The 47,793-nt window shown below is 47.8% G+C and carries 42 protein-coding genes and 1 pseudogene (1 of these 43 cut by a window edge); 9 read left to right on the plus strand and 34 right to left on the minus strand.

The window, feature by feature from the left end:
* Both H7T88_RS02515 and H7T88_RS02520 read right to left on the minus strand, forming a co-directional pair.
* A protein-coding gene (locus H7T88_RS02515; protein ID WP_154890074.1) for a glycosyltransferase crosses the window boundary here: on the minus strand, positions 1-357 show its start. It extends 642 nt beyond the left edge of the window; 357 of the gene's 999 nt are visible here — the first part of the coding sequence; the start codon lies at positions 355-357; its stop codon lies off the left edge, out of view.
* 46 nt (positions 358-403) lie between these two features.
* Positions 404-1,477, minus strand: a complete 1,074-nt coding sequence (locus tag H7T88_RS02520; protein WP_154890072.1) for a phosphotransferase — start codon at positions 1,475-1,477, stop codon at positions 404-406.
* Between the two features lie 247 nt (positions 1,478-1,724).
* Here H7T88_RS02520 and H7T88_RS02525 point away from each other — a divergent pair, with 247 nt between their 5' ends.
* Positions 1,725-2,168, plus strand: coding sequence for a hypothetical protein (locus tag H7T88_RS02525; RefSeq protein WP_260510670.1), 444 nt, complete (start codon positions 1,725-1,727; stop codon positions 2,166-2,168).
* A gap of 120 nt (positions 2,169-2,288) precedes the next feature.
* On the opposite strand, the gene nikE is transcribed toward H7T88_RS02525, so the two are convergent.
* The 9 genes from nikE to H7T88_RS02570 form a co-directional block, all read right to left on the minus strand.
* Complete coding sequence (gene nikE / locus H7T88_RS02530) at positions 2,289-3,089, minus strand: nickel import ATP-binding protein NikE (RefSeq protein ID WP_221786702.1); 801 nt, start codon at positions 3,087-3,089, stop codon at positions 2,289-2,291.
* Between the two features lie 77 nt (positions 3,090-3,166).
* Positions 3,167-3,973, minus strand: coding sequence for a nickel import ATP-binding protein NikD (gene nikD / locus H7T88_RS02535; protein WP_221786704.1), 807 nt, complete (start codon positions 3,971-3,973; stop codon positions 3,167-3,169).
* A 36-nt stretch (positions 3,974-4,009) separates the two neighbouring features.
* Complete coding sequence (gene nikC, locus H7T88_RS02540) at positions 4,010-4,837, minus strand: nickel ABC transporter permease subunit NikC (protein ID WP_373323237.1); 828 nt, start codon at positions 4,835-4,837, stop codon at positions 4,010-4,012.
* On the minus strand, positions 4,837-5,781 hold the full coding sequence (nikB, locus tag H7T88_RS02545; RefSeq protein WP_090921753.1) for a nickel ABC transporter permease subunit NikB: 945 nt from the start codon (positions 5,779-5,781) through the stop codon (positions 4,837-4,839). The genes nikC and nikB overlap by 1 nt, the downstream gene beginning before the upstream one ends.
* 94 nt (positions 5,782-5,875) lie before the next feature.
* Positions 5,876-7,516, minus strand: a complete 1,641-nt coding sequence (gene nikA / locus H7T88_RS02550; RefSeq protein ID WP_221786707.1) for a nickel ABC transporter substrate-binding protein — start codon at positions 7,514-7,516, stop codon at positions 5,876-5,878.
* Positions 7,517-7,793: 277 nt separating this feature from the next.
* Positions 7,794-8,831 (minus strand): glycoside hydrolase family 130 protein, encoded by a 1,038-nt coding sequence (locus tag H7T88_RS02555; protein WP_090921591.1) that lies wholly within the window; start codon positions 8,829-8,831, stop codon positions 7,794-7,796.
* Positions 8,832-8,881: 50 nt separating this feature from the next.
* Positions 8,882-9,721 carry a carbohydrate ABC transporter permease gene (locus tag H7T88_RS02560; protein WP_090921587.1) on the minus strand — a complete coding sequence of 280 codons (840 nt, stop codon included), beginning with the start codon at positions 9,719-9,721 and terminating at the stop codon, positions 8,882-8,884.
* Positions 9,718-10,605, minus strand: a complete 888-nt coding sequence (locus H7T88_RS02565; RefSeq protein WP_221786709.1) for a carbohydrate ABC transporter permease — start codon at positions 10,603-10,605, stop codon at positions 9,718-9,720. The genes H7T88_RS02560 and H7T88_RS02565 overlap by 4 nt, the downstream gene beginning before the upstream one ends.
* A 239-nt stretch (positions 10,606-10,844) precedes the next feature.
* Positions 10,845-12,155: an ABC transporter substrate-binding protein gene (locus H7T88_RS02570; RefSeq protein WP_221786711.1), complete on the minus strand. Its 1,311-nt coding sequence runs from the start codon at positions 12,153-12,155 to the stop codon at positions 10,845-10,847.
* 233 nt (positions 12,156-12,388) lie between these two features.
* On the opposite strand from H7T88_RS02570, the gene H7T88_RS02575 reads away from it, so the two are divergent.
* From H7T88_RS02575 to H7T88_RS02585, 3 genes are all read left to right on the plus strand, one after another.
* Complete coding sequence (locus H7T88_RS02575) at positions 12,389-13,561, plus strand: AGE family epimerase/isomerase (protein ID WP_221786765.1); 1,173 nt, start codon at positions 12,389-12,391, stop codon at positions 13,559-13,561.
* Between the two features lie 2 nt (positions 13,562-13,563).
* Positions 13,564-14,742: a glycoside hydrolase family 130 protein gene (locus tag H7T88_RS02580; RefSeq protein ID WP_221786713.1), complete on the plus strand. Its 1,179-nt coding sequence runs from the start codon at positions 13,564-13,566 to the stop codon at positions 14,740-14,742.
* 209 nt (positions 14,743-14,951) lie between these two features.
* Positions 14,952-15,974, plus strand: coding sequence for a LacI family DNA-binding transcriptional regulator (locus tag H7T88_RS02585; RefSeq protein WP_221786715.1), 1,023 nt, complete (start codon positions 14,952-14,954; stop codon positions 15,972-15,974).
* A 182-nt stretch (positions 15,975-16,156) separates the two neighbouring features.
* On the opposite strand, the gene H7T88_RS02590 is transcribed toward H7T88_RS02585, so the two are convergent.
* Entirely contained in the window at positions 16,157-17,584 is a 1,428-nt protein-coding gene (locus H7T88_RS02590) for a pectate lyase family protein (RefSeq protein WP_221786717.1), read from the minus strand.
* A 314-nt stretch (positions 17,585-17,898) separates the two neighbouring features.
* Positions 17,899-18,414 (minus strand): DUF2179 domain-containing protein, encoded by a 516-nt coding sequence (locus tag H7T88_RS02595; RefSeq protein ID WP_090921575.1) that lies wholly within the window; start codon positions 18,412-18,414, stop codon positions 17,899-17,901.
* A 446-nt stretch (positions 18,415-18,860) separates the two neighbouring features.
* Here H7T88_RS02595 and H7T88_RS28595 point away from each other — a divergent pair.
* Positions 18,861-19,109, plus strand: a pseudogene (locus H7T88_RS28595) (Glu/Leu/Phe/Val dehydrogenase dimerization domain-containing protein); the annotation flags it as partial.
* Positions 19,110-19,337: 228 nt separating this feature from the next.
* Complete coding sequence (locus tag H7T88_RS29110) at positions 19,338-20,306, plus strand: Glu/Leu/Phe/Val dehydrogenase family protein (protein WP_337250457.1); 969 nt, start codon at positions 19,338-19,340, stop codon at positions 20,304-20,306.
* An 894-nt stretch (positions 20,307-21,200) separates the two neighbouring features.
* On the opposite strand, the gene H7T88_RS02605 is transcribed toward H7T88_RS29110, so the two are convergent.
* The 9 genes from H7T88_RS02605 to H7T88_RS02645 form a co-directional block, all read right to left on the minus strand.
* Complete coding sequence (locus H7T88_RS02605) at positions 21,201-22,868, minus strand: hypothetical protein (protein ID WP_221786721.1); 1,668 nt, start codon at positions 22,866-22,868, stop codon at positions 21,201-21,203.
* 1 nt (position 22,869) lies between these two features.
* Positions 22,870-23,667: an ABC transporter ATP-binding protein gene (locus tag H7T88_RS02610; RefSeq protein ID WP_154890342.1), complete on the minus strand. Its 798-nt coding sequence runs from the start codon at positions 23,665-23,667 to the stop codon at positions 22,870-22,872.
* 234 nt (positions 23,668-23,901) lie between these two features.
* Complete coding sequence (locus H7T88_RS02615) at positions 23,902-24,555, minus strand: PepSY domain-containing protein (RefSeq protein WP_221786723.1); 654 nt, start codon at positions 24,553-24,555, stop codon at positions 23,902-23,904.
* A gap of 156 nt (positions 24,556-24,711) precedes the next feature.
* Positions 24,712-25,548, minus strand: a complete 837-nt coding sequence (locus H7T88_RS02620; RefSeq protein ID WP_221786725.1) for a PepSY domain-containing protein — start codon at positions 25,546-25,548, stop codon at positions 24,712-24,714.
* A gap of 104 nt (positions 25,549-25,652) precedes the next feature.
* Positions 25,653-27,038, minus strand: a complete 1,386-nt coding sequence (locus H7T88_RS02625; protein WP_221786727.1) for a sensor histidine kinase — start codon at positions 27,036-27,038, stop codon at positions 25,653-25,655.
* Positions 27,035-27,787, minus strand: a complete 753-nt coding sequence (locus H7T88_RS02630) for a response regulator transcription factor (protein ID WP_221786729.1) — start codon at positions 27,785-27,787, stop codon at positions 27,035-27,037. Before H7T88_RS02630 ends, H7T88_RS02625 begins: the two co-directional genes overlap by 4 nt.
* A 46-nt stretch (positions 27,788-27,833) precedes the next feature.
* Positions 27,834-28,478 (minus strand): SDR family oxidoreductase, encoded by a 645-nt coding sequence (locus H7T88_RS02635; protein WP_221786731.1) that lies wholly within the window; start codon positions 28,476-28,478, stop codon positions 27,834-27,836.
* A 478-nt stretch (positions 28,479-28,956) separates the two neighbouring features.
* Complete coding sequence (locus H7T88_RS02640; RefSeq protein WP_090921560.1) at positions 28,957-30,138, minus strand: NAD(P)/FAD-dependent oxidoreductase; 1,182 nt, start codon at positions 30,136-30,138, stop codon at positions 28,957-28,959.
* Between the two features lie 25 nt (positions 30,139-30,163).
* On the minus strand, positions 30,164-30,601 hold the full coding sequence (locus H7T88_RS02645; RefSeq protein WP_090921558.1) for a DUF1641 domain-containing protein: 438 nt from the start codon (positions 30,599-30,601) through the stop codon (positions 30,164-30,166).
* A gap of 736 nt (positions 30,602-31,337) precedes the next feature.
* On the opposite strand from H7T88_RS02645, the gene H7T88_RS02650 reads away from it, so the two are divergent.
* Positions 31,338-31,514 (plus strand): CsbD family protein, encoded by a 177-nt coding sequence (locus H7T88_RS02650; protein WP_090921556.1) that lies wholly within the window; start codon positions 31,338-31,340, stop codon positions 31,512-31,514.
* A gap of 198 nt (positions 31,515-31,712) precedes the next feature.
* Here H7T88_RS02650 and H7T88_RS02655 read toward each other — a convergent pair whose 3' ends face one another.
* Positions 31,713-32,714, minus strand: a complete 1,002-nt coding sequence (locus H7T88_RS02655) for an NAD-dependent epimerase/dehydratase family protein (RefSeq protein ID WP_221786732.1) — start codon at positions 32,712-32,714, stop codon at positions 31,713-31,715.
* 155 nt (positions 32,715-32,869) lie between these two features.
* Here H7T88_RS02655 and H7T88_RS02660 point away from each other — a divergent pair, with 155 nt between their 5' ends.
* Positions 32,870-33,397 (plus strand): cupin domain-containing protein, encoded by a 528-nt coding sequence (locus H7T88_RS02660; RefSeq protein ID WP_221786733.1) that lies wholly within the window; start codon positions 32,870-32,872, stop codon positions 33,395-33,397.
* A gap of 176 nt (positions 33,398-33,573) precedes the next feature.
* Here the strand turns inward: H7T88_RS02660 and H7T88_RS02665 are convergent, their stop codons facing one another.
* From H7T88_RS02665 to H7T88_RS02705, 9 genes are all read right to left on the minus strand, one after another.
* Positions 33,574-34,233, minus strand: coding sequence for a TVP38/TMEM64 family protein (locus H7T88_RS02665; protein ID WP_154890033.1), 660 nt, complete (start codon positions 34,231-34,233; stop codon positions 33,574-33,576).
* Between the two features lie 223 nt (positions 34,234-34,456).
* Positions 34,457-35,947 carry an HNH endonuclease gene (locus H7T88_RS29125; RefSeq protein WP_423246117.1) on the minus strand — a complete coding sequence of 497 codons (1,491 nt, stop codon included), beginning with the start codon at positions 35,945-35,947 and terminating at the stop codon, positions 34,457-34,459.
* A 45-nt stretch (positions 35,948-35,992) separates the two neighbouring features.
* Positions 35,993-36,142 carry a hypothetical protein gene (locus tag H7T88_RS02675; RefSeq protein ID WP_186809694.1) on the minus strand — a complete coding sequence of 50 codons (150 nt, stop codon included), beginning with the start codon at positions 36,140-36,142 and terminating at the stop codon, positions 35,993-35,995.
* Positions 36,143-36,484: 342 nt separating this feature from the next.
* Positions 36,485-37,657: an acyltransferase gene (locus H7T88_RS02680; RefSeq protein ID WP_221786734.1), complete on the minus strand. Its 1,173-nt coding sequence runs from the start codon at positions 37,655-37,657 to the stop codon at positions 36,485-36,487.
* A 211-nt stretch (positions 37,658-37,868) separates the two neighbouring features.
* Positions 37,869-38,357, minus strand: a complete 489-nt coding sequence (locus H7T88_RS02685; protein WP_221786738.1) for a GyrI-like domain-containing protein — start codon at positions 38,355-38,357, stop codon at positions 37,869-37,871.
* Between the two features lie 186 nt (positions 38,358-38,543).
* The gene (locus H7T88_RS02690; protein ID WP_221786740.1) at positions 38,544-39,899 is read right to left on the minus strand and encodes a cryptochrome/photolyase family protein; all 1,356 of its coding nucleotides are present in this window, start codon (positions 39,897-39,899) and stop codon (positions 38,544-38,546) included.
* Between the two features lie 194 nt (positions 39,900-40,093).
* Positions 40,094-41,263, minus strand: coding sequence for a response regulator (locus H7T88_RS02695; RefSeq protein WP_221786742.1), 1,170 nt, complete (start codon positions 41,261-41,263; stop codon positions 40,094-40,096).
* 104 nt (positions 41,264-41,367) lie between these two features.
* Positions 41,368-44,481, minus strand: a complete 3,114-nt coding sequence (locus H7T88_RS02700) for a hybrid sensor histidine kinase/response regulator (protein ID WP_221786744.1) — start codon at positions 44,479-44,481, stop codon at positions 41,368-41,370.
* Between the two features lie 314 nt (positions 44,482-44,795).
* Complete coding sequence (locus H7T88_RS02705) at positions 44,796-45,215, minus strand: SRPBCC family protein (protein ID WP_221786746.1); 420 nt, start codon at positions 45,213-45,215, stop codon at positions 44,796-44,798.
* A 196-nt stretch (positions 45,216-45,411) separates the two neighbouring features.
* Here H7T88_RS02705 and H7T88_RS02710 point away from each other — a divergent pair, with 196 nt between their 5' ends.
* Positions 45,412-46,179, plus strand: coding sequence for a class I SAM-dependent methyltransferase (locus tag H7T88_RS02710; protein ID WP_221786750.1), 768 nt, complete (start codon positions 45,412-45,414; stop codon positions 46,177-46,179).
* Positions 46,180-46,330: 151 nt separating this feature from the next.
* Here the strand turns inward: H7T88_RS02710 and H7T88_RS02715 are convergent, their stop codons facing one another.
* Together H7T88_RS02715 and H7T88_RS02720 are read right to left on the minus strand one after the other, a co-directional pair.
* Entirely contained in the window at positions 46,331-46,621 is a 291-nt protein-coding gene (locus H7T88_RS02715; RefSeq protein WP_221786752.1) for a hypothetical protein, read from the minus strand.
* Positions 46,593-47,627 (minus strand): NADH:flavin oxidoreductase/NADH oxidase, encoded by a 1,035-nt coding sequence (locus tag H7T88_RS02720; RefSeq protein WP_221786755.1) that lies wholly within the window; start codon positions 47,625-47,627, stop codon positions 46,593-46,595. Before H7T88_RS02720 ends, H7T88_RS02715 begins: the two co-directional genes overlap by 29 nt.
* Positions 47,628-47,793: the final 166 nt, after the last annotated feature.

Below are 47,793 nucleotides of genomic sequence, written 5' to 3' on the forward strand. Positions count from 1 at the left end.
ATAGAATGGCTTCATCATCTCATACCCGGTTAGTGCCGGGTCAGGGAAACTGTGCGGAAACAGAACACTTTTCGGCAAAAACATTTTCAGAAATGTAAATCCCGATACCGTATAGATCACATGCTCAATATTTTGGCTATGAATCTGATCCAGCACGATATCATAGTTCACCAGGTCACCCTTCTCATGCTCGTACCCCGGTAGCCAGTCGTATCCGCTCACATGGCGCTCCGGCGAGATGAACACAACGTCCACGCCCAGCTCCAGCCCGATCTGCTTCAGTCGATCCGCGAACACCCGCGGCCCCTGAGCCTCCGTGAATTGAATTTTACGCATAACCAGTCCGACTTTACGCAAACTTTTCACCCCTTATTTCCATATTGCACTTCAACCGTCTAATCTTTTATCTTACCTCGTTCAGATGATTCATGCATTGCTCCAGCGTGGTAGCCGTCTCATGCCATTGATTGCGCAGCTGTTCCTGCGGCCACACACAGTCCGGATTCCGTAAATCGCCGTCGATCAGACGTAACATCCAGAGCGAGAATACAATCGCATAAGCATCGTACCACTTAGCAAAAGAAACCGGTTCAACCTGCACGCCAAGGCTCTTCAGCTTGTCCAGATACATCTTCATCACACGCGCCCGAAGCCCCGGCGTCATCGTACGTGGAAAGAGCGGATGCGACAAGTCCAGCAGATGATATACGTCCCACAATGGCGTATTCAGGTGAGCATGCTCCCAGTCGAGAATGACCAATCTACCCTCCACCTCGGCTACGTTGCCGGGGTGCAGATCACCATGGCACAGCACCAGCGGTAGCTCGTCCTCTGCCGTGAGGATCAACATGGTGAGTCTGTCCCAGTCCGCTGCAGACAACGTCAGATGCAGTTCGCGTAGCAGTTTATCCGTTGCTGACGGGTACTGCAGCAGTTCATGCAGCATATCCCAAATGGGCGGCTTATGCCCGACTCGCGGCAGGTCTTGCCACGTTGCAACGGGAAGTGCATGCCAAGCCGCCATATGTGCGGCAGCATTCAATATCGTCGATTCGCACAAGTGATGCTCCAGCTGTCCCATGTCCTCGTAGATCATCCAGCTCTGCTCCGGAGCCGCCGCCTGGTCCGAAGCCGCAATGAGCTGCGGATATACGGGTGGCAATTGTGCCATCACATGCTCGTACATCCAGCGTTCCCGTCCATGCTGTGCAGGATTCGTCAGCGGTTTGAAAATATAAGTCTGGCCAGATTGAACAGTAAATCGTTCCACACACCTGCCGTTCATCCCCTTATAGAGAATCTGCCGTGCTTTAACCTGCTTTTCATCCACTGTTCCTTCGGATGTCACCCAGCGCTCTGGAAACATGTCATTCGCTAAATTCTCCATATGATTCATCTTCCGCATGTCCCGAGTGCTCTCCAGCCTCCTCATGTCCTGGAAGTTCTCTGCGTCCTCTGTTTTTTCCATGCTCTTCATAAACTCACCCTCCCTTCTGTCTGGCCGTTCCGTACAGGATTTCTATTCATCATACGTTGCAGATGAACGGCCTGCAAGGGGGGGCTTACTGAGGCAGAGACGTATCACAAGTGCATTCATCCCACGGTTGCAATATAACTGCGATTCCCCCCGTACCATTCGTTCCTTTCCGATCCCTCTGTAGACAATGATATAATGGAACGACAGATTGTGAGGGTACTTGAACATTTACATAGGAGGAACGACCATGAGCATTGTACTGATACCTGAAAAAGTAGATTTTCGCATCTCCACAACCGATCTGAAGGCCATCTATACCGAATCCGGAGGTGTCACTTTACGTGTAGATGTGCAAACGCGTGGGGATGTGCCTCTAGATCATTATCGAGAAATCGAACTCACTTTCGACACCGTTGCTGAACTGCGCTGCATCACGGTTAATTTCTTCGAGCTACATGCAGGTCAGGTTGAAGGGATTAGCCAGCAAGACGATGTGCTCGCCTTCTGGGAGACGAGCAGGTATCATCCCGATCCCGGCTTTTATCAGGTCGTAGATTCACCCATTCTAGAGGAGAAAAGAACACTATTTGATCCCCGAAACCGGCTTGATCTGAAGCATTATCTTGTCGCCGGATATGACAGTTATGTTGAGGTTATTGCCTCATCTTATCAGTTTGCGGTGAAGGGTTAGAACGGTTTCCAGAGAATAAAATACTGAGCGCCAGCCGAATCCAATGCATACAAAAAAGAACCAGGCCGATCATTCGACTTGGTTCTTTTGGTAACTCAAATTGGTTTTGGTTTCTCACACCTATTCAAACACAATTCTCCCTGACGGATGCTCAGGCAAAATCGACGACACCAACTGCCGGACAGCAGGCTGATCCGACTCCAAGATGGAATCCGTGGCATCCCCGGTATAGACCAGCCTTCCCTGATCCATCACGGCGATGCTGTCGCAGATCGTCAATGCGGCGCGAATGTCATGCGTGATAAACAGATAGGACAGCCCATACGTTGCTCGCAGATCTGCCAGTAAAGACAGAATTTGTGTCTGATGCACCATATCCAGACTGCTGATCGATTCATCCAGCACGATTAACTTCGGCTTAAGGGCAATGGCTCTGGCGATATTGACCCGTTGCAATTGCCCTCCGCTGAACTGATGCGGAAGCTTGCCCGCATCCTGCGGTGTAAGTCCGACCTGCACGAGCAGCTGTTCAATCGTGCGCTGTTGTTCCTTGGCAGACAGGCGCTCGTAATTGTCCAGCGGCTCTCCAATAATCTGCGCGGCCGTCATCATCGGATTCACGGCGGAGTAACAGTCTTGGAAAACGACTTGCAAGTCACGACGTAGCCCTTTGAGCACCGTTTTATCCGCTCGATAGATATCCTGGCCTTGAAATAACACCTGACCTTGGCTGGGTCTCTCCAGCCCAAGAATAACTTTGCCCAAGGTGCTTTTACCTGCACCACTCGTTCCGAGCAATCCAAGGCAAACCCCTTCTTCAATCGTGAGTGAAACATCTTCTAGAACAGAAGGGCGTGATTCCGAACGATCCAGCCAGCTCCGTTTGCCATAGCGATGACTTACTTCATGTACTTGTAACATCCGGTTCTCCGCCCCCCTTCCTTCGTTTCAATAGTACGTATCCAGACAGTTCCGCACTACTCCACATCTTCTCACCTTTAGCGACCGATGGACAGTTTCGGCCGAGCACTCAATAACATCCGCGTATACTCATGCTGTGGATGATCGAACAATTGGTATACATCTGCCTGTTCGATAATCCGCCCCTTCTGCATGACTGCTACTTCGTCTGCCATCTGTGAGATGACACCCAGATCATGTGAGATGAGCAAAATGGATGTACCGTGCTCCTTGCGAAGCCGATCCAATTCACGTAGCACATTCAACTGATTCACGACATCCAGCGCAGTTGTAGGCTCATCGGCAATCACCAGAGCTGGCCGCAGACACATGGAAACGGCAATCATCACTCGCTGCAACATACCTCCGCTGAGTTGGAACGGATATCGTTTCATCAACTTTGCCGGGTCTGGAAGTTTCATATCAGCCAGCGCGGCAATGGCCTGTTCCCGCGCCTCTGCTTTGGACATCTTCGTATGGGTTCGTAATGTTTCAATGAATTGAGAGCCGATCGTATATACGGGGGTAAAAGCATTCATCGGATTCTGCATAATAAATCCGATATCCCTCCCTCGTATGCGCCGCATCTCTTCTTCAGATAAGTTGCTAAGCTCCCGTCCGTTCAGACGAACACTGCCTGACGATTCCATTCTGCGGGGATGAAGCAAGCGCAGTAGCGCATTACAAGTCACCGTTTTGCCGCAACCACTCTCACCGACAAGGCCGAAGACCTGACCCTTTTTCAAATTCAACTGAACAGGTTCCAGTAACGGGACGGCTCCCTTCGCTGTCTTGAGCTTAACCTCTAGATCACGCACTTCAAGTACATTCTCTGCCTTGTCCATCGTCACATTCCCCCCTTGTTCAGTTTATTTTCACCATTACTTTTTGGAAATGCCGTAACGATCAGATAAAGCTTCTCCCAAAATATTAAACGTCATTACCACTAGCAGAATAGCCACACCCGGATAGATCATCAGCTCCGGATGACTGCGAATATACCCTGTGCCTTCATGAATCATGGCTCCCCACTCCGCATTAGGCGGCTGAATGCCAAGTCCGAGGAAGGACAGTGCCGAGATATCCATAATCGCCCAGCCCATCTCCAGTGTGCCCATGACCACGATGGGACGTTGCACATTCGGAATGATATGTTTACGGATGATCGTCCAGGTAGAGGAACCACTAATTCGAGCGGCTGCGATAAAGTTCCGTTCCTTCAAGCTAACCACCATGTTTCGGCATATCCGCGCATAATGCACCCACTGTACCATCATGAGCGCCAGCAGAATCTGCATCAGACCTGGACCGAAGATCCCGACGATGCCCAGCACCAGTACCAGCTGTGGAAATGCCAATATGCCTTCACATAAACGCATCAGCACATTGTCAACCCAGCCACCGAGATAACCGGAGATCGATCCAACAATAAGCCCGATAATCAAAGACGACAGGAAGATCATCGTTGCAAATCCAATCGAAACCCGCGCTCCATAGAGAAGTCTGGAGAGATTGTCCCTTCCCAGATGATCTGTGCCGAGCCAGTGTTCGGCAGAAGGGTCCTTTAACTTCTGTAACAGATTCACTTTGACCGGATCATGCGGTGCGATCCATGGAGCCAATAATGCCAGGATGAAGAAAAGCAGCATGATCGTAGCGCAAATCCAAATTATTTTTTTTCCTCGAAATATCGTTCGCCATCGGTTCATCAATGCTCTGCCCGTCCTTTCGCCGAAATCCGCGGGTCCATATACAGCTGCACCAGATCAACGATTAGATTACACACGATGAACAGACACGCCGAAATAAAGACATAACATTGGATCACGGGAATATCTCGGTTGAAGATGGCTTCGACAAAGTAACGCCCGAAACCCGGCCATGAGAAGACCTGCTCTACAATAATTGTTCCTGTTAACAGCCTGCCCATGGTCATGCCCATTCCTGTAATAAACGGGGTAATGGCAATTTTGAGCACATGTTTCAGCATGATAACACGTTCACGTATGCCGCGGGTTCTGGCGTATTGCACATATGCTTCCTGTAATTGTTCGAGTACACTGGTACGCAACATACGGGTGTATAACGCAATCATCACCATAGAGAGCGTAAGCGTAGGCAGCACCAGGTTCTCCCAAGAGCCGCGCCCTTCAACCGGAAGCCAGTCTAGTTTCACGGCAAAAAAGAAAATAAGCAAGTAACCAAGCCAGAACTGCGGAATGGAAGCACCAAAATAAGAGATCGCCCGGCTCACCATATCAATCCAGCTATTTTTGTATACCGCCGCCAAAATTCCGAGAGGTATACTCACCAGTGCAGAGAATAGAATGCTCCACAAGGCCAGTTCTGCTGTAGCTGGGAACTTGTCCTTGACCTCATCGATCACCGGTTTGTTCGTGAGATACGAGGTACCAAAATCCAGCTGGGCCATCCTCTTCAACGTATCCACATACTGAGTGAGCAAAGGCCGATCCAGACCGAATTCATGTCGCTTCTCCGCCAACAGTTCTGGTGTTGGATAAATATGTGCTGCTGTCAGATACGCTTCGGCTGGATCGACCGGTGAAATATGGATTAGCCCAAAAGTGACAAGTGTAGCGATAAAAACGATAGGAATGATCGCGATCATTCGTTTACCTATATAGCCGATCACCAAACTTTCCTCCCCTTTTACCATGCCACACATGCTCTTGTTGCCTGATGTGTTACGTGTTCATTGCTACGTTTTTGACGTTCATCAACTATGATTATGGATTGCTTAACTGCATCCCCACAAACGGACTTTCATCCCGATTGGCCGGGAAGACAAATTTAGCAATTTTCTTCTGATATACGGCTGTTTTCTTCACATAAGAGATCGGCACAATCGCCGATTGGTCCTGTAAAGTCGTCAGGATGGATGTATACAGTTCCTGACGTTTCTTCTCATCTGTAGAAGACAGTGCTGCATGCACCTGCTCGTCCAGTTCCTTTTTCATCGGCAAAGCAGTAAGTGTCTCGGAGATTCCGAATCCCGGGCTTGCTACGACGTTAATGAAGGAATGCGGATCGTATGGTGCCCCGTAATTGTACCAGAAGTATAGATCGAAATCATTGGCTTTCAGACGTTTAATCTGTACCGTCAGTTCAAGTCCGGTAAGGTTTACTTTAACCCCCAGCTCGCTCCATTCGGCCTGAATGGTTTCACCCATCGCTTTCTGAATCGGATCGGTTTTATCAAAAATCAATTCGAATTCCAGCTTCTGTCCATCCTTCTCACGCACGGTTCCGCCTGCCGGCAACTTCCAGCCTGCTTCATCCAGCAATGCTTTGGATTGCTCTACGTTATATTCAATCGGTTTCAGATCCACATTGGTATATGGATAGTTTTTGGACAATGCGGTATCAGCCGGTTCTTCCAGACCCGATGTGACACCTTCCACCATCGCTTTTTTGTTAAAGCCCTGTTGAAGTGCCTTCCGCACTCTCACATCAGACAACTTCGGATTCGAAGAGTTAAGCAACAGGTCACGAGTACCTACAGGGTCAGACAGTTCGCTTACATACTTATCGTTCTCACGCAGCTGCTGGAATGCATCCAGACTAATCACGCCTTCACCGTAAATCAGATCCAGATCGCCCTTTTCAAAAGCAAGCACACGGGTCTCTGCATCAGGAATGATTTTGACCGTAATCTGATCGAACGCCGGTGCAGTACCCCAGTAATTCGGGTTACGTTTGAAGACCGCATACTCATCCTGCTTATATTCAGCCAGCATCCATGGGCCTGTACCTACCGGCTCTTTGATGCCTTTGGATGTATCCCCATCATCCGGGAATCCAGCCGCACCCAGGAAGCGGAACGGACGAACAACGGACAGATCCTGAAGTACAGGATAATACGGCTCGGTCAGAGTCATACGGAACGTATGGTCATCCACGACCTCTGTCTTGTCCAGCACACTGACGATGCCAAGCCAGCTATGTGTTTTTTTATTTTTCATGATGGAGTCAAAATTCTTCTTCACAATTTCAGCATTAAAAGGCGTGCCATCGGAGAAATTCACCCCTTGGCGCAACTTGAAAGTATATACTTTGCCATCATCAGAGATGGTCCATGACTCAGCAAGTGCCGGTTCCAGTTTACCATCCTTCTGGTAACTCACCAGTGATTCATAGATCATGGATTGGGCAAACAATTGGGACGGATTGTACGTATGTGGATTCATTGTACCGATATCCCGTGGCCAAGACATCGTAATCGACTTCGCCGAAGACGCCTGATCTCCCGAAGCAGAAGAAGACGCCGAACTGCTCTCTTTATTACTGCAACCCACGATAAATAACAGCAACAACAGTGTTGTCACCATCATAAGGGTAGTAGAACGTTTGTGTTGTTGTCCTAACATAGATACAAACCCCTTTTCTCTCTTCTCTCATTCTTCACCTGATCATTATCGTGATAATGATTCTCATATTCATTAAGAATATGAAGTAGCCTCCCTTTTGTCAACAAAAATCGACATAATATGTATGCCCATTAAATAGCCAAAAAAGCCCTTCCTATAGGATGAGGGGCTTTTTTGGTGAATAGCAGCAAATTTACTGCATATTCTCTGCATATTTCCTTTTCATTTCATATCTATACTCAATTTATTTAGTCATTTCTGGATGCGCAAAACCCCATTATAGTTTGCCTTCCTCGCGGTCGCCAGCGATCACTTCATCCGTTTCTTTGACATAGTCCACGATCTCTTGGACCGTTGTGTAGGCCACACCGACATAGGTATCGGCTGCGCCGTAATAGATGGCAATTCGTCCAGTATCGGCATCATGCAGGGTTGCACATGGGAAGACAACGTTATCAACGAAGCCCTGCTCCTCATACCATTTCTCCGGCGTCAGCACGAAGTTGGAGGAACGATACTTCACTTTGGACGGCTCATCCAGATCCAGAATCACCGCACCCATGCTGTACACAAAACCGTTGCATGTTCCGGTTACACCGTGGTAGAACATCAGCCAACCTTCAGACGTCTCGATCGGAGCGGGGCCACCTCCAATTTTTACGGATTGCCACCAGCCCTGACCGCCTTTGCTCATGACGTGACGATGTTTTCCCCAGTACACCAGATCCGGGCTTTCGCTCAGAAAGATGTCTCCAAACGGAGTATGTCCGCTGTCACTTGGTCTGGATAACATCACGTAGTTATCGTTGATTTTGCGTGGAAACAATACACCATTGCGATTGAATGGCAGCATCGGATTCTCAAGACGGACAAACGTTTTGAAGTCCTCCGTCTTGGCGAGACCCAGGGCCGCACCGTAAAAATCGGTACACCAGATGATGTAATAGGTATCTTCCACTTTGACCAGACGCGGGTCGTATGCGTAGTTCGGCATAAACGGTTCGCCTTGTTCGTCTACAAAAGTGATGCGCTCCTCCTCTATCGTCCAAGATAACCCATCTTCACTCGAACCCATGTGCAGGTGTGGACGGCCATTGACTGTCTCGGCACGGAATACACCGATGAATTTCCCCTCATAAGGAACGACTGCACTGTTAAAAATACGGGCAACTCCCTTCACCGGATTACGTGGCACCACCGGATTAGCCGAGTGTCTCCACACCGGGCCTTCCGTTCCTTCCGGCTTATCCTCCCAAGGCATATTTGGCAAAGCATCCCCAACCATGTGTACCTTTTTCGTTTCAGTGACTGTCATATCTCATTTCTCCTTCTAATTGAATGATTTCAAGGAATGGTTTCACGCAATCATTTCACGGAACCTTGCGCAAAACCGTTGTAGATGTATTTCTGAAGCAACAGGAAAATAATCATCGTTGGAATAATGGCAATCATAATCCCGGCACTGATGACCTCCCATTGTGATCCGAAGGGGCCCTTGAACTTGAACAGGGCGGTGGATATTACCTGTAGATCGGTTTTTGGCATGTACAGGAATGGCGTGTAGAAATCGTTGTAAATGTTGACACCTTTGACGATAATGACCGTGACAATCGCCGGTTTCAACAAAGGCAATATAATTCTCCAATAGATCGTGAAGTATGAAGCACCGTCCAGCATAGCCGATTCATCCAGCGCGCTGGAGATCGAACCGAGAAATTGCAGGAAAATGTACACGGCGATAATATCGGTTCCCAGGTACATGACGATAGCTGCCCACCGTGTGTTGAACAGGTCGAGGGCGTTAATAATCTGGAAGGTGGCAACTTGTGTCGTTACGCTCGGAATCAGGGTAGCCAGCAGGAAAGCGGCAACCATAATTTTTTTGCCTTTGAACTTGAAGCGATCCAGAACATAAGCAATCATGGAACCTGTCAACGTTGCACCCACGATGGATATGATTAGAATAATGATTGTATTTTTGAAGCCGACAAGCATGTTGCCATCCACAAATGCCTTGGCATAATTCGCAAAGTTCAGCCAGTTGGCGGGCGGGGCTAGTGGACTGCTATTGGCATACTCGGCATTGGTCTTCAGGGACGCAAACAGGATCACTACGATAGGCAAAAGTGCAATGAACGCCGCCAGAATCAGAGAAACGTATTTGATTATGCTGGCGATGGTATATTTGAATTGGTTCACGTTCATTCCTCTCCTTTCATGCTGACACGCTGCACAAGCGTTACAAGAATTACGATCAGAAGCAGCACGACAGCCATCGCTGATGCGAGTCCCAATTTGCCGTATTTAAATGCCAAGTGAACGGTCTGAATAACAAAGGTCATACTTCCGTTGGAACCGTCGGTCATAATATATGGAATATCGAACGCACTGATGGCGCCGCTTATGGCCAAGATCAGATTAAGTTGCAGAATGCGGGTAATACTCGGCAAAATGATATGGCGGAATTGTTGCCAGCGGTTCGCACCGTCAATATCGGAAGCCTCATACACATCCTTCGGAATCGAAGAAATCGCACCCAGGAAGATGATGAAGTTGAAGCCCATATATCTCCAGACCGATGCACCCGCAAGCGATACGTTAATGATATTCGGGTTACCCAGCCAGAGCTGGGTGTACTGTCCCAGTCCGACAGCCTGCATCAGCGTATCAAGCGTACCGTCCGGTTTGAAGAAAAAGAGGAAGATAAAACCGATAGCCACGCCATTCAGCAAGTAAGGGAAGAACAGAATGCCTTTAAAGAAATTTTTGCCCCGGATTTTGAAGCTGAGGATCGTGGCAAAATAGAGGGCCAGACCCATCTGTACAAAGGTTGCCACAAAATAATACAAACTGACGATAAACACTTTAAAGTATTCCGAATCGCTAAAAATCCGTGTGTAATTATCAAATCCAACATAGTCGAACCTTTTACTGTATCCATTCCAATCGGTAAAGCTGTATTTGAACATGTTAATGACAGGCAAATAAGCAAACGTAAATAACAGTGCCAGCGGAATAATCGAGAAGGCACAGATAATAAATATGCGTTGTGCTGAGTAACTCCAGTTTGAAATTCTCCAGTATTTCATGCTCCCCACACCTCCCAGCGGTTCAGCCGCCTTGGTTCATAACGCTCCGTATCGCTTCGCGGATGTAACCGCAGGGTGGGCCAAGTGAATACACATGTTTAACAAGTCTTCACCACAATCAATTCATTTGATGGTTTAACTCCCGTGCGAACCTGGCCCAAAAATCCGACAACTACCGGCACCCGTATTACATCTGCTTTATCTGCTCACATCTGCTGTATGAACGCTCGTTTTTCCTATTATTTCGTAACCTCTGCGCGGGCTTTTACCCATTTATCATTCAGGTCTTTCATGATGTCATCATACGATTCGCTTCGGTTACCGATAGCTGCTTCAATAATTCGTTTCTTGAAGTCAGGCTGCCAGAGGCCAATCTCGCCTTCGTTATCGATTTTGTCCATCAATCCCTCTTGCCCCTCTTTAGCCGGAGTTAAAGTAGAGAATTTTACATCTTTATACTGATCCAGAATCGGTGGTAGCTCTGCACTCTTGTCCGCACTCATGCCTCCACCTTGCTCAACCGCATAGTTGGATTTTGCCAGAAACCAGTCGATCCATGCTTTTGCCGCAGGTTTGTTCTCGCTGTTCACATTCATGCCGATGTTGTAATCCGCGGACAGCGGTACGATTACATCGCTAGCATTAGTCGGGAAGGGTAAGAAACCAATATTTTCTGGTTTATCTGTCATGCCTTGAATCTGTGTAATCGCCCATGATCCGAGAGCCATCGTTGCAATTTTGCCATTGGCCAGATCTGCCTTGGAGCTTTCCCAGTCTGTTGTTGTCGGATCTTTCTCGATCAGGCCATTCTTGGCTGCATCATAGAGTACTTTGTACAGCTCGTAGTGCGGCTTCCCTGGCACAAAGTTCTCGTCCGTATTCGGTTGATCCACGTTAACATAGTCTACACTTCCTGCAACCGTTGGCAGGTCTGCCTCCCATTGGGTAAGCGCCCAGCCGGATGCATAGTTCGTATAGAGCGGAATTGCCTTGGTGTTGTCTTTTACCTTCTGAAGTGCTGCCTGGAATTGCTCCGGTGTCTTCGGAAGCTCGGTGATGCCTGCGTCTTTGAAGACTTGTTTGTTATAAATGATACCTGAGAACGTAATAACGGTTGGAATTCCGTATACCTTACCATCCACCATACGTTCTTCAATAGCGGTGTATTTGTCTTTCAACTCATCGTACGTGCCAAGCGGCTCGAAAAAGTCCGGGATATCGGCGATCGGAACACTTGTCGGAATCATAAGTACGTCGCCGTAGTCTTTGGTGCTCATCCGAATTTTCACTTGCCCTTCATAATCAGCCAAAGCCTGGAAATTCACTTTCACATCCGGATACTCCTTGTTGAACTCGGCCGCATAGTCCTTAAATACGGTATCAACAATATCAGTGCGTTGTGTCAACACGGTAATTTCGCCCTTGATATCTGCCGGATCTGTGCTGATCTCTTCTCCTGCCTGCGTACCCCCTCCTGTTGAACACGCTGCAAGCAGCGAAGTGATAAGTAGCATCGTGAGCAGCAATACCCAGCCTTTATTTTTCCTCATTTGTTCCGACCCCTTCCTTAATTAAGTTATCGTTAAGGTTACAAATTAGATTCTATTATGGTAACGCTTACCTGTCAATTCAATTATTTATTACTTCACCGGCAAAATAAAATATACAATTCGTTGACAAGGTAATTTCGTAGAACTAATATTATTTTATAAAGTTACCGATAACTTAATTTAATTAAACATGATTTTGCACGGATGAAGGAGCGCTCTGGATGACTCATAAGATGAATCAGCTTCAAACAGAAATTGCGGAGCATTGGAAGACGAAGATTATGCCGTTCTGGTCTAACTTAAAAGATGAAGATCATGGTGGATTCTACGGCTGGGTTGGCAACGATCTGCAGATCAATCATCAGGCACCCAAAGGCGGAATCGCTACAGCACGGCAGCTTTGGTCTTTTTCCGCAGCCTACCGGGTAACCGGTGAGGATATCTGGCGGGAGCACGCTGAACACGCCTATCGTTTTCTCACTGGACACCTGATAGACAGAGAGCACGGAGGGATGTACTGGATGGTCGATGCCACTGGTGAAACGCTGGATACGAGCAAGCATGTGTATACTCAGTCCTTTGGCATATATGCGCTCAGCGAATACTACCGAGCAACAGATGATGCTTCTGCACTAACACTTGCGAAAACGCTTTTTGCGCTGATAGAGAGCAAAGGCTTCAACACAGAAGCGCCTGCTTATAAAGAGCAGTTTGATCGCTTCTGGAATGAACAGCCCAATGAAATGCTGAGTGAAAACGGGGTCATTGCGGATTACACGATGAATACGCATATTCATGTGCTGGAAGCCTATACCACCCTATACAGGGTGTGGCCGGACCCACAAGTAAAAGCATCCCTTGAGCGACTGCTCGGAATTCTGTATGAACGGGTATATGACAAGAACACCAGGTTCCTCGGGGTTTTTTTCAACAAAAAGTGGGAATCCATCATTGATCTGCGCTCGTTCGGACATGACATCGAAGCAAGCTGGCTGATTGACGATGCTCTCAAGGTACTGGGACTTGAACATCACCCGCAATATGCCGCCATGGTCACGGATATCGCCTACAACATCCTGAGCGCGGCCGTACAAGCGGATGGTTCACTTATGAATGAACAGGAAGGCAACCATGTGGATACCACGCGTATCTGGTGGGTGCAAGCGGAAGCGATGGTTGGTTTCTATAACGCCTATCAGCGCACTAGGGATTCTAAATTTCTGGAAACGGTCGAACGGTTGTGGAATTATACGCGAACGCATATCGTGGATTCCCGGCCAGGCGGTGAGTGGTACTGGGCTGTGGACGAAAATGGCACACCTGATCATCATGAAATGGCCGGCCCGTGGAAATGTCCGTATCATAACAGCCGATTTTGCATTGAACTCATGGAGAGGATGGGATAAGCATGATACACCCAAAATACAAATCGTTACTGGAACAGCAGGAGCAGCTTTTGTCACGTCAAAATGAGGTGGATTCTTCCTTCTACAATGGCGTTTACCAGCGTTATCGGTATCCGGTCATTACACGCCATCATGTGCCACTGCACTGGAGATTTGATCTAAACGAAACAACGAATCCGTATTTCATGGAGCGTCTGGGCATTAACGCAACACTCAACCCGGGAGCAATCTATCACAACGGAAAATACATTATGGTCGTACGCACGGAAGGACTGGATCGGAAATCGATCTTTGCCCTTGCAGAGAGCGACAACGGCGTAGACGGATTCCGCTTCACCCGCAAACCGCTTGTCTGGGACGATATCGATGCAGCGGAAACCAATCAATATGACATGCGTCTGGTTCAGCATGAAGACGGCTGGATCTACGGCATCTATTGCTCGGAACGCAAAGACCCGGATGCGCCTGCCTTCGACACCTCCAGCGCTGTTGCACAGGCGGGTCTGGTTCGCACACGTGACCTGACCCGTTGGGAACGCCTTCCGAATATTACGACGAACTCCCCGCAGCAACGGAATGTGGTGCTGCATCCCGAGTTTGTCGATGGTAAATATGCTTTCTACACACGTCCGCAGGATGGATTTATCTCCACAGGCAGCGGTGGCGGTATTGCCTTCGGTCTGTGCGAGGATATCCTGAATCCGGTTATTCACGAAGAGATCATTATAGATGAACGGAAATACCATACGGTGTATGAGGTAAAAAATGGCCAAGGCCCTGCCCCGATCAAAACAGACCGTGGCTGGATTCATATTGCCCACGGCGTACGGAACACCGCAGCAGGTCTTAGGTACGTACTGTACACCTTCGCCACCGATCTGCATGATCCGGCACGCATCATCGCCAAGCCGGGCGGGCACTTCATTGCCCCTTACGATGACGAGCGCGTAGGCGATGTATCCAATGTTATTTTTTGCAACGGTGCCGTGGTTAATGAAAAGGGTGAAGTCTTTATCTACTATGCATCCAGTGATACACGCTGTCATGTAGCTACAACAACACTGGATCAACTGGTGGATTACACGTTTAATACTCCTGCTGACCCTTATCGTTCCCTGGACTGTTCCAGCCAGCGTGGAAACCTGATTGAGCAGAACGAACGTTTATTGCAAAATCAATGAAACTAACATCGCTCAATCAACCTTGTCCAACCTTCCGGGACTTGCGAAAAATAGTGATGTGAGACCCGGAATGGCTTTATTCCAGGTTGGTAACGATGTATACTAATATGGATTGTTGTTATGTTGGAAGAACGCGCTCATCATAATGACAGCACATTGTACCTAAACCGGCTTGAAGGAGGCGACCAAAGCTGAAGAACAATATCACCATGCGGGATATCGCCGACAGGCTCGGGGTCAGCAGTGTGACCGTCTCGAAAGCGTTGAATGACAAAGAAGGCGTCAGTGGCGAATTAAAGGAAAAGATTAAACAACTTGCCGTCCAGATGGGTTATCGGTATAACGCCACAGCCCGTTCAATGAAGGAAGGCTTAACTCATAATGTTGGTGTAATTATCCCGGAGCGGTTTACCGGTCCTACGCAATCGTTCTATGTACGCGTGTTCCAACGCATTACCAAACATCTGGAGGAACAGGGATATTACGGTATTCTTCATATTTTGAACAGTGAGGATGAAGAGGAGCTATCCCTGCCCAAACTGTACAGTGACAGCAAGGTTGACGGCTTCATTGTGCTGGGTCAGGTCAGCAAGGAGTATATTGAATTGGTGCAGTCGATGGACGTACCTAAGATGTTCCTCGATTTCTACGATGAACATTCCGATATCGATTCTGTTGTGACGGACAACTTCTATGCCGCGTATGAAATGACAAACTATCTGATCCAGCAGGGACACCGCAGTATTGCTTATGTAGGTAATCTGTATTCGACAAGCAGCATTCAGGATCGTTTTCTTGGTTATTACAAATCTTTGCTTGAGCACCGGATGCCCATGAATCCGGATTTGGTGCTTAATGATCGGGATGAACGAGGTACGTTTATCGAGATCGATCTACCAGAACAGCTTCCCACCGCATTTGTCTGCAACTGTGATCAGGTTGCTCATCTGCTCGTGCAGAAGCTGACTTCGCTGGGTATTCAAGTGCCGGCCCAATGCTCTGTCGTTGGGTTCGACAATGATATCTACGCCATGCTGTCTGAACCTAAACTCACCACAGTTGAAGTAGATATCGAACAGATGGCACGGACGGCTGTTCAATCCATGCTCAAAAAGATCGACAACCCAAACCGTAGCTTCGGTCGCGTCCATGTAAAGGGCAATATCATCTATCGTGAATCAGTAAGTGTTGCACCAGAGACTCAGCCTCAAGTGACAACAACGACACATTAATAATGAAGCAGGAGACCACTGAACATAAAGTCTTTAAGCCATGAACAGTAAATTGAAGGCATTTGGAGCTGAGGCAAGTAACATGGACAAGTAACATTAAAAACAAGCGACCCCGCAACAACTGCAGGGGCGCTTGTTTTTTTTACTTATTTTTAATCGTTAGATTGTACGGAGCACTTCACTCAGTAGCTTGTCTTCAGCCAGTTGTCTTTAGACCAAGTTAACTTTCCTGCTCCTGCACCGTTGGAAGCGGTGAGACGTGCATTCAGTGTAGATGGATCATCTGTCTGGTAGCTGTATGGAAGGGAACCAAAACCATTCCACGAGAACGGTTTGATGACAGCCGGAACAGGTGCAAGTGGACTACCTGCTGTGTCACTATTACCACGGAAGGAACTTCCATCCAGAGAGTAAATCGTATCGAGCACACTGATTTTTCCGGTGTATGTGGCGTTGGTCGGGTCTGTCTGATTGTTGCGTACAGGATACTGCACATCCTTGATTACTGATTTTTCAACTAACACTGCGCCGCTTTCGGTGGAGATAGCCCCATTGCTGGTAATACCGAATTTGTAGCCTTTAGATGCAATGGCTGTGGCCATAGCGTTAGTAATGCGCGCTTGAGCTGAACGGGCATCTGAAGCATCCATGATGATGTTATAGGCGTGGGCATTACCGCCACGCAGACGAGGCATGCGATCCTGAATGTCTTTATATAGGTTATGATGCAGAGTAATCGACAGGTTAGCGTTAGCCGACTCTAGACTGGTTGCACCGACGAGATGCCCTTTTTTCTGCGGCCCAGCGATAGCGATGATATCTTCTTTGCTTAAACCGACCGCACTGCTACGCAGATGGTTATACATTGGGTAGGAAGATTTATTGGCTTCCAATTCGTTAATCTGACGGGAAACCCAGCTGTTCGCGCTGCCGTCATCCCCTTTGAAGGTGGACCAGGAGATGGTTACACCGCTGGTTCCTTTTTTCGAATCGACGAGTCCGTCATAGGCTTTGTTAAACGTGCAGTGATCGATCCACACACCGCTACTGTCCTCCAGAGTAATGTAATCCCAATCGTTTTTGTCGTAATCCCCTTTGGTCGATTCATCCCATTCCCACAGCTCATCGAACTCCAGGTTGCGGATGATGACGTTGGAGCTTCGTTTGACGGTAATAGCGGCATGTTTGATTTTGGACCCATTGGCAGAGAAAATGGTGAGGCCGTTGAAGCCGTCCACCGTAATTTTGCTGACTCCCGTCTGCTTCAATACCGGATGTGTCAGTGCATCGTTATGCTTGGCAAAGGGGGACGTCTGAGACGCGCTAGGAATCTCATTCCATCCTAGATCGAGGTCGTTCATAATTTCAACGACTTTGACACCGGAGTTCTTTTTCAGAGCCAGCGCCAGGTCGGTGGCATTATACACTTTTTTATACGTAGACGTGCTCGACTCACTGATGATTCCGCCGCCTGTGTTCCCTTGGGAGAAACCGGTCAGATTGTAATCCGCGTTGCCCGCTGCCTGCACACTCGCAGGTCCGGATAATAAGGTGAACCCTAGCGTAAGGGCCAGAGCCGTGCTACATAAACTTCGTACTGTTTTTTTCATCGAATTGATTCCTCCCGATAGTATGATGATGAATGATGAGTTGTCCTACCTGTCTCTCTGCGGCATGTCATGTCGCAAGTGACATATTCACAATGTAAATGTTGGAAGCGATTACAACAATAATCCTGATTTCACATCCCTTTGAGAACGGCCGACAGGAGGCAAATGGTACCCGAAACAACCTGGCATCGTATCAAGTTAACTTGTATAACGGGGTTTGATGTAGGAATGGGAAATCCGTGAAGAGAATAACACGTGTGCAGATAAATGAAATAAAAAAGGCAGGACCGCATCTAGTGCAGACCTGCCCGATTTTACTTTTTGATGGAACGTGTCCAGAAACCGCCATGGAACTGTTTGGGCTCCACAGTGATGACAAAAGCTTTGGGATCGAGAGCCAGAATGGTCTGGTAGAGCAGTTTCTGGTTTTTGCGTTTCGCCAAAATTTCCATAACCAGCCGATCTCCGTCTCGTCCGCTACCAACCCATGAGGTTACACCATACCCTTTATCGCGCAAAGCATTTGCAAGCCCTCCGTCCATCTGGTTGCAGATCACTTTCACGGTAACGTAACCAAGCGCAATTTTTTCCTCAATCCATGCTCCGAGCAGTACTCCAAGCCCGTATCCCACTGCGTATACAATCAGCGCAGACGGCTGGGTCAAATAGCTAAGTACCAGATTCAAGCCCAGTACATAGATTACAATCTCACCCATACTGATCAGGGCAGCGATGTATTTCTGTCCTTTGAGCGTTAAGATCATGCGAAGGGTGTAGGCCGATACATATACAATCTGAATCAAAAAGATAAATAACAAAATTTTAAGCAATGACGATCCCTCTTTCCTAGACCTTTTCAATGAATCAGGGCCTTTGTTACGTGTTGCATGGCGAACATTTCCACCTTATTGGAGATGCTTTTAACAACCCAGGCTCATGTATTCCATCATATTCCTCTATCTCCATCATTGGACGTTATGCCCTCTTCCTAAACGGTTTGATGTAAATTTTCAGGCATCTGTCCAGTCTGACGATCCCGGAACTGCCATTATAAAACCGTTTGTGTCGATGTTCAACCCGGCGATAGTCCCAGGGGCGTAATAACCGTAGCGCGAATATGATGTATAAATCACACTGGATTTAGGGTGATCCCTTATCTTTCGAGCCAAGCAAGAGAAATATTCGAGCCAAAATACAGACGGGATGCAGGTTCTATAAGGAAATCCGTTGCCTTTGGTGAGTACGGGACGAATGAACTTCAAAGGAGGAGTGTTCCATGGAAATATGGCGGGAAATGGAGCAGGAAGGTATGGAAAAGCTTGTTTTTTGCCACGATTCCTCCAGCGGACTTCAAGCAATCATTGCCATTCATAACACAACTCTTGGTCCAGCTCTGGGTGGATGCCGCTACTGGGCCTATACATCCAAAGAAGAAGCAATTCGGGATGCGATAAAGCTAGCCAAGGGCATGACCTACAAAAATGCCATGGCAGGTTTGCCCTATGGCGGAGGTAAGGCTGTTGTCTGGGATGTGACCGGTGCTTCGGAGCAGATGACGACAGGGGAACGGGTCGGTGGGGGCGTGGTGGACTCATTGCAGAGCGATATTTTCGATAGCTTGCTGATAGACTCGAATATAAGCGATATGCTTGGTGGGACGCTGATCGAATCAATTAAGGGAGACACATTGGGTAAAGGGCTAGAGAACTCATCGAAAGATAATGTGCTGGGCAAGATTCTGGAAAATTCAGGGATGGACGAAGCGGGCAAAGCGAACAACGGAATCATAGCGGAGAATTCGAAAGACGAAACACAAACACAAGACAAAGTGTGGATGGACACACCGAAAGATGGCTCTTTTAGCGGGACGCAGGCAGAATCGTCAGTAGATGGTACGTTTGGCGAAGGTCTGGCAGATCCAGCGAAGAATAAAGAAATTCGCGCATCGCAGTTTCGGGCTCTCGGGCGGTTTCTGGAGCGATTACAAGGTCGCTTCGTGACAGGTCTGGATCTGGGCACAACGGCTGCAGACATGGACCAGATCCGGGTAGAGACGGCATATGTGACGGATACCACGGGTTCCCTTGGTGCACAGGATGACTTCACTGCCGACATGACCGCCTACGGCGTGTACATCGGCATTGTAACCTCTCTGCGCCACCAGGGCGTAGCCGATCTGCAGGGCATTCCCGTTGCCGTCCAGGGACTGGGCAAGGTCGGGTATGCCCTGTGCCGTTACCTGCATGCAGCCGGGGCACGGCTGATCGTGGCAGACGTTGTACCGGAACGGGTACAACGTGCCCTTGTGCAGTTCAGCGGCGCCATTTCGGCCGATCCGGCCCGTATTCACGCCGCTGACTGCAAGGTGTTCGCCCCCTGTGCCCTAGGGGGCGTGATCACCCCGGCGACCGTGGAGGAGCTTCGCTGCTCCATTGTCGCCGGGGCGGCCAACAACCAGCTGAGTGAACGACAGCTGGTTGCTGGCCGCATGCAGGCGCGCGGCATTCTGTACGCGCCTGACTACGTGCTGAGCGCAGGCGGCATTATCAGCACCGCCTGCGAACTGCAGGGAGCTGGGCCTGACCTGATCCGCCAGAAAGTGGCGGGGATAGCAGGCACGCTCAGCAAGGTATTCGCCGAGGCTGCGCGATCTGTAATCTCCACAGCAGATGCAGCCGATCGTCTGGCCGAGGCCATTCTCGAATCAGGCCAGAACGACTAGGCCTATTAAGTCACACTTCAATATCTCTGTCTTTCATGTATGAGGAAAGTACTGTTTAAGCATTTTTATTCGTAGCCTCGCAGAGCTCTTTATTCTAAACAGTTCCCCACCTGCTTACACTTTCACTTACATCTACACCTGCACTTGCATCTGTATCTGTATCTGCATTTACACTAACTTCTGCACCACTGTTGTCACCACACACTAACGATCACAGGAGACGTTATTTGGCCCATTTTGCATGCTGTACCAGGCTAACGATCACCAGACACGCTATTTTGCAAAAGTCAGCTCACTTTCGGCCTAAAACACCCTCTTTTGCAGAAATAAGCTTCCTGGTGATCATTAGAATTCATGAGGGCCACTTTTCACCCAAATAAGCTCATCTGAGATCGTTAGAATCACAACACACTTTTTACTCTACCGCACCTAGAGTTACTTGTTGAGTTACTTATCCATCTACTGCACCTAGGATTATTTGTTTGAGTTACTTATCCCCTCTACTACTCGTCAGGTTGCTTGTTTGAGTCACCACTGCACATTGGCCTAATTGTATGATTTACTTATCCGATTTACTGTGTATTGGGTTACTTACTGTACCCGTTTCACTCGGTTCACCTACTTCTTTTACGCTTTTTACTCCGTTTTCTTTATTCACTTTGTTTCCTTTGTTCGCTTCATTTCTTCATTCAGTTCAATTACTTTGTTTGCATACTTACTTCATTTCCTTCATTTATTTCATTTTAAGGTAGTTGCAAGCCGCTCACGGGGCGAAAATAAATACTCACTTCCATCAATCATGCTTAGACCCACTTCTTAAAATTACACGGCTTAAGCCAGCGACCAGTTCAATCAGGCTAACAACTCTGAAAAGATACCTCGATAGACTTCAGCTTAAATGACCACAGCCGACTTGACCGCTGGTTTCTTCACACGATACAGCAGCGTCCACAACAACACATTCGCCACAATCAAGATCACACCGTACATCCAGACACCTCCGGAGAAAGAACGGAAAAAGACATGAGCACCCCACAGTAAAGCGAACACAGGCAAAGCAGCGAAAATATACCAGCCGTCACTTTGCTGTGCCACACTGAACGATTGGGAGAACGGTGGCTTTTGCAGCATAAACTTGCCGGATACCGGGATCAGCGCTGTAGCTGTGAGCAGAATAATCGCAATGTCCGGCAAAATCCGAAGTCCAAATGTCCATGTGAACATGGCCGCATTCAACAGAAATACCGGTATAAATATGTTGCTTAGAAATGCCTTCAGGGCGCCTCGATATAATATATTTTCATCAGACATCGGCGCGGCGCGAAAGATCCAGGATGCCTTGTACTGACCCGAATACCGTAGCATAATGACTACCGTTACCAACAGGATCAGCATAATATACAAGGTGTACACAAAGGAACTTTGCCTGAATTCTGCCCAGGTCGATGATTGTAAAGCTGTATACCAGAAAATATAAGGCATAACTAACGATAAACCTAAAGATGGGTAAACTTTCAACTTGAACTCCCGTTCATCGCGCATCATGCTGGCCGACAGACGAAAGCAGGCTTGTTCTTCGGTAGAGCGACTGAACAGCTTGGCAACCATACGATCCCACTTTCCCCGGCGGCGACTCGATGTCTGGCCGGAATGAGCCATTTTTTCTAAATACAGCTCGAAGGATGGCATAAGCTTCACATATACGATCAGGCATATCACCGGAACAACAACAGCCAGCGCTGTTAACGTATAGATCCACCCCCCGCCATTTCCTGCGAATAACCAATCGTATGCAGCAGCATACCATAGCGGAGGTAACAGCAGTTGCCACCATTCCGGCGTAAAAGCTACTTTAAAATCAATAATATCGAAGGAACGAATGACAAACTGATATCCAATCGCAATCCCCACGGAAAGCAAAATCTGCACCATATTAATCATGTCTTTCAGCTTCTCCCCATCCAGAAACCTCATCATGAACAGATAGATGAGAGATGTGCTCACCAGAATCAGGATGCTGATCAGAATAATCTGTAACAGAAAGAGTAGAAAGAAACCAATCCCGTGCGTAACAAGCCCGGCGATCAGCGGCGCAGCCGTCACTGAACCTGTCAGCAGCACCAGATAGACTCCGGCATGAATGGCTCTCGCCATACCCACCGTTCGCGCATTAACGGGTTTGGTCAAAATAATATTTCTATCACGGATGTCGAGAAGCACGGATGAAAAATCCGAAATCATCGACGTCATAATCATAAACATCAGCACGCCAAACAGAATGCCCATCTGAAGCATGAATTGTCCTGTATCCCAGACGACAAAGGGAACCATGATTGCTCCCATCAAGGCATACAGCCAGAGAGAGCGAACATACTGGTTACCTTCTTTGTTCTCCTTGCTCTTTGACCTTCCAGCCATAATCGTAGGCACTCTGCGCTGATCCATCTGGAACTTCACCCGTAAAATAAGGCGTAGCACATCATAATCAGCACCCGTCTTGGTAATGATTGGCCGAAAACGATCCAGAACTTGGAGCGTACGAAAATCAGAGGGTTTCGCCATATTAGTTCACCTCCTGCACAATCGACACAAAGCGCTCAGCGATCGCCTTATGTTCATTAAAGCCTGTCAATTGATTAAACACTTCCTCCAGTGACCCTTCCATCGATTGTTGCTGGAGTTGCTTGAACGTGCCATCTGCCACGACACGGCCCTCGGCTATCAATACAATCCGGCTACTGATCTTCTCCACCACATCCATAATGTGTGACGAATAGAAGATCGTTGTACCTTTTGCGGACAGCTGTGACAAAATCTCTTTCACCACCATTACACTGTTGGCGTCCAGCCCGCTCAGCGGTTCATCCAGAAACAGCAGATCAGGATCATGTAGCAGAGCCGAGATTAACAGCACTTTCTGACGCATCCCTTTGGAGAAAGAGGCAATGCGGGAATGATATGATTTTTCCAGTCCAAAACAATCCATCAGCAGCTTTGCTTTATAATCTGCATCTTCATAAGACAAGCCATATAACTCTCCCGTAAACGTTAAATACTCGGCCGGAGTTAACTGTTCATACAGTTCTGCCACTTCCGGCACATACCCGATTCTACGCTTATATTCCACATCGCCGCCAGCGATATCCTGTCCAAAAATACGAACGTTTCCCACATAACCTTCCACTAATCCAAGCAAAATTTTGACCGTTGTACTCTTGCCAGCTCCATTGGGCCCGATGTATCCGATCATCTCCCCACGATTCACTTCCAGATCGATGCCGTTTAATACATAACGCCCGTTATACCGCATACGTAAGCCTTCAATTGACAGTACTTGTTCTCTAGTCGTTTCCGATCTCATTTGTTCACCAGCCACTTCGTTATCCAGCTCCTCGTCTATACTTTTTCTACAATTCTACTAGTTTACCACAGTTTGGATTAGGGGATCTATGAACTCTATATAGTACGACAAAAAAGACGCTTCATTCGAAGCGTCTTTCTGCTGATACGATCGGTCTAAGCTGTATATACCGCAAACAGTGATCAGAGTCGAAAATCAATTCCATCCATTCCATACTTCGCTGCAATTTATCAATTAATCCTCGTCATCAAAATCCTGATCAAACGACAACACCTTACCTGTGTTCGCATCAATATCAACGTCTGCCTCACCTTGAGCGGTTCTCAGCTCAATCTCATAGACATAACGACCATTATCACGGTCCAGTTCAACCTTGGTTACTTTTCCACCAGTCACTTGTTTCAGTGCAATGTTGGAAGCTTGTGCAACCGTCAATTTAACCTGATTGGAGGCAGATGCACTCGAAGAGTTACCTGTTCCATTATCCCGATAATCATCATCGTCATCGTAGTCATCATCATTAACAACGGCCAAAACCTTACCTGTATAGGCGTCGAGCCTAACAGTCACATCCGGTTTACCTTTTCGGTCGATCTCGACTTCATAGAACGTTTGACCGTTTCTACGCTCCAGATCCACATCATCCACTTTACCTTCCACTGCTTTCAGTGCTATGGATTTAGCTTGGGATACAGTCAGCAGTTTACCTGTGTTGTTCTGGTTCGCACTCGTGGATTGTGTCACTGAGGCTGGTGCGGATTGTGTAGTTTCAGATTGTATTTGTGGCGCCGGTTGCCCGTTCATATTACCGCTAGCTGCAACAGCCGATCCACCAAGCAGCACCGCTGCGGACAAGCTGCCAATCCAAAGTTTATGTTTGTTCATCATCATCATTCATCTCCTCGTTGTTGTTCTCGTTCTCGTCTACATATTTAGAATAACCTGGACGAATGAGAGATTAGAGAGAGAAAGATTAGAATTTGATGAGAAAATGAGGAGAGTATTCTTACCCCTTTTCAGAAAATAACATAATAGAAACAACTCTTAATCATCGTCCTTATCCCAGGTTACCGAACGTATGGCACCCGAGATCGCATTCACCTGTACAGTCGCCTCCCGGCCGTCTTCCAGGTCGATCTCAACCAGGTAATACGGATTGCCACTGTTCGTACCACGTAGCTCCACATCATCCACTTCGCCAGGAACTCTCGCAAGTGCCTTCTGCTCCGCCTGCTTCTCACTTAGAAACTGTGGCTCTTTATCCGTCCCTCCCGTTGCCGATGGTGGAGGTGACTTGATCGCTTTGGAGGAAATAATCTCGCCCGTATATGGATCAAGCGTCAGTTCTTGGCGGCTGTTATCCTTGGCTTTTACCACTGCGGTGTACACAGGACTGCCTTTCTGTTCAACCAGTTCCAGCGATATAAGTTGCTCCCCTGCTCTTTTTTTCAGCAACTCCGACTTCATCTGCTCACGGCTCCACAGCGTCTTCTCTTCAGCCTGTGGACTCGACTCCAGACGTTTGATGGATTGAACAGCCGCCGTTACTGCATCGACCTGCACATCGTATAAACCGGTCTCCGAACGAAGCTGCATCAAATACGTACCGTCCTTCAGGGTAGAATGAATGATCTCCCCTGGATATTGATCCAGCACAGATTGCGCGACTGCATCAGCAGATAACTGCTCTCGAGCAGGTTCCCACGGTTTCCACCACACCAGAGCTACAACAAGTACGACAACCAATGTTCCGGTCCCCAACCACAGTAACTTTCGTGGCCCTTTACCAGTATGACTTCTTTTGGTATTTATATCTCCATGCCTAAGCTCATGTTTGTTATCACTTCGTTTCATTTCAGGCCTCTGTTCCTGTTCTGTCATACGCACTTCCCCCTCACATTCTTCCACAACTGATCTGAGTATTCTCGTTGAAACGTTATAACTAGCCTTGTATGTCATCAGTATAGAAGAGAAGAATGAGAATTTCATGAGAGTGAGTTGCCTCGGCTGTCCGATTTGGATCGTGGTAAAATAATACATGCCTCCGTGCCAACACCTTCGGTACTCGTTAGCTCAATCTGTGCTCCGACAGCGCCTGCCAACTCCTTGGCAAGCGACAGTCCGAGACCAGACCCGCTGGCACTTCCGCTTCTAGTTCTAGAGACATCAACCTGGTAGAAACGGTCAAACACTTTCTCCAGATCCTCCTGCCGCATACCTATACCTGTATCCACAATCCGTATCCGGCACTGTTCTCCCTGGCTATCCAGTTTGACTTCGATGGCATCTTCACTATATTTCCGGGCATTATCCAGCAAAATAAACAGTAGCTGCTTCAGCTTGCTCTCATCGCTGATCGCCCAGATTGAGCCTGAAGCGTCATACCGCACTTCTCGGTGATAAGCTTCGCGGAATGCACGCGTAGACTCCGTAGCCAACTTCGAAATATCTATACGCTCCAGCTGTACATTCCATTGCTCCGGCTGCTTGGCCAAGAGCAACAGCTGCTCGGTCAACTCACGCATGCGTACCGATTCAGACAGAATCGCTTCCACAGCTTCATCAAAGACTTCAGGCCGCTCCTTCCCCCGGCGCTGGAGCAGACTGGCGTAACTCTCAATGATCGTCAGCGGTGTTTTTAGCTCATGTGATGCATCCGAGACAAAACGTTCCTGCCGTTCAAAGTTTGATTCCAGCAGGTCCATCATGCGATTAAACGTCTGTCCCATCGTGTTCAGTTCGTCCTTTGATTTTGCCTCCAGCGGAAGTCGCTTGAACTGCCCACTCGCTTGAATATCACTCATTGTACGAGTCATTTGCTGGATCGGTCTTGTCATGCGATTCGCCAAAATTCGGCTGGAGATCACGGCAGGAATCAGGGCAACAATAGTTACGATGACTAGTACTGTACGCAGGGTAGCAAGTCCACTCTCTGTTTCAGCTACACTCTGAGTTACCTGCAGATTTACCACTTCGCCGTCCGGCCAGATTAATGGCATGGATACCCACACATATCCGACCTGATCCACCTGGGTATACTCTGCCTTTTTCTCATTCTCATACTGGTAAGATAACTTGCTGAGTTGTTCGGATGCTCCCGTTGTGGTTACTGGTGAACTGCTGCCGTCTTCATGTACAATGCGTAGCATGCCGTTCACGGGTGCATAAGCCCGAAGAAGATCGTCTGGCGGGATCGAGCCAGCGGACTGACGTACTCCTGCGACGATCGATTCGGCTTCTGCTTCGACTCGGCGAATCTCATTATTAATGGATACTCGCTCAAATACAAGGTAGACAGACAGATTCACTGCAATTAACAGCACGGCAAATAGAACCGACGAGTAGCCGTAGATTTTACTGCGCAGGCTCATGTTTGCTCCTTCAGGACGTATCCTACGCCCCTTACGGTATGTATTAGAGGTGGCGTGAATCCGTTATCCACCTTCTTGCGCACATAACGGATATACACGTCCACCACATTGGTATCGCCATAATAATCGTATCCCCACACGGATTGTACGATCTGATCCCGACTGAGCACCTGACGCTGGTTGCGTAGCAAATACACCAGTAGATCAAACTCACGAGGGGTAAGCTCTATGGCTTGTCCATCTCGAAAAACCTCACGCGTCCCTTCATGCAGTTTTAAATCAGCTGCAGTTAACCACGCTGTGTCTGTTTCCTGTTGCTGACCTACTGACTCATGCACCGTTTCCTGCCCTGGGGTATACTTCAATGTTCTGGCAGTAGAAACTGCAGCAAGTCGTAGCGCTGCACGAATTCGGGCCAGCAACTCTTCAATCTGAAAAGGCTTCGTGATATAGTCGTTGGCACCAAGATCCAGACCGGACACTTTATCCTCCACTGAATCTTTCGCTGTCAGCATAAGAATTGGGATAGCTGTATCTCTCGCTCGAATCCGCCGCAAAACCTCAATACCACTTAGGCCTGGCAGCATGATGTCCAATAGAATCAGATCCCATTGTCCTTCACTGTACTTTTCCAGCCCTTCCGTCCCACTTCCTGCCTTCGTGACCTGATACCCCTCGTACTGCAATTCCAGTTCGAGCAGTCGTGCAATTTTGGGCTCATCTTCAATGACCAGCACAGCTTCATTCATGCTGATTCCCCCTCACCTCATTCTCCCGCTAGTTTACAACATCTGTTTACAATTTGCCTAAAGCGTCCGATACAGCATGATCTCCAGCTATCAGATCAAAGGCCATCCGATACGTCTTCTCTTCCTGCAAGGAGGCTGCAATTACACGTGCCACATCTTCACGAGCAATGCTACCCGGTTTCAGGTCAGTACCCACGGCCACTCTGCCGGTTCCCGGTTCATTTTTCAGACCTCCGGGACGAATAATGGTATAGTTCAGATCACTGGCGAACAGTGCACGATCCGCAAAATGCTTCGCTACATAATAGGGTTTGATCTCTTCCGGCCATTTACTCCGCTGATCGGCACCATAGGCACTGACCAGAATATATCTGGAAATGCCCTGTTTCTCTGCGGCCTCCATCGTTTTCACTGCACCGTCCAGGTCGATTAACAATGTTTTGTCCGGACCCGTTGAGCCGCCTGAACCAGCTGTAAACACGATGGCATTCTGATCTTTCATCGCTTCAGCAATCTCATCCACGGTACCCTCCAGATCACCCATGACAACCTGTGCTCCAAGTTCCTTCAGTGCGTCTGCCTGCTCCGGCTTGCGAATCAAGGCCGTAACCTGATGTTTGCCTTCCTGTGCCAGCTGTTCCACCAGGTGTTTACCAATCTGTCCATTTGCTCCAATCACCAGTACGTTCATTGTTCATTCTCCTCTCAGGTTGCGCAAAAGAGCGATATCATTGCTACCTGTCTGCTATATTTTTGTTTATCTTATAGACTTTTAATGTAAAAGCCTTACCTTATCTTTTAAACGAAAGCAGCTGCTTTTAAGCGCTAGCTGAGTCGCTCAACGCTACACGCTTGGCTCCTTGATATATCACAATACGGTATACCAACAGAATTCTTTGGAACGCGCACGTATTGTCCTGCTCATGATAAAGGAGACCCTGCCTCTCTTTCACTATTGCCTTTCTTCGCTCCTATCGGTTTCTAACGTTCCGTTTAATATCTGTATAAAGCCTTGTGTTCATACCTGTGAGCATCTCCGCGCTTCGCTTACCATCTGCATGAAGCATCGCTCCTCTTACTTCTCAGATCATATCAAGCAAGTTCAAGTCCAGAAAAGCATAACAAAAAAAGGACGCCCAATGGGCGCCCTTTAACGTTGGTGTTATAGATTAATAAGCCAGTGCGAACAAGCCATGGATGTGGGACAGGTAACGGATGTTACTTGCTTCTTTCATCATAGTTGCAGGCAGACCTTTCAGACGAGTCTGGTTGCCACCGATCATGCCGACAGCGTCTTTACGACCCAGACTTCCCAGCGTACCGGAGAAGATTGGCGAGAAGGATTCCATTGCGCCACCTTTGAACATTACGCCCAGGTTGTGACCAATGGTTTCACCCATTTGCCAAGCCAGTTGTGCCGTTGGAGGGTAAGGGCGAGCGCCTTCACTAGGGAAGACTACTGCGCTGTCACCAGCAACAAACACATCTTTGTGAGATGTGGATTGCAGAACTTCCGTTACTTTTGCACGGCCGCGATCCACTTCGATTCCACTGTTGGCAACAACGGCATTACCTTGTACGCCACCTGTCCATACCAGTGTGTTCGTAGGGATGGAGCTGCCGTCTTTCAGCATAACTTCGTTTTCTTTCATCTCTGTAATCGCTACGCCAACAATGAAGTTTACGCCGCGTTTTTCGAGACTGGATTTTGCACGATCAACCAGCTCTGGCGGGAAACCTGCCAGGATGGAAGGACCTGCTTCAACCGTGTAGAGGGAGATATCGTTGAAATCGATACCTTTTTCTTTACATACACCTGGAAGAAGATCAACGAATTCGCCGACAAGCTCGATACCTGTCAAGCCGCCACCACCGATAACAAATGTAGCGTCTGCTTTGTTGCCGGATTGCTTGTATGCATCCAGACGTGCTTCAACATGCGCACGAATACGGTTTGCATCACTAACAGATTTCAGCGTGAAGCTGTATTCCTGCAGTCCCGGAATTCCGAAGTAAGCTGTTTCACTACCCAGAGCAACAACGAGTGCATCGTAAGAGTATGTGGAGCCGCTAGTCATGAGAACTTTTTTCTCGTCCGGCTTGATTGTATCCACCGTATCGATTTTCAGGTTCACATCTTTACCGCGCAGCAATTTTTCAAGCGGGAGAGCAACAGCTTGCTCAGCAATGCTTCCTGCTGCAAGACGGTGCAGTTCCGTAATAATTTGGTGTGTAGGGTAACGGTTCACGACAGTAATTGTCGCTTCTTCCGGAGTCAAGTATTGACGCGCAGTCAGCGCAGTCAACAGACCGCCGTATCCTCCACCCAAGATCAAAATTTGCTTCGACATATCCATCCTCCGTTCTTTCTAAGTCTTAACGTTTCGTTTGTTGACGCTCGTTCAAGATGCTCAAGAAAGATTGAGCAAAACGAAGCGATTGTTGTACGTTTGGATCTTTAAGCATTTTAAGCATAGCGAACAGGCCAACCGAAGATTGTTCGGTTTGTGCACGGTCATTTGCCTCGATGGCAGCAGAAGCTACACCTTTAGCTTTGTCTACAACAGGTTTAGCGAACTCACCCATTGCACTCATTGTGTCGCTGATCAGAACTTTGTCTGTAGCGATACCTTGTGCGAAGTCGTAAGCTTTCGTCATTGCAGTAACCATTTCAGCCAATTTAGGCAGGTTCTCCACCAATACAGTTAAAGACTCCTGTACCTCGGGCTTCATCAGTTGATCCAGTACGTCCAGGGACTGGCGCTCTGCGCCTTCTGTTACTGGCACCTCTTGTTGAGTAGGCGATTGTGACATAAGAGAAAGTCCTCCTTTACTTTGGGATAGAAGTCCGCGACTTTCATGATGCCTGTCAAGCTGAGCCGAACCACAAATACATCAATACACTAAATGTACCAAATTTCACACATTAGGATAAGAGCATCCAGAAAGACCACTCTCTCGCATGCATGGTATGTTGGGTCTGTTGCGCACAACACATGTTGACGCACAAAACGACAAGCAGGCCGAAATCGAACTCTATACCCTTATATTACACCTCTTACACATGAACATGAAAAAGAAATTTTTTACACTTGTGAAGATATTGTGAACATTGTAACAAAATCGATTTTTTTGTCAAGGAGTGTTGGCTTGTCTCGACGGGTCATATTTCTTTTCCAAACGCCACGAGCTACCATATGTGGTATTAAGACATGATCACAACAAACCATATGTACGAAAAGCACATATGAAAGTGCATGTTGAACGTTTTTTCAGGAATGGATTTCCAAAAATCTACCGTTCATGCAACGAATTTGGTCACTTTGGTTATTATGCAGCGACAGCCTCAGCCTTATTCTCCCCGTTCAAACATCTTACTCAAGCAAGTATGAACCTTCTCGAAAGAGAATGCAAAAATTCCACCCTAGGAAGGTGCGCTCACAACCTCAGGTTAGAACCCCTTCTCAAATCTATGTGTAATCGTGAACGTTTAAATTATCCTCAGCCCGGTTAATAAGGACTACACCAGACAACGAAGGAGATGTTCGATATGAGTAATTCAACTGGCGATAAAATTAAAGCAGGCATTAACAAGGCCAAAGGCGAAGTGAAGGATCAGATCGGTAACGCGACGAACAACAAGTCCCTTCAGGCTGAGGGTAAAATGGATAAGGCCAAAGGGGCCGTTCAAGATAAAGTGGCCGATGTGAAAAAACATCACGAATAATGTATTCTGGTTTGCATTCTCGGATCATCTTTACGCACCTTGTGTGAAGATCGCAAGAGTGGCAAACCAGCCTGACCGTCGAAGTTTGGGCTCAATTCGTTCGGATACGCCGAACATCTGAATCCGAATCTGATGACGGGGGCGCAAAAAAAGCCAAGGAAGGTGTAGAACAACCACCCTTCCCTGGCTTTTTTTGTTTTATAACGCTGGTACGGAATACCGTGCCATATCAATGATAAAGCTGCGACTTGTACGTGTTGTATGGTACTCCCGGTTGAATAGTCTAACCCAGTCGGCATGCTCCTGGTACCATTGGAATGTTCTCTCCAGACCCTGCTCCAGTGTAGTCTGGGGATACCAGCCAAACGATGCGCGCAACTTGCCGGAGTGTACAACCAAGCTGGAACCTCTGGATTGCGTAGGCTCCAGTTCCCTAATCTCTTTTGCTGTTGCTGATCGATCGAGTGGTTCCAGTAACATCCCGATCTCTTGCATCGTTGTTCCAATACCGGTAGAGATGTTATAGGTCTGTCCATCTTGGCCATGGGTCATAATCTGCTCGATCGCTCGCAACGCATCATCGATATACAGGAAATCACGTACAGCTGATCCCTGAATATCCAGTGGCAATCCATCCAGCATGCGCCCGAAGTTACGCGGGATAATGCGATCAGGAAGTTGCCATGGTCCGTATAAATTGGTCAGACGGAATGTTTTCACCGGAAGTTGATAACATTGAGCGTAGGATTGGGCTAGTGTCTCGCAAGCTACTTTCGAGGCAGAATAAGGGGAGACAGGTGCATAAGGGTCTGATTCGTTGTAAACTCTGCCCCATTCGCCACCGTACACTTCAACGGACGAAGCGAGTAAAAGAGGAATGTCGCGATCGGTAGCATATTGCAGGATAGCTTGTGTACTGAGGGTATTATTGCGAAATACCTCTGCGGGCTGATGATATGAATAGTCGACGTGAGGCATGGCGGCAAGATGAATGATGTAATCTATGTTCGGGGGTAAATGAATATTGTCTTTAGCAAGGTTACACTTGATGAATGGCATGTCGTGCAATGGAGAGCGGTGAACGAGTCTCTGACAGTAGTCATCCTGATCGAGCATAGTAACCTGATGTCCCTTTTGCTCCAAAAACTGTGAAAGATTAAATCCAACAAATCCTGAAGCTCCTGTAACCACAATGTTCACACATTTTCCCCCTACTCCTTTTTTTCATCGGGCGCTTTAAAGAGAATGTCTGTATCGAGTATAACCTGAAAACGATACATTTTGTATCATTTTACAAATATTTTTTTATTCCTTTATTCCCTGAAAGGTTAATACATGGAAAGAGGTGAACCCAAATGAGAGATCTAAGGCAAGATTATAGCGATATCCAGTCCATGAAATTTCAAGACGACGGAGTCATTCCGAATCATCCGCATCTGCCAGTACTTCTGTACAAAGGAGTCTGGCGTACCGAACCTACCCGTGCCGAATCCGAATTGAACCGGAATGAATGGGGCAATAGCTGGATCAACGGTGTATACGATTATCATCATTATCACAGCAATGCGCACGAGGTGCTTGCGGTAATGAGCGGATTTGTGAGGTTAATTATAGGCGGTGAGAACGGAAAGAAGGTCTATCTGGAGAGTGGTGATGTGGTTGTATTGCCCGCTGGAACCGGCCATAAACGTCTGGAAGCCAGTCCCGATTTTCGGATCGCGGGAGCTTATCCTGGAGGCATGAATTACAACACTCGAACAGGCAAACCAGAGGAGCGGCCTGAGGTGTTACAAGAAATTCTAGAGGTTCCTGTACCAGGCACAGACCCGGTATATGGGGAAGGCGGGCCTTTAACCAAGCTGTGGCTCAATCGCAGGGTTTGAGTTGCTGTCTTAATGAAAACCATATAAGCAGGGGGAAGATTCTCCGATTGGAGCTACATTCCCCTTGCTATTCGAACACGATAGAAACGCATCTCACGCGGATTACCCTCCACATCGAGCTTGCCTTGAAGCACAAGCTGACGCACCCGGTATTCCCAATCGTATGCCTTGTCTTCTTATGAGGAAATCGATTTTTCTGAAGCCTGATGTATCGGATGTCGTTCATCCTGATCAGGGTTAAACCGGGTGAAGTGACGCTCCAATTTCCGGCTCGCCCACAGAGATAGTGCAATAAATAACACGACGCCGATCCAGCGTACCGGATGCTCCAGAAACTGCTCTACATTTGAACCAATATACGTTACAGAGAAAATCATAATACCTTTACCGAGCCCCACCGCAAGCAGGAAGGATAACAATCGCATACGGGCGATACCTGCAGCCACATTAATAATGACAAATGGCCCCACAGGAAAAATGCTTAGCAGGAATACATAACTGAATGCGTTTCTACGAATCCATACCATGCTGCGTTGTACACGCGGTTTGCGTGCCCACTTTTCCACAAAAGCAGACTTCCCGATCTCTCGCACGATCAGGAATGTCACGGTACAGCCAAGCACCATGCCGATCCAGGAGTACAAAAATCCTGCCCACAACCCGTACACCGCTCCGTTCACACCCACAATTAATAACGTTGGAAGCGGTGGTACAAAAGACTTCATAAACGTAAGCAAAATGCCCGGCAATGGACCGAGAGAACGAAACTTCTCCAGCCAGAACCGAATATTTTCTTCCGTGATGTATGACATAATATCAAGTGCTGCTGGTGTCATCCGCATCCATCCAATCTATTCGATCTATAAAAGCAGTACGTTTTAAAAAACAATTCGACTGCCGCCCTCCAAGTATAACGTACATTAGGATGTCGCATCGTTGTCAATTTGAAGAAATATTTGAATAGGAGAGCACATCAAAAAAGCACACCCTGATCATTCACCCAGGTGTGCTCTACATATGAAAGCTCCTGAAACTTCAGGAGCATAGCTTGTCTATCGCTTATTCCAATCCCGTTTCCTGTACCTCCAGCGCAAGTAGTTCTGCCTGATGGGCTGCATTCCACTCCGGAATGCCCGAACGCATGAACTCGTCCGCATCCATCGCCGCTTTGGATTGATTACACAGATTGCAGGCACATACACAATTGAGCGGTGTTGTATGTCCACCTTTGGCCCGTGGAAGAAGATGATCAATAGTATCTCCATAGGAGCCGCAGAAGTAACAGGTATACTTGTCACGGTCCAGAATAAACCGCTTGAAATCCTTGTTGCTGAACAATCGGCGAATGGTATAGCGATTAATCACAACGGCAGCTTTTTCCTTCACCAGTGTAACGGCAAGTTCCATATCCACTTCCTGATGCCAGCGGCGTCCTTTGTCCGTTTTGCCGCGCATGCGCACCATGCCCTGACGGTTGGTCCGGAGCGAAGCCGGATCTTCCGGGTCAATCGCTGCCGGCGGCGCGTGATGACGCCGCGGTCGGCCATCCATGCCAGCCCCGTGACTGCGGCTGGCATGCGATGGCTCGCGCCCGGCGGCGGCTGGCTGTGCCTTCGCCGCCGAAGAAGCCTTGCCCGTGCTGGCCTCGTCACGGGCAAGGCCGGGCTCCGGCGCAGGGGCCTCAGCAGCTTCGCTGCGGGCCTGCCCTGCGCCGGGCGCGAGCGCCGCTGCAAGCTTGCGGCGCCGCTTGCGTTTGCGCCGGGCTGCGGGTGGCTCGTCCGCAGCCACAGGCGCTGGCCCTGCTGCCGGGCCTTCCGGCGTAGCCGGCAGCAGGGCTTGGGCCGCCGATGCTTGCTCGGCGGCCGGAACTGCAGCGGCAGCTCGCTTGCGCGCCCGCTGTGCACTGCCCTTGCCATTCGCAGCGGCTATGCCTGGCGAATGCACATCGCCGGGCGGATGCTCCCCGCCCGGCGGCCCCCCATCCACCGCATGCAAATCAGTGGATGCCTCACTCTCGCTCTCTTCCTGAGCAGAGGCATGCGCATGTATCACCTCTGACGGCTTCTTTTTCCGCCGTCTTCGGCGTTTTTTCCGCTGGCTGGGCGTATCACTAACCGAAACGATCGCTACATCCTTCTCCATCTGGTCGATCAACACAGCCCCAGCTTCAGCATGTGAATTTACGTGTTTCCCCAAATCACGGCCTTGTTCCTTACCTGCGGCTGACCCCTGCAGCGCAATCCGCTCATTCCGTTCCCGTTCGTTCTTCACCGGAGATGAAGTCATGTCTTCCCGAAGGGTGTTGTCCATCCCATCTCGACGCTGTTCAGCCTTTACAGATTGAGCTACTTCGGCCATATGTTGCTCTCGTACACCGAGTTGACGACAACGGCGACAGGCTCCGCGTCTGGCTCCGGAACTCGCACGCCTTCCCGTTCTACGCCGAAACTCCGACGCAGGCCGTCGCTCTCCGCAATGCATACATATCTTCGTTTGTGGCGTTTCGTGTGCTGTCTTCCCTTCGCGGAAAGCGGCTGATCCTGTCTCCATGGTTGTCACCTCGGTTCCGTATGAATCCGGTTTCTTTCTATTGTATCACAACTGCTCGCGAACACCCTCATAGCTATAAGACTTGTATTCTTCCGACTTAAATTCAGTTGCCTGCTCACTGCATTCGTGGAGAATGTGCTCCACATATTCCAATATATCTTGCATCGGTTTCCCGCATTGTTCACATCTTGTCATGTATGATCACCTTGATCCTGTTCTCGAAGTAATAAGTTGAACTAAAGCTGTCTACACGGAGCACTACGACGACAGAATAACCTTCCCATCGCTGTTATCCCCGGATTTTTCTGTCCTCTCCGTTTCTGTGTAAATAAATAATTCAACTTATATAGTAGTTATTATCTTTCCGCCTTATGATTACCCTTGTATTATGAAAAAGAAACATTCGTTCCCACGATAAACACCCATAGTATCTGCAGAACCCCGGAATCACTTCAGCACAACAAAAAGCCATTCTCAAGCTCAACCTAAGGCTGAACCGAAAAATGGCTTTTGAACAGGTATGATCTGACTTCAAGATCAAACATCCACTTGCCCCGAATGTTGTTGCGGTACAAGACGCGGCTTCGGTTTGGGCAGATTACCAAAGATAATCCAGGCATGTGGCAGGAATCGTGCCGCCAGCCCAACCACAATCCATGAAGCGATCAGTGCAATACCAAATCCGGCGGCGTACCACAGATGAATCAACCAGGATACCCCCGTTTGGGGTGGATGCTCACGATAAAACAAAAGGAAAAACGGATGAATCAGATAAATGCCGAAGGATAGTGCACCCAGTCGATTTAACGGTTTGACGATTAGTGCAGGACCTTTGCGGTAGAGCAAGTATGCAATCTGGATAATAACCAGTGCACAGGCAAAGGTATGCACATTCCAGAAAAGCTCATACCATAACGTGTTATAGGTCGCAATTTTCAACCGTAGCAAATAATAAATATATACGTGAGCAAGTCCCGCCATGATCCACACAACCCACAGCACAATCCATGAAACTACGCGCATTTTAGTTGCATTCGTCCGGCTGATCACAAACCATTGTTTGATCTGCGGGAAATATACGCCCATAAAAGCTCCAAGCATGAAATAGGAGAAATAAGAGAAAGCCCAGCTTCCTTTGTTGGGCACCTGGAACCCGTATTTATTACTGACGATGAAGGCCCATTGAATAAAAAGCCCGATCGGGATAGACCACTTTACAACAGCAGGATGTTTCTTCAATAGCCATAGCACGAGTGGGAAGATGAGATAAAATTGCATATTAATAAAAACAAAATATAGATGCGTGTAGGCTTTGCCTGTAAACAGCCTTTCAATAAAAGTAATCAACGACTCATTAAACGGGCGTCCCTGGTAATACAGGTAATGCAGCACAACAAAATACATAATCGAAAACAGGAAGTAAGGCAACAAAATGTAGACAAAGCGCTTCTTATAAAAATTCGTGACTAATCTCTTGTCTAGCGGACGGGTATAATAATTATAGAACAGCACAAAGCTGCTCAAAAAAATAAAGGTTGGTGTACCATATTTCATGAAAATATTAACAAAGTTGTACAACCAATAGTAACTGGAATTGGTCATTTCCAGCGTAGCATTGGAGGTGGAATGTACAAATAGCACACCGATAATCGCCACAGCCCGTACGAGATTTAACTCCGGGATTCGTTCTCTTTTCAGTGTTTGACTCATGGTTTAGAGGTTCTCCTTTATGTATTCGTCAATATGTTAAATATGACTTAGTCCATTAAGCTCTCTATCTATTAAAAGGCATATCGCTTAACATGTGTAGTCCAATTCCTTAATTTTTCTTTAATTTCCAAGAAGTTTTCAGATCATTCACATCGTCAGACATGTCAAAAAGACCGCTGTGACGCGGCCTGAGGCTTGTTGTGTCGTTACTCTAACTTTTTTTATTTACCGGTACAAAAATGTTAAACTCAGGTTCATGATCATTGGAATCCTGCTTCATAGGGTACACTTCATAATGCGTAAGCGGTTCATTCGATAGAAAAAGTCCCTGTTCTTCAATCCATGCATAGATTAAATGATAAGAAGATTCAATGGATTCTCCTTTGATATGGGTGTATTTCACATAATCATGTGCCGGAACTTCAAATTGAACCATTCCCTCCGGGACATTCGGAGATGCCACGTCATCTACCTGGACGGCAACATAGTGGACAAACCCGGTTTCTGTCATATGATACGACAAACCCAATAGCTCATCCGGATGCATCATATTCTTGATTTCATGCAGGCGACGCTTAAATTCGGTCTGCACCTTGCGAATACCTCCAGCCCCTGCCTCAGCGAACGTTCCCTCCCATTTCAGACCAATCATTGTTGCGGCTTCTTTACCGATCAACTCTGCAGATTGTATTTGTTTCATACACCTCATCCCTTCGTTCAACAATAAAATCGACAATGCCATGTTTTCCTGTTCTAACTCTACCTTATACTAAAACAGTAACAAATTCTGTAATTAAATACCATATTTAATTACATTTCGCACATGTCCTAATTTATATAACAAAAGGCAAGGAGTTCCCTCCCTGCCTTCATCATCATTCAAAATTCAGTTTTTCTCCCGACTCGCCAGAATCTGCTTGTACACGTCAATGGCTGCCTGTCTGGAAACTTTCAGATCTACGATCGCATCCTTGCGTGGTTGGTGAATCTCCTTGCTATGCAAATCCTTCAACTCGGGTAGCCACTTGCGAATATAGTCGCCCTGAGCATCATACTTCTCAGACTGCGTAACCGGATTATTCACACGGAAATATGGCGCAGCATTTTCACCCAGCGAGGCGCACCACAGCCAGTTCCCCCGATTCTGGATGTTATCATAATCTTTCAGCTTCCTTCTGAAGTATGCTTCACCCAGCGTGAACGGACACTGAAGGTTTTTCGTCAAAAACATCGCTGTCAGAATGCGGAGCCGATTGGGCATATGCCCGGTCTCGTTCAGTTCTGTCATGGCTGCATCAATAATCGGAATGCCCGTTTCCGCTCTGCACCAACGTTCGAAATGAGTATCTTGAAGAACAGAGAGATCATACACTTTTTCATACGTAAAATAATCTTGCTCATAGACTGCCCTGTACAAGTAGAAATCGCGGAAACAGAGCTGTCTGATCCACTCCCCAGCTTCGGATATACGCTGTGCAGCATCATACATCTTGCGAATAGATACTGCCCCCACAGCTACATATGAGCTGAGATGGCTTGGCTCATAGGCCTCGAACTCATCCCGATGATCCCCGTAATCTGCTACTCGTTCGGACAGAAAACGATCCAGCAACATATGTGGATTCTCTTCATCTCCTGCCTCATCCGAATTCTCCAACAAAGCATGAGGAACCTTCATAGCCTCCGGCCAATCCACAATTCGTTCAGTGACGTCCACGTCTGCAATCGTGATTGCCGATGGTGGATTAGGATGTTCATTCATGAATTCAACCCAGCGTCGATGGAAGGCGGCAAAGACTTTATAGGGTTCTGATTTGCCTGTGAAACTGGCGAAGGCTTTCAGATCAACCAGCAAATGATCCGTCAGTTGGGTGAATGTGATCCCATAGGATTCACAGACTTTACGTATCTCTCGATCCCGTTCCATCGCATATGGCGTCATGTCCCGATGGACGACAATCTCACTGATCTTGTCCTCCATGTGGCTCAGTAACCAATCCACCACTTCGGCGGGTTTGCCATAAGCTACTTGCAGCTGCCGTTTCGCTTTCTTATACTTTCTGCCCAGTGTTGCGGCATGACGGAGGAAGTTTGCACCGCTATGCTCCTTCTCCCGGCCTTGCCGGAGCAGGAATGGATCATAGATCAACACATGCAGGCTCTCTTCTTCCTGCTCACGCAAATAATCCAAAGCGCTTAGATCATCTGTACGCAGATCTTTGCGGTGTATGAATAATTTCATGCGCTACACCCCTTCTGCCTAGGGCGTGTCTTGAAACCTATTGAAGTGCATCTTTCACCGCCTTTTCCCCCCTGCTGCGTCAGTTTCCCTTGACGTGCCCCAGCACGCCTGCAGAAAACTTCCTTGCTTGGAACGAAAATTCAGCAAAACCTGCCTTCTTCAGAGTTTTCAGACACGCCCTAAATATCTATTGTCTATTGTTTGGTCAGACTTTCGTATAGTTTGCTCGTTTCAGGTTCGGGCTGATGACCCAAATCCTCTTTCAAGGTCAATGTAAAGGAATGATACAGTCGCAATATGCCTTGTTGATCATCCATGGAAGCATAGATCTCCATCATTAACCGGCAGATTTCTTCTGAATAAGGCTCACGTTCCTGCAATTCCATTAATAGCTCAATCGCCTGCTCGCCCCGCTTGTGGGACATCTCCCAATGAGCGATATCCATGACAAGTCCCATATACTTACGACGGAGCTCCCTGCTCTTGGATCTGGCCCAATCATAGTCATGCTCTTCCAGATAATCGCCGCGATACAGCAGGGCGACCTGTCTCAGCTCGTTCACATTATCCGAAGTAACAGCTTCATAGGACAAGGCCTGCTCAAATTGTTCAATATCGCTCACCAAGTTACCTGTCAGCAGACGATAACGGTTCATATTGTACTCCAGCTTGCCTGTCATGTTCCATTCCTTCAATAATTTGCGAATCTGATAGACAGAAGTATGTAGCAGTGTCAGCCCTTTATCCTGAGATACATCGGCCCAAAGCTTATCAAGCAGAACCTCCTTGCTTACCCACTCTTCCCGGTGATGAAACAAAAATGCAAATAACTCCTGAGATTTGGTGGTGCGCCATTTATGCTTCTCGGCGCTATGATCCATACTTCTGAATATATCCAGATGTTTAAAAGTCAACAAACCAGGTGCTTTAAATTCCAACTCCTCGGCCTGGGCTTCAGGTTCCGATTCTTGCACCTCCATCGTCGCTGCTGTCTGAGCGTGATAAGACATCGTACCTGCAATACGATCGATGGTCTTGCTAAGTCTGGCAGAACTGACCGGTTTTAATACATAATCCAGAGCATGCAACTCGAATGCCTCCACCGCATGGTCCGCATACGCGGTTACAAATATGATTCGAATGCTTGAATCGAGTTGCTGTATATATTCAGCCGCTTCCAGACCATTAACCTCTGGCATACCAATATCCAGAAATACAACATCCACACGATCGATGGTCAAATAATGAATACCTTCGCGTGCTGTTGAAAAACATTGAACAGGATTAATTCTTCCATCTGACTGCAGCAGGCGCTGCAGATGAAGCTGCGCCGGCTTCTCATCATCAATGACTATGGCTCTCAACGTTCCCCAACCTCCTGCCATGAGAGATTTAATATGGATAGCCGCTATATCGGCTTTGGCTTATTCATGTTAACCATACTTACCCAATCCATGAACTCAAAGTCTCATGTAAAATGATTAACCTGGTTCAGCGGAATATGAAATTGAATTTGTGTACCGCTTCCTACATGACTCTGAATATTCAGTCCCTGTCCATAGAGCGACATAAGACGGCGATTGATATTTTGAAGCCCAACACCTCCGGGACCTTCTGTTCGACCTGACTTCACCTGAGCCATACGTTCAGGAGGTATACCCACACCGTCATCCTGTACACGAACGATGACATCGTCACCTTCCTGGAAAATATGAAGCCGCACCGTACCGCCTGCAGCCCTCTCCATAACCCCATGACGAATCGCATTCTCTACAAGCGGTTGAATGGTGAGCGGTGGTAAAAACAACCTTAAATCCGGCTGTACTTCATATTTAACGACAAGCCTGTCTTCAAACCTCGCCTGTTCCAGATGAACGTAGGACTCTACCAATTCGAGCTCTTTGTACAACGGAACCAGTTGATCCCTGTTCTGAAAATCAAAGCTGCCTCGCAAATAATGACTCAATTCGATAAGCAGGTCCGTTGCCTTATCGGGATCTACAGCACAAGTTGCAATAATTACATTCAGCGCATTGTAGAGAAAATGAGGTTTGATCTGCGCCTGAAGAAAGGCCATCTCCGCCCGAATCGTATCCTGTACAGAGGTACGCAGGTCGATCAGCGTTCGAACCCGCGCCCGTAATTCACCCGCATCGACAGGTTTACTCAAAAAGTCATTTGCCCCCGCCTGGAAGCCATGCCGAATATCCTCGGGTAATCCACGAGCAGTCAGCATCAGAATAGGCAACTCGGACAACGAACGATGCTCCCGAAGCTTGCGACAAAGCTCCGGACCGGACATTTTGGGCATCATCCAGTCGGTAATAACCAGATCTATGGATGGGTGTTGCTCATACAGCTCGATTGCTTTAAAACCGCTGTCTGCTGCAATGACCCGGTAATGCTCCGTAGAGAGCAAGTTCAGAAGCACATGTCGATTCACAGGATCATCATCCACAATCAGAATCGTAGGTTCCCCAACATGATTCCCATCCTGTTCCTGCATTGGACTGGAGTCATTCAAATCCCTGGCAACATAGTCCTTCGCCTTTTTCCCTTGTGTTGTCACATAACGAGCCGGCACGGGGTTGATCTGTTCTTGTAGTAACGGTAATTGTACAATGGGTAACGTAAAATGAAACGTCGATCCGACTCCCGGTTTTGATTCGACCCATATTTCGCCTTCACCCAACTCAACAAGTTTTTTCGTGATGCTGAGACCCAGCCCGGTCCCCTCATAAGCCCGTTCCATCGTTCCATTGCTTTGCTCGTAAGATTGGAAAATATCATGCAGCCTTTCGGATGCAATCCCCACGCCAGTATCCGCAACAGATACTCTGACCTTGTCCCCTTCCACAGAGGCATACAGCCGGATCACGCCATGCTCCGTAAACTTGTAAGCATTGCCAAGAAGGTTATAGAGAATCTGCCGCAACCGATGCTCGTCTGCTTCCACCAACGGTAATGCATCAGGCCATTGCTGAATCAGCACAATGGGCTTGTCATCGAACGTAAACCCCGAAACCTCAACCACTGTTCGAGCGACCGACTCCAGATCAACAGGAACGCGATTTAACTCGATTTCACTGTTTTTTAGTTTGGAGAAGTCCAAAATATCATTGACTAGCAGAGATAATCTTTTCCCGGTAGCAGTAATCATGGACAGATTTTTGGCTTGTTTTGGCGTAACAGCTCCTGCCGCTCCTTCCAGCATAGACTCCGCAATGTTAATAATGCCATGTAGCGGTGTCCTCAGCTCATGCGACGTATTCGCCATGAATTCATCCTTGAGGCTGTCAATCACCAGCAAACGCTCCGACAAAGCTTCCACTTCAAGGAATGACTGCGCAAAACGAATAGCTGTAACAAACATCTGAATCAGAACAAATAACAGAAGTTCAAGTAATGCTAGAAAGGCGGTATCAATGGCCACAAATGCCCCGATCGTGAACAACACAACAACCATGATAATACTCATTAGGCCGACCAATGCAAAGTGGCTGTCGTTTGTCCTCTTACGCGACCAAAAGATCATGGTTCGTATCGCATAGAATAACACCGAGAACGAAATAAGCAGCATCGGTGCTTCAAAGGCCGAGAATAGTGTGGTGGGAAAAGTAAGACCTATCAGAGACTGAGCAACAAGCAGAATAAAGCCCAAACGCACAAACCAACCATGGACGGCCCCCGGCACTAATGCAGCCAGATATCGAAGCAAAAAATAATACGAGAATGCTCCGCTGAGAAGTTGAAGTCGAAGCATCGCATCGTGCGTCAGTAAAGGTATAAATGTGGCCAGCAGCTTCTCACCATGCGTGAGGGCATACAATGCACCCGAGAGGCTGAACAGTCCTAGAAATTGGAGCTCTTTCTCACTGCGGCGCAGCCTGAACAACACGAGAAAAAAAACAGCGGGCAGAATAAATCCAAACAAGGTCATTAGATCCTTGAGCCCGTCCAACTGCTGGCTTCGGAAAATACTAGCCTCATCCCCGAATAAAACAGATGCAACTATACCTCCAGAGGCATAGCTATAATTGGATACCTGAATAATAATGTCAGCTGTATCTCCCTCTATGGAAGTAAAGCCTGTAAAGGGTAGATTCTTTTGACGGTCTGAATCTTTGGTTACCCCAGGAGAACCCGTACCCCCTATGAGATTTCCATTAATAAAAATGCGATGTGACATGCGTATATTCTGTGTATGAATCCCATAACGTTTCTGTAAGTGGCTTGGGGTGAGTTTCACTTGCATGTGATATGTTCCATAACCTTGTCCTTTTCCAAGTGCTGCATTCCATTTGGACGGAACCCGAACATCCATAGGAGCGGACAAGGGTCTGCGGCCTGACATATCCGCTTCAAAATCTTCCGGACCGAGCAGCTTGTCAGGATAGTAGTCCCAGATGCCATTTAGCTTAGCGACACCTTCCTGGCTGAAATCCCATTGACGTAAATCTATACGCCCCTTTATAACCTGAGGATTGTCCCGCTCACTGATCCATACCTGGGCGATCCATCCCAGTGGAAGCAGAACGACACAAATGAAACTTAGTGTCAACATGATCCAGTGTTTTCTCATCTATGTATTCCTTCCACCCTCATTACAGCGACAGATATCACTTTTTGTCGATTTTTTTCTATAAATCCATGTTACACGTTTCCGGTGCTCACGGAAATAGTTCATGAACAGTTTTAGCTCATTTCATAGCAAAAAAATGCTTTTAAGGCTTTCTTATGGTAGGGCGACAGGCCAAAAAGCCCCGAACTATTCTCGCCAGATGGAAACCAGGGAGAAGCCGGGGCTTAGAGATGCTCTTAGGGTAGGGTACGTAGGTACGTAGGGTACGCAACGCACATCCTGCATTTCGTGTTATTCGGTGGCTGCTTTAAGCTTTACTTAACGACCTGAACCAGCTTCTGTACAAGACCAGCCCAACCTTGAGCCATACGTTCGCGGATCACCGCATGGGCCTGTCCGAATTCAGTCAGTTTATCCGCATCCCATCCGCTATGAATCAATGTAAAATGGGTTCCTTCCGCTTGTTCAGCAAGTTCAAATGTTAACGTCCAATCTTTTCCCCAGCGAAAGCTCAGCTTCTGTTGCGGTTGCACTTCAATCACTTGGCAAGGGGATTGTCCAAAAGGTCCTGCTTCCAGTGTGAATTCATGTCCTTCGACTGGCTCCAAATTGCTGGGCATGAACCACGACCCCAGTCCTTCTGCTGTCGAGACCTTAGGCCATACTTTTTCAACAGATGCCATCAATACAAGTTCTTCCTTAATATCTGGTAATGCCGTTGGTGATGATTCCATTCCTGGGTTACCTCCTTGACGCTTTTTTCTAACTCAACCTATAATGGGTTTATCTTACATATAAGGTGTGTGATTCCTATGATAGTCTGCTCTGAAAAATCCATTTCCAAACACGGTTGCCGGAAGGGATAGTTCCGCAAGAATTTACCTTCCACACTTCTGTTTTAAACATACTTACTAGTGGAGGTATTATACAATGTCATTCAGTTATTACGGCCCTTTATGCACCAAGGTATACGATATTACCAAGCCTATCGGACACTCCTTGGGAGGCGATATCGAATTTTACAGCAACCTGCTGCAGCATTGCAACGGACGCATCCTTGAAGCAATGTCAGGTTCTGGCCGAATGCTCATTCCATTACTCGAAACAGGGTTGAAAGTTGATGGAGTCGATTATTCAGAAGCTATGGTTCAGTCCTGCCGTTCCCGATGCACCGAACGTAATCTACCTATGCCTGAGCTGTTTGTAGCCGATCTTGAAAATTTGCAGCTTCCCTATCGTTACGAAGCCATTATTATTCCAAGCGGCTCACTGATGCTTATCCAGGATCGTCGTTCTTCTATTCGAATCCTCCAGAATCTGTATGATCACTTAGAGGCAGGGGGCAGGTTAATCTTTGATCTCTTTTTGCCTGACGTGACGAAGCCTGCTTCCATTGATACATCTACTGTCCGCTTACCAGGTGGTGACACGATTACCATTGAAGTGAGAACGACCGAAATCAATCTGTTGCACCAGTATAAAACAAACCTGATTCGCTATGAACAATGGCACCAAGGTAAACTCGTGGGCACGGAGATGCAGGAACTCACCTTAAGATGGTATGGTGTGGAGGAGTTACGTCTTGTGCTGGAGAAGATTGGATTCACCGATATCGAAGTCTATGCAGACTTTGATCCCGAGCAAGCTCCCACACAATCCAGTCAAAAGTTCGTCTATGAAGCAAGACGCAAGAAATAGTTATATGAGTTTGGTGCACGATTTGAACCACCCATAAGATATGCACCAAATAACGATGGTTCATTAAATTGGCCACCACGAACGCCTTACCAACGATACACTAACGATTCAAGAAAATAGGATGCAGAAATTCTAACGATCACCACGGGCCTTATTTGCCCCTAAACGAGGCTTTCCAAATTCTAACGATCTCCAGTGAGCTTATTTCATCGAAAAACCTGAAAAACAGTTCCCATTGAAGCAAAATAAGCCAAATAACGTCTCTGGTGATCGTTAGAAAATAGGAATGGCTGAAATCACCTAAATAAGGTTTCTCCTGATCGTTAGCGCTCTTCACGGCCGCTAAGCTGGTGCATGGCTTTCCTAGTACCCGGTGCCCTGCTTCCTGATAGGAAGCGTCAGCCACCACACCATCAATATCCCCGAGAATATTGCTCGGCAATCGCCGCCTGCTCTTTGCTGACACCTAGTTCAAGAGCAGCATGATTGGCCCAGTATGGGTCACGTAACATGCCTCTGCCAATGGCAACCAGATCAGCATCTCCGTTGCCGATTACGGCCTGTGCCAGTGCCGCGTCCTCCAACATGCCTACAGCGATTACAGGTGCCTTCAACTCGTCCCGAAAACGACGGGCAAAAGGAACCTGATACCCCGGATAGTTCCCGGGTTTACGCTGACCAGATGGCCCTTCACCGCCCGAACTGATGTGGAACATGTCCACGCCTGCTTCCTGATAGGCACGGCCAATCTCGATGGTATGATCGAGATCATACCCGCCGTCCGCATACTCCACCGCAGAAATTCGCATAATGAGCGGCATGTCAGCAGGCATTTCTTTTTTCACCGCACGAATCACCTCTACGCCAAAACGAGACAGATCTTGTCCATACACATCCTCGCGATGATTCATCAGCGGAGAGTGGAATTGGTGAATCAGATAACCGTGTGCACCATGCAGCTCGATTGCATCCACACCCGCTTGAACCGCACGACGCACACCATCTGCGAACTTCTGCACCATCGCTTCCACTTCTTCGGTGGTCAACGCGCGCGGCTCTTTATATTGTTCTCCCGGAAACGTGACAACAGAAGGAGCAACAGGCTGGGGTGCATCCTCGGCTTTACGTCCTGCATGTGCGATCTGGATCGCCACTTTAGAGCCGTAAGCATGCATTCCGTCTACCAGCTTGGCGAAGGCGGGGATATGCTCGTCTGACCAAATCCCCAGATCATTGTCTGTAATCCGTCCGTCCGGGTCAACGTCTGTCATTTCAATAATAATGAGCCCTGTTCCACCCACAGCACGGCTCACATAGTGAACCTGATGCCAATCATTCGGGATGCCATCCTTCGCCGTAACCGAATATTGACACATCGGTGCCATAACGACACGGTTCTGTAACGCTAAGCTTTTATATTGATAAGGTGAGAATAATTGCTCTGTCATTGTTGAGTACAACTCCTATCCATGGTCTATATCTGTAGCTTAGTTGGGTGAACATGTCATCCGCCTGAACTGATCAGTTTGGTTCCATATCTAACGATCACCACGGACCTTATTTCCCCCCCAATGGGGCTCTCCGAATTCTAGCTATGATGAACGTAAACAAGGA

The sequence above is a fragment of the Paenibacillus cucumis (ex Kampfer et al. 2016) genome, assembly GCF_019748695.1.
Taxonomy (GTDB): Bacteria; Bacillota; Bacilli; order Paenibacillales; family Paenibacillaceae; genus Paenibacillus; species Paenibacillus polysaccharolyticus.

What these genes read in the sequence shown, in the direction of transcription:
- H7T88_RS02700 (WP_221786744.1), bottom strand. Translation starts at nt 44,481, where the DNA reads ATGAGAAAACACTGGATCATGTTGACACTAAGTTTCATTTGTGTCGTT.
- H7T88_RS02645 (WP_090921558.1), bottom strand. Translation starts at nt 30,601, where the DNA reads ATGTCACAATCGCCTACTCAACAAGAGGTGCCAGTAACAGAAGGCGCA.
- nikD (WP_221786704.1), bottom strand. Translation starts at nt 3,973, where the DNA reads ATGGACAAGGCAGAGAATGTACTTGAAGTGCGTGATCTAGAGGTTAAG.
- H7T88_RS02580 (WP_221786713.1), top strand. Translation starts at nt 13,564, where the DNA reads ATGATACACCCAAAATACAAATCGTTACTGGAACAGCAGGAGCAGCTT.
- H7T88_RS02650 (WP_090921556.1), top strand. Translation starts at nt 31,338, where the DNA reads ATGAGTAATTCAACTGGCGATAAAATTAAAGCAGGCATTAACAAGGCC.
- H7T88_RS02570 (WP_221786711.1), bottom strand. Translation starts at nt 12,155, where the DNA reads ATGAGGAAAAATAAAGGCTGGGTATTGCTGCTCACGATGCTACTTATC.
- H7T88_RS02720 (WP_221786755.1), bottom strand. Translation starts at nt 47,627, where the DNA reads ATGACAGAGCAATTATTCTCACCTTATCAATATAAAAGCTTAGCGTTA.
- H7T88_RS29125 (WP_423246117.1), bottom strand. Translation starts at nt 35,947, where the DNA reads ATGGAGACAGGATCAGCCGCTTTCCGCGAAGGGAAGACAGCACACGAA.
- H7T88_RS02560 (WP_090921587.1), bottom strand. Translation starts at nt 9,721, where the DNA reads ATGAACGTGAACCAATTCAAATATACCATCGCCAGCATAATCAAATAC.
- H7T88_RS02640 (WP_090921560.1), bottom strand. Translation starts at nt 30,138, where the DNA reads ATGTCGAAGCAAATTTTGATCTTGGGTGGAGGATACGGCGGTCTGTTG.
- nikC (WP_373323237.1), bottom strand. Translation starts at nt 4,837, where the DNA reads ATGAACCGATGGCGAACGATATTTCGAGGAAAAAAAATAATTTGGATT.
- H7T88_RS02660 (WP_221786733.1), top strand. Translation starts at nt 32,870, where the DNA reads ATGAGAGATCTAAGGCAAGATTATAGCGATATCCAGTCCATGAAATTT.
- H7T88_RS02555 (WP_090921591.1), bottom strand. Translation starts at nt 8,831, where the DNA reads ATGACAGTCACTGAAACGAAAAAGGTACACATGGTTGGGGATGCTTTG.
- H7T88_RS02590 (WP_221786717.1), bottom strand. Translation starts at nt 17,584, where the DNA reads ATGAAAAAAACAGTACGAAGTTTATGTAGCACGGCTCTGGCCCTTACG.
- H7T88_RS02680 (WP_221786734.1), bottom strand. Translation starts at nt 37,657, where the DNA reads ATGAGTCAAACACTGAAAAGAGAACGAATCCCGGAGTTAAATCTCGTA.
- H7T88_RS02685 (WP_221786738.1), bottom strand. Translation starts at nt 38,357, where the DNA reads ATGAAACAAATACAATCTGCAGAGTTGATCGGTAAAGAAGCCGCAACA.
- H7T88_RS02605 (WP_221786721.1), bottom strand. Translation starts at nt 22,868, where the DNA reads ATGGCGAAACCCTCTGATTTTCGTACGCTCCAAGTTCTGGATCGTTTT.
- H7T88_RS02635 (WP_221786731.1), bottom strand. Translation starts at nt 28,478, where the DNA reads ATGAACGTACTGGTGATTGGAGCAAATGGACAGATTGGTAAACACCTG.
- H7T88_RS02710 (WP_221786750.1), top strand. Translation starts at nt 45,412, where the DNA reads ATGTCATTCAGTTATTACGGCCCTTTATGCACCAAGGTATACGATATT.
- nikE (WP_221786702.1), bottom strand. Translation starts at nt 3,089, where the DNA reads ATGTTACAAGTACATGAAGTAAGTCATCGCTATGGCAAACGGAGCTGG.
- nikA (WP_221786707.1), bottom strand. Translation starts at nt 7,516, where the DNA reads ATGTTAGGACAACAACACAAACGTTCTACTACCCTTATGATGGTGACA.
- H7T88_RS02620 (WP_221786725.1), bottom strand. Translation starts at nt 25,548, where the DNA reads ATGACAGAACAGGAACAGAGGCCTGAAATGAAACGAAGTGATAACAAA.
- H7T88_RS02610 (WP_154890342.1), bottom strand. Translation starts at nt 23,667, where the DNA reads ATGAGATCGGAAACGACTAGAGAACAAGTACTGTCAATTGAAGGCTTA.
- H7T88_RS02705 (WP_221786746.1), bottom strand. Translation starts at nt 45,215, where the DNA reads ATGGAATCATCACCAACGGCATTACCAGATATTAAGGAAGAACTTGTA.
- H7T88_RS02585 (WP_221786715.1), top strand. Translation starts at nt 14,952, where the DNA reads ATGCGGGATATCGCCGACAGGCTCGGGGTCAGCAGTGTGACCGTCTCG.
- H7T88_RS02565 (WP_221786709.1), bottom strand. Translation starts at nt 10,605, where the DNA reads ATGAAATACTGGAGAATTTCAAACTGGAGTTACTCAGCACAACGCATA.
- H7T88_RS02615 (WP_221786723.1), bottom strand. Translation starts at nt 24,555, where the DNA reads ATGATGAACAAACATAAACTTTGGATTGGCAGCTTGTCCGCAGCGGTG.
- H7T88_RS02665 (WP_154890033.1), bottom strand. Translation starts at nt 34,233, where the DNA reads ATGACACCAGCAGCACTTGATATTATGTCATACATCACGGAAGAAAAT.
- H7T88_RS02630 (WP_221786729.1), bottom strand. Translation starts at nt 27,787, where the DNA reads ATGAATGAAGCTGTGCTGGTCATTGAAGATGAGCCCAAAATTGCACGA.
- H7T88_RS02575 (WP_221786765.1), top strand. Translation starts at nt 12,389, where the DNA reads ATGAATCAGCTTCAAACAGAAATTGCGGAGCATTGGAAGACGAAGATT.
- H7T88_RS02625 (WP_221786727.1), bottom strand. Translation starts at nt 27,038, where the DNA reads ATGAGCCTGCGCAGTAAAATCTACGGCTACTCGTCGGTTCTATTTGCC.
- H7T88_RS02520 (WP_154890072.1), bottom strand. Translation starts at nt 1,477, where the DNA reads ATGAAGAGCATGGAAAAAACAGAGGACGCAGAGAACTTCCAGGACATG.
- H7T88_RS02675 (WP_186809694.1), bottom strand. Translation starts at nt 36,142, where the DNA reads ATGACAAGATGTGAACAATGCGGGAAACCGATGCAAGATATATTGGAA.
- H7T88_RS02525 (WP_260510670.1), top strand. Translation starts at nt 1,725, where the DNA reads ATGAGCATTGTACTGATACCTGAAAAAGTAGATTTTCGCATCTCCACA.
- H7T88_RS29110 (WP_337250457.1), top strand. Translation starts at nt 19,338, where the DNA reads ATGGACGAAGCGGGCAAAGCGAACAACGGAATCATAGCGGAGAATTCG.
- H7T88_RS02690 (WP_221786740.1), bottom strand. Translation starts at nt 39,899, where the DNA reads ATGAAATTATTCATACACCGCAAAGATCTGCGTACAGATGATCTAAGC.